This window comes from Phycobacter sedimenti, from assembly GCF_038148855.1.
Lineage (GTDB): Bacteria > Pseudomonadota > Alphaproteobacteria > Rhodobacterales > Rhodobacteraceae > Phycobacter > Phycobacter sedimenti.
This window is the reverse complement of record NZ_JBBVGR010000011.1, coordinates 118,349-161,370: the sequence shown is the minus strand read 5'-3', so window position 1 is coordinate 161,370 and position 43,022 is coordinate 118,349. Positions and strand designations below refer to the sequence as shown.

Annotated in this window: 37 protein-coding genes and 1 tRNA gene (1 of these 38 cut by a window edge); 16 read left to right on the top strand and 22 right to left on the bottom strand. The window is 61.2% G+C overall.

Annotation, left to right across the window (positions count from 1 at the left end):
* Positions 1 to 179: 179 nt before the first annotated feature.
* The 3 genes from msrQ to AADA15_RS18450 form a co-directional block, all read right to left on the bottom strand.
* The gene (gene msrQ / locus AADA15_RS18460) at positions 180 to 788 is read right to left on the bottom strand and encodes a protein-methionine-sulfoxide reductase heme-binding subunit MsrQ (RefSeq protein WP_341643030.1); all 609 of its coding nucleotides are present in this window, start codon (positions 786 to 788) and stop codon (positions 180 to 182) included.
* The gene (gene msrP, locus AADA15_RS18455; protein ID WP_341643029.1) at positions 788 to 1,699 is read right to left on the bottom strand and encodes a protein-methionine-sulfoxide reductase catalytic subunit MsrP; all 912 of its coding nucleotides are present in this window, start codon (positions 1,697 to 1,699) and stop codon (positions 788 to 790) included. Before msrP ends, msrQ begins: the two co-directional genes overlap by 1 nt.
* Positions 1,700 to 1,768: 69 nt before the next feature.
* Positions 1,769 to 3,259, bottom strand: a complete 1,491-nt coding sequence (locus tag AADA15_RS18450) for an FMN-binding glutamate synthase family protein (RefSeq protein ID WP_341643028.1) — start codon at positions 3,257 to 3,259, stop codon at positions 1,769 to 1,771.
* A 134-nt stretch (positions 3,260 to 3,393) separates the two neighbouring features.
* On the opposite strand from AADA15_RS18450, the gene AADA15_RS18445 reads away from it, so the two are divergent.
* Both AADA15_RS18445 and AADA15_RS18440 read left to right on the top strand, forming a co-directional pair.
* The gene (locus AADA15_RS18445; RefSeq protein WP_437343225.1) at positions 3,394 to 3,855 is read left to right on the top strand and encodes a DUF302 domain-containing protein; all 462 of its coding nucleotides are present in this window, start codon (positions 3,394 to 3,396) and stop codon (positions 3,853 to 3,855) included.
* A gap of 200 nt (positions 3,856 to 4,055) precedes the next feature.
* Entirely contained in the window at positions 4,056 to 5,465 is a 1,410-nt protein-coding gene (locus tag AADA15_RS18440) for a methyl-accepting chemotaxis protein (RefSeq protein WP_341643027.1), read from the top strand.
* An 89-nt stretch (positions 5,466 to 5,554) separates the two neighbouring features.
* On the opposite strand, the gene clpB is transcribed toward AADA15_RS18440, so the two are convergent.
* A complete protein-coding gene (clpB, locus tag AADA15_RS18435; RefSeq protein WP_341643026.1) occupies positions 5,555 to 8,173 on the bottom strand; it encodes an ATP-dependent chaperone ClpB in 2,619 nt (872 codons plus the stop codon).
* A gap of 273 nt (positions 8,174 to 8,446) precedes the next feature.
* Here clpB and pyrF point away from each other — a divergent pair, with 273 nt between their 5' ends.
* Complete coding sequence (gene pyrF / locus AADA15_RS18430; RefSeq protein WP_341643025.1) at positions 8,447 to 9,157, top strand: orotidine-5'-phosphate decarboxylase; 711 nt, start codon at positions 8,447 to 8,449, stop codon at positions 9,155 to 9,157.
* Between the two features lie 455 nt (positions 9,158 to 9,612).
* Here pyrF and AADA15_RS18425 read toward each other — a convergent pair whose 3' ends face one another.
* Entirely contained in the window at positions 9,613 to 10,017 is a 405-nt protein-coding gene (locus tag AADA15_RS18425) for an NUDIX hydrolase (protein WP_341643024.1), read from the bottom strand.
* 96 nt (positions 10,018 to 10,113) lie between these two features.
* Between AADA15_RS18425 and AADA15_RS18420 the strand changes: the two genes are divergently transcribed.
* Positions 10,114 to 11,391 carry a DNA polymerase IV gene (locus tag AADA15_RS18420; protein ID WP_341643023.1) on the top strand — a complete coding sequence of 426 codons (1,278 nt, stop codon included), beginning with the start codon at positions 10,114 to 10,116 and terminating at the stop codon, positions 11,389 to 11,391.
* A gap of 21 nt (positions 11,392 to 11,412) precedes the next feature.
* Here the strand turns inward: AADA15_RS18420 and AADA15_RS18415 are convergent, their stop codons facing one another.
* Positions 11,413 to 12,303 (bottom strand): N-formylglutamate amidohydrolase, encoded by an 891-nt coding sequence (locus AADA15_RS18415; RefSeq protein ID WP_341643022.1) that lies wholly within the window; start codon positions 12,301 to 12,303, stop codon positions 11,413 to 11,415.
* Positions 12,304 to 12,462: 159 nt separating this feature from the next.
* On the opposite strand from AADA15_RS18415, the gene AADA15_RS18410 reads away from it, so the two are divergent.
* The 4 genes from AADA15_RS18410 to AADA15_RS18395 all read left to right on the top strand — a co-directional run bounded on the left by AADA15_RS18410 (position 12,463) and on the right by AADA15_RS18395 (position 15,151).
* A tRNA-Val gene (locus tag AADA15_RS18410) sits at positions 12,463 to 12,537 on the top strand.
* 80 nt (positions 12,538 to 12,617) lie between these two features.
* A complete protein-coding gene (gene ykgO, locus AADA15_RS18405) occupies positions 12,618 to 12,743 on the top strand; it encodes a type B 50S ribosomal protein L36 (RefSeq protein WP_008562923.1) in 126 nt (41 codons plus the stop codon).
* 224 nt (positions 12,744 to 12,967) lie between these two features.
* Positions 12,968 to 13,984, top strand: coding sequence for a Fe(3+) ABC transporter substrate-binding protein (locus tag AADA15_RS18400; protein ID WP_341643021.1), 1,017 nt, complete (start codon positions 12,968 to 12,970; stop codon positions 13,982 to 13,984).
* A gap of 306 nt (positions 13,985 to 14,290) precedes the next feature.
* Positions 14,291 to 15,151, top strand: a complete 861-nt coding sequence (locus AADA15_RS18395) for a CobW family GTP-binding protein (protein ID WP_341643020.1) — start codon at positions 14,291 to 14,293, stop codon at positions 15,149 to 15,151.
* Positions 15,152 to 15,163: 12 nt separating this feature from the next.
* Here AADA15_RS18395 and AADA15_RS18390 read toward each other — a convergent pair whose 3' ends face one another.
* The 9 genes from AADA15_RS18390 to AADA15_RS18350 all read right to left on the bottom strand — a co-directional run bounded on the left by AADA15_RS18390 (position 15,164) and on the right by AADA15_RS18350 (position 25,903).
* Positions 15,164 to 16,843, bottom strand: coding sequence for an ABC transporter permease (locus tag AADA15_RS18390; protein ID WP_341643019.1), 1,680 nt, complete (start codon positions 16,841 to 16,843; stop codon positions 15,164 to 15,166).
* A 148-nt stretch (positions 16,844 to 16,991) separates the two neighbouring features.
* Positions 16,992 to 18,209, bottom strand: coding sequence for a phenylacetate--CoA ligase family protein (locus tag AADA15_RS18385; protein ID WP_341643018.1), 1,218 nt, complete (start codon positions 18,207 to 18,209; stop codon positions 16,992 to 16,994).
* Between the two features lie 17 nt (positions 18,210 to 18,226).
* Positions 18,227 to 19,063, bottom strand: coding sequence for an ABC transporter ATP-binding protein (locus tag AADA15_RS18380; protein ID WP_341643017.1), 837 nt, complete (start codon positions 19,061 to 19,063; stop codon positions 18,227 to 18,229).
* A gap of 171 nt (positions 19,064 to 19,234) precedes the next feature.
* The gene (locus AADA15_RS18375) at positions 19,235 to 20,518 is read right to left on the bottom strand and encodes an ABC transporter substrate-binding protein (RefSeq protein ID WP_341643016.1); all 1,284 of its coding nucleotides are present in this window, start codon (positions 20,516 to 20,518) and stop codon (positions 19,235 to 19,237) included.
* A gap of 98 nt (positions 20,519 to 20,616) precedes the next feature.
* Positions 20,617 to 21,693, bottom strand: a complete 1,077-nt coding sequence (locus tag AADA15_RS18370) for a branched-chain amino acid ABC transporter permease (protein ID WP_341643015.1) — start codon at positions 21,691 to 21,693, stop codon at positions 20,617 to 20,619.
* 3 nt (positions 21,694 to 21,696) lie between these two features.
* On the bottom strand, positions 21,697 to 21,954 hold the full coding sequence (locus AADA15_RS18365) for a hypothetical protein (protein ID WP_341643014.1): 258 nt from the start codon (positions 21,952 to 21,954) through the stop codon (positions 21,697 to 21,699).
* 94 nt (positions 21,955 to 22,048) lie between these two features.
* The gene (locus tag AADA15_RS18360) at positions 22,049 to 23,035 is read right to left on the bottom strand and encodes a branched-chain amino acid ABC transporter permease (protein WP_341643013.1); all 987 of its coding nucleotides are present in this window, start codon (positions 23,033 to 23,035) and stop codon (positions 22,049 to 22,051) included.
* Positions 23,036 to 23,064: 29 nt separating this feature from the next.
* Positions 23,065 to 23,874, bottom strand: coding sequence for an ABC transporter ATP-binding protein (locus AADA15_RS18355; protein ID WP_341643036.1), 810 nt, complete (start codon positions 23,872 to 23,874; stop codon positions 23,065 to 23,067).
* 55 nt (positions 23,875 to 23,929) lie between these two features.
* Positions 23,930 to 25,903: an AMP-binding protein gene (locus AADA15_RS18350; RefSeq protein ID WP_341643012.1), complete on the bottom strand. Its 1,974-nt coding sequence runs from the start codon at positions 25,901 to 25,903 to the stop codon at positions 23,930 to 23,932.
* Positions 25,904 to 26,348: 445 nt separating this feature from the next.
* Between AADA15_RS18350 and AADA15_RS18345 the strand changes: the two genes are divergently transcribed.
* From AADA15_RS18345 to AADA15_RS18335, 3 genes are all read left to right on the top strand, one after another.
* Positions 26,349 to 28,250: a hybrid sensor histidine kinase/response regulator gene (locus AADA15_RS18345; protein WP_341643011.1), complete on the top strand. Its 1,902-nt coding sequence runs from the start codon at positions 26,349 to 26,351 to the stop codon at positions 28,248 to 28,250.
* Positions 28,247 to 28,951 (top strand): response regulator transcription factor, encoded by a 705-nt coding sequence (locus AADA15_RS18340; protein WP_341643010.1) that lies wholly within the window; start codon positions 28,247 to 28,249, stop codon positions 28,949 to 28,951. The genes AADA15_RS18345 and AADA15_RS18340 overlap by 4 nt, the downstream gene beginning before the upstream one ends.
* A 323-nt stretch (positions 28,952 to 29,274) precedes the next feature.
* The gene (locus tag AADA15_RS18335; RefSeq protein WP_341643009.1) at positions 29,275 to 29,526 is read left to right on the top strand and encodes a WGR domain-containing protein; all 252 of its coding nucleotides are present in this window, start codon (positions 29,275 to 29,277) and stop codon (positions 29,524 to 29,526) included.
* A gap of 23 nt (positions 29,527 to 29,549) precedes the next feature.
* Here AADA15_RS18335 and AADA15_RS18330 read toward each other — a convergent pair whose 3' ends face one another.
* On the bottom strand, positions 29,550 to 30,743 hold the full coding sequence (locus AADA15_RS18330) for a hydantoinase/carbamoylase family amidase (RefSeq protein WP_341643008.1): 1,194 nt from the start codon (positions 30,741 to 30,743) through the stop codon (positions 29,550 to 29,552).
* 232 nt (positions 30,744 to 30,975) lie between these two features.
* Here AADA15_RS18330 and AADA15_RS18325 point away from each other — a divergent pair, with 232 nt between their 5' ends.
* From AADA15_RS18325 to AADA15_RS18305, 5 genes are read left to right on the top strand one after another with little or no spacing between them, the layout of a single operon-like run.
* Positions 30,976 to 31,629, top strand: a complete 654-nt coding sequence (locus tag AADA15_RS18325; RefSeq protein ID WP_341643007.1) for a histidine phosphatase family protein — start codon at positions 30,976 to 30,978, stop codon at positions 31,627 to 31,629.
* Between the two features lie 25 nt (positions 31,630 to 31,654).
* Positions 31,655 to 32,269 (top strand): glutathione S-transferase family protein, encoded by a 615-nt coding sequence (locus AADA15_RS18320; protein ID WP_341643006.1) that lies wholly within the window; start codon positions 31,655 to 31,657, stop codon positions 32,267 to 32,269.
* A gap of 26 nt (positions 32,270 to 32,295) precedes the next feature.
* Positions 32,296 to 33,348 carry a saccharopine dehydrogenase gene (locus AADA15_RS18315; RefSeq protein WP_341643005.1) on the top strand — a complete coding sequence of 351 codons (1,053 nt, stop codon included), beginning with the start codon at positions 32,296 to 32,298 and terminating at the stop codon, positions 33,346 to 33,348.
* Positions 33,348 to 33,596: a SemiSWEET family sugar transporter gene (locus tag AADA15_RS18310; protein WP_341643004.1), complete on the top strand. Its 249-nt coding sequence runs from the start codon at positions 33,348 to 33,350 to the stop codon at positions 33,594 to 33,596. The genes AADA15_RS18315 and AADA15_RS18310 overlap by 1 nt, the downstream gene beginning before the upstream one ends.
* Before the next feature lie 15 nt (positions 33,597 to 33,611).
* Positions 33,612 to 34,754, top strand: a complete 1,143-nt coding sequence (locus AADA15_RS18305) for a saccharopine dehydrogenase family protein (RefSeq protein WP_341643003.1) — start codon at positions 33,612 to 33,614, stop codon at positions 34,752 to 34,754.
* Positions 34,755 to 35,579: 825 nt separating this feature from the next.
* On the opposite strand, the gene AADA15_RS18300 is transcribed toward AADA15_RS18305, so the two are convergent.
* The 6 genes from AADA15_RS18300 to AADA15_RS18275 form a co-directional block, all read right to left on the bottom strand.
* Positions 35,580 to 37,316 carry an amidohydrolase gene (locus AADA15_RS18300; RefSeq protein WP_341643002.1) on the bottom strand — a complete coding sequence of 579 codons (1,737 nt, stop codon included), beginning with the start codon at positions 37,314 to 37,316 and terminating at the stop codon, positions 35,580 to 35,582.
* Positions 37,317 to 37,436: 120 nt separating this feature from the next.
* A complete protein-coding gene (locus AADA15_RS18295; protein ID WP_341643001.1) occupies positions 37,437 to 37,760 on the bottom strand; it encodes a DUF3775 domain-containing protein in 324 nt (107 codons plus the stop codon).
* A 37-nt stretch (positions 37,761 to 37,797) separates the two neighbouring features.
* Complete coding sequence (locus tag AADA15_RS18290; protein ID WP_341643000.1) at positions 37,798 to 39,138, bottom strand: adenylate/guanylate cyclase domain-containing protein; 1,341 nt, start codon at positions 39,136 to 39,138, stop codon at positions 37,798 to 37,800.
* Positions 39,135 to 40,361, bottom strand: coding sequence for a DNA recombination protein RmuC (locus AADA15_RS18285; protein ID WP_341642999.1), 1,227 nt, complete (start codon positions 40,359 to 40,361; stop codon positions 39,135 to 39,137). Before AADA15_RS18285 ends, AADA15_RS18290 begins: the two co-directional genes overlap by 4 nt.
* Positions 40,361 to 42,268, bottom strand: coding sequence for a DNA mismatch repair endonuclease MutL (gene mutL, locus AADA15_RS18280; protein ID WP_341642998.1), 1,908 nt, complete (start codon positions 42,266 to 42,268; stop codon positions 40,361 to 40,363). The genes AADA15_RS18285 and mutL overlap by 1 nt, the downstream gene beginning before the upstream one ends.
* Positions 42,269 to 42,322: 54 nt before the next feature.
* Positions 42,323 to 43,022: the 3' portion of a metal ABC transporter permease gene (locus tag AADA15_RS18275; RefSeq protein WP_341642997.1), read on the bottom strand. Its footprint extends 230 nt past the window's final position; 700 of the gene's 930 nt are visible here — the last part of the coding sequence; its start codon lies off the right edge, out of view — the gene reads right to left on this strand; it ends in the stop codon at positions 42,323 to 42,325.

The following is a 43,022-nucleotide window of genomic DNA, read 5'->3' as shown; positions in this document are numbered from 1 at the left end:
TGTCCAACCGTCTCTCCGATCCGTCCCGCTCCGTCTCAGAAGCGACCCACCAGCGCCTCAGCGCCGCCGGTGAAGGGCTATTTATGGCTAGTTCCCGAAAGGCGCAAGGGAAAAAATCCGATTTCTTCAAAAAACTTTCATCTGCCCAATAATTGAGCAATCAAATGCCGAAAGTGCGGCTACTCGCGCGCTCGACCCGCCGGTTGATCCTTTATGATCGGGAGGCGGAGGATGAGAAGCAGCAGGATCATGGCAAGGTAAGCTACGGGTTCGAGCTGAAATCCCTTCACCAGGAGGACGTAGTGGACGGCACCGAACACGGCGACCGGGTAGGTCAGACGGTGCAGCTTGCGCCAGCGCGAGCCGAGGCGGCGTACCGAACCATTGTTGGAGGTCACCGCCAGGGGAACCATCAGCAGGAAAGCTGCCATGCCCACCGTGATGTAGGGGCGCTTCACGATATCTGCGAGGATTTGCGAGGGGATCTGAACGTCCAGTACGAGCCAGACCAGAAAATGCGCAAGGACATAGGCAAAGCACAACACGCCCAGCGCCCTGCGGAACTTCATCAGGTTGAGGCCCGGAAACCGGCGCAGGGGCGTCACTGCAAGAACCAGCACCAGAAGCTTCAGCGCCAGCTCCCCATATTCATGCTCCAGCGCCTTCACGGGTTCCGGCCCCAAGCCGCCCGTAAGGCCGAGGTAGAAGAGCCACGGCAAAGGTAGGAGCCCAAGCAGGTATAGGCTCCAGACCGGGATCCGTCGCAGGGTTTGGTTCACGCGCTCCATCAGAACTGTTTGGTCAGATCCATACCTTCATAAAGTGAGGCGACGTCTTCTTCGTATCCGTTGAACATCAGGGTCGGCTGACGGCGGGCGAACAATCCGCCCCCGATCCGCCGTTCGGTGGCCTGGCTCCAGCGCGGGTGATCCACATTGGGATTCACATTACTATAGAAGCCGTACTCTCGCGCGTTGGCCATCTTCCAGCTGGTCGGCGGCTCTTTATCTGTGAGGGTGATGCGGACAATAGATTTGATGGACTTGAAGCCATATTTCCACGGCACCACCAGCCGCAGCGGTGCACCGTTCTGGTTGGGGAGCGGTTTGCCGAAGATGCCCGTTGCCATCAGGGTCAGGGGATGCATAGCCTCATCCAGACGCAGCCCCTCGCGGTAGGGCCAGTCAAGTACGCGGTAGGCTGTGCCCGGCATTTCCTCGGGCCGGTATAGCGTTTCGAACGCCACGTATTTCGCACCCTCCTGAACGCCCGCCATATTCAGCAGGTCTGCCAGTTCAAATCCGTTCCAGGGCACCACCATCGACCAGGCTTCGACACAGCGGAAACGGTAGATACGTTCCTCGATGGTCATCTCTCCCAGGATCTGCTGGAAATCATAGTCGCCGGGTTTATCCACCAGCCCGTCGATCTTGACGCTCCATGGAGAGGTGGTCATCCGGCCCGCATAGGCCGCCGGGTCGCCCTTGCCGGTTCCGAACTCATAGAAGTTGCAGTAGCTGGTCACGTCTTCCCAGCTGTTGGGCTCCAGATCACCTTCTGCGGCCTGTGCCTGCCCTGCCCCCGAAAGAGACGCAAGCCCCATCCCCGCAATGCCCGCGATGATTTGGCGGCGGTTCCAGAAGGCAGCCTCTGGGGTGACATCCTCAGGTGTCAGGGTGTTGGTCCAGCGACGGGCCATTTGCGCGCTCCTTTTCTGTTCTTGAACCAGAGCTAGCGCAGCAGGCCCAGCCTGCCAAAACATATCCTGTCACGAGTCCGCGATGGCACTGTAACTTGGCATGATCTCGTTCATCGGCCGCGAGGTGCCATCATCCAGAACCATCCGCACATGGCGACGGCGCAGTTTGCGCGGTTCCGTCACCCCGACAGAATGCGCAATGGTTTCAACCTCGTGGATTACCTCTCTGGCATAGCGAGCCACGCGCATGTACTTGTCCTCAACCACCAACCCTTTTTGCAGACGGGCATCATGGGTGGTTATGCCGGTGGGGCAGGTATTCTTGTTGCACTTCAGCGCCTGAATGCAGCCAAGGGAAAACATGAAACCGCGGGCCGAAGTCACGAAATCGGCCCCTGCCGCCAGCGCCCAGGCCACGTCGCCGGGGTTGACGAGCTTGCCGCTGGCAATCAGGCGGATGCGATCCTTCATTCCGTATTCGTCGCGCAGGTTGCAGACCATCGGCAACGCCTCGCGCACCGACATGCCAACCAGATCGATCAGGGGCATGGGCGCGGCGCCCGTGCCGCCCTCACCGCCATCAATGGTGATGAAATCCGGTGCATCATCCGGGCGCGTCGCGATGTTCATGAACATCTCGCGCATTGCGGCCTCCGAGCCGACAACCGTCTTAACCCCCACCGGCTTGCCTGTGATGTCACGCACGCGAGCGATCATGTCCAATAGTTCGTCATAATTCCCGATCTCGGGATGCCGATTCGGAGAGATACTGGCCTTGCCCTCGGGGATGCCGCGAATGGCGGCAATCTCGGCGTTGACCTTGGCTGCGGGCAGAATGCCACCCTTGCCCGGCTTGGCCCCTTGAGAGAGCTTGAGCTCGAACATCCGCACGCAAGGATGCTCGGACATCTTGCGCAGCTTATCGTCGCTCAGGTTGCCGTGTTCGTCGCGCACGCCGTACTTGGCGGTGCCGATCTGGAAAACGATGTCGCAGCCGCCCTCAAGGTGAAACGGGCTGAGACCACCCTCGCCGGTGTTCATCCAGACGCCGGCCTCGCGCGCACCCCGGCTCAGGGCCCGCACGGCAGGCCGCGACAGGGCGCCATAACTCATACCGGAGATATTGAAGAAGGACGGCGCGCGGTAGGGTACCCGCGCCCCTGCGCCGATCACCATGGGCTCGGATTTGGCGTATTGATCGTCCAGCGGCGGAAAGGGCGCGTTCACAAAGATTGCCGTGCCCGGCACCGATGTGTTGCGGGTCGAGCCAAAGGCCACGGTGTTGCCCTGCCCTTCGCTGGCGCGATTCACCCATTCGCGCTGCGCGCGGTTGAAGGGCAGTTCCTCGCGGTCCATGGCAAAGAAATACTGCCGGAAGAACTCGCCTAGGGTGCTGAAGATATGCCGAAAGCGCCCGATCACGGGATAGTTACGCCGGATGGCGTCCCGTGTCTGTAGCCTGTCCACCAGGAACAGGGCCAGCACCAGGAGACCAAAGGCCCCCAAGGCAAGAACGAAAGCCAGCGCCAGGAATTCCATGGCATTCGCCGCAATACCCATTCAAAAACTCCTATATGATATTATATATGCCGAATGAGGCGCGCGACCGATGACACCGCCGCCCCCGCTCTTCTAGACTGGGGAGGAATGCCGGGGCGAGCAAGCGAGCACTGCTCACAAAAGGGAGATTATCCATGAAATCCATTGTTGCCACCCTTGCGGCCACAGTCACAGCCTCGGTCACCGCCCTGTCCATGGCCACCAGCGCCTTGGCAGGGGACATGGTCAGTTATACCACGACCCTGTCCTTTGACGATGTGACCTTTGGCCTTGAAAACGCCATTACCGACCGAGGGCTTCTGGTGGATCACATCAGTCATGTGGGCGATATGCTGGAGCGTACGCGCGCTGACGTGGGTTCCGAAATCGTTCTTTTCGAAAAGGCGGACGTATATTCCTTCTGCTCGGCGCAGCTGTCGCGGCAGGTGATGGAGGCCGATCCGATGAACATCATGTTCTGCCCCTATGACATCTTCGTGGCGCAGTTTCCCGGCAAGGACGAAATCACCGTTGGTTACCGCGCATTTCCCGAAGGTGAGATGCAGGCCATCCAGGACCTGCTGGACGGCATCGTGCGCGACGCCATCGAAGAATAGCAAAGGCTGAGGATCGGACAGACAAGACCGCCAAACCATGCGTCCTCGCAACACCTGCAGGCCGACACCTTTCGGCCTGCGGTCAAAAGTTTCAGCATCTTCAAGCTGATAGCGCGTGAAAATTAGCGCAAATTTAATACCACAAAAATATCACCTCTTCCTGACGCCCATCGGGCACATACTGCGGAAGAAGAGGTCTCATGTTTTTCAAATTCAAGACTGCCGAACGCGCACAAGATCAGGAAGACCTGCTTGGCATACTGGACGTCTTAGAAAAAACGCAGGCCGTGATCGAATTCAGCCCGGATGGGACGATCCTGCGCGCCAATGAGAATTTCCTCACCTCGGTCGGCTATTCCGAGGCCGATCTGATTGGCAAGAAACACTCGATGCTGCTGGCTCCGGACTATGCGGCCAGCGCCGAATACAAGGCTTTGTGGTCCGCCCTGTGCAAGGGGGAGCATTTCACCGATCAGTACCCGATGAAGTGCAAATCCGGTTCCGAGCAGTGGATACAGGCCACCTTTGCGCCGGTGATGAGCGCCGACGGCCAGCTTCGCAAGATCGTCAAGCTCGGCACCAATGTCACCCATCGCCGCAAGGCCATTCAGGACATTTCGCGCGGGTTGGTTGCACTGCGCAACGGGGCGCTGGACCACCGCATCCCCGTGTCCGACATCGAGGATCTTGGCGCTGTTGCACGTGATTTCAACGAGGCCGTGACTCAACTCGAGACAGTGATCTCGACCGTGAAATCCGTCTCCGACACGGTTGAGCAAACGGCCCAGGAGATCAGCCATTCCTCGACCGAACTGTCCACCCGCACCGAAACCCAGGCCGCAACGCTGGAACAGACCGCCGCCGCCATCGAAGAGCTGACCTCCACCGTCAGATCCGCGGCCCAGGGCGCCCGTGACGTGGAGCAGGTCGTCACCGGCGCCAAGGCAACGGCCGAAGGCAGCAGCACGGTGGTTCAGGAGGCGATCGACGCGATGGATCAGATCAAGGCCTCTTCCGAGAAGATTTCGACCATCCTGACCGTGATCGACGATATTTCCTTCCAGACCAGCCTTCTGGCACTGAATGCCGGGGTCGAAGCGGCACGCGCGGGCGATGCGGGGCGCGGTTTTGCCGTGGTCGCATCCGAGGTGCGAGCGCTTGCGAAACGCTCGACCGAGGCGGCAAGCGAGATCAAACAGCTGATCACCGACAGTTCGACTCATGTGGTGCATGGCGTAGACCTTGTGGGTCGCGCCGGCGGGGAATTGAAAACCATTATCGAAAGCGTCAGCACAATTTCCGGCCATGTCAGCGATATCGCGCGAGGTACACAGGAACAATCGGCAACCCTATCCGAGATCAACACCGGCATGGGGCAGCTTGATGAGGTCACCCAAAGCAATGCCGCCATGGTGGAGGAAGCCACCGAGGCCAGCCAGACCATGGCCAACACCGCCAAGGAACTCTCGCAGCAGGTGGCTCAATTCCGCACCAGCGGCACGACCGGGATCCGCGCCGTTGCACCAGTCGCGCATCCCCCAGCCCCTGCAGCCCGCGCAGCAACGTCACCTGCCCGCGCAGCCGTGGTGAACGGCTGGGACGATTTCTAAGGCCACGCGCGGCGCATCTACGCTCAGATTTCATGGAAAAGGCCCGCCAAATCTGGCGGGCCTTGATCTATTTTGCGCAAGGACAGTGCTTAGTGCACGACCGCATCGTCCGGTTTGGGACGATCACTGGTGCCGATCCGGTCGCCGATGATCAACCCTTCGGCCCCAGCAGAGATCGGAACGGTGTCGCCATCACGGATATCTCCGGCCAGCAGGAGTTCAGCCAGCGGGTTCTGCAAGGCACGCTGGATCACGCGCTTCAAGGGGCGCGCACCAAAGACCGGATCATAGCCTTCATCGGCCAGCCAGGTTTTCGCGCCCTCATCCAGCTGCAGGGTGATCTTGCGATCGGCCAGACGCTTCTCAAGCCGCTTGAGCTGAATGGTGACGATCCCGTCCATATCCGCGCGGGCCAGACGGTCGAAGATGATCGTCTCGTCCAGACGGTTCAGGAACTCGGGGCGGAAATGCGCCCGCACCGCATCCATCACGTCGCGCTTGGCGTCTGCCGCATCGGCACCTTCGGGCAGTTGGCTCAACGCCTGCGCGCCCAGGTTCGAGGTCAGGATGATCAGCGTCTGCTTGAAGTCCACGGTACGCCCCTGACCATCGGTCAGCATACCGTCATCGAGCACCTGCAAGAGCACGTTGAACACATCCGGGTGCGCCTTTTCGACCTCGTCGAACAGAACCACCTGATAGGGACGCCGCCGCACGGCCTCGGTCAGAACGCCACCTTCCTCGTAGCCGACATAGCCCGGAGGGGCACCGATCAGACGCGCAACGCTGTGTTTCTCCATGAATTCGGACATGTCGATGCGCACCATCGCGTTGTCGTCATCAAACAGGAAGTTCGCCACCGCCTTGGTCAGTTCGGTCTTGCCGACGCCGGTCGGTCCAAGGAACAGAAAGCTGCCCAGCGGGCGGTTCTCGTCATTGAGTCCGGCACGCGCGCGGCGCACCGCATTTGCCACCGCTGTCACGGCCGAGTTCTGGCCGATCACGCGGGCGTGCAGGTCATCCTCCATCCGGAGCAGTTTGTCGCGCTCGCCCTCGAGCATCTTGGAGGTCGGGATCCCGGTCCAGCGCTCGACCACACCGGCGATCTGCTCGGGGCGGACGGCCTCTTCGACCATCAGACCCTGCTGTTCCTTTTCCTCGGCCTCGGCCAGCTGTTTCTCCAGCCCCGGAATGACACCGTAGGACAGCTCCCCCGCACGGGCGAGATTGCCTTCGCGTTTGGCGATGTCAAGTTCCGCGCGCGCCTTGTCGAGCTGCTCTTTCAGATCGCGGGCGCCGGCCAGCTTGTCGCGTTCAGCCTGCCACTGCGCGGTCATCTCGGCGCTCTGCTCCTGCAGGTCCGACAGCTCTTTTTGCAGCGTTTCCAGGCGATCGCGCGAAGCGGCATCGTCTTCCAGCTTCAGAGCCTCTTCCTCGATCTGCATCTGCAGGATCTGGCGGTCGAGCGCGTCCAGCTCTTCGGGCTTGCTGTCCACCTGCATGCGCAGACGGCTGGCGGCCTCATCCATAAGGTCGATGGCCTTGTCCGGCAGAAAGCGGTCGGTGATGTAGCGATTCGACAGGGTCGCCGCCGCCACCAAAGCCGCATCAGCAATGCGCACACCGTGGTGCAGCTCATACTTCTCCTTGATGCCGCGCAGGATCGAGATCGTATCCTCAACCGTCGGTTCGGTCACCATCACGGGCTGGAACCGGCGGGCCAGGGCCGCATCTTTCTCCACATACTTGCGGTATTCATCCAGCGTGGTCGCCCCGATGCAGTGCAGCTCGCCCCGGGCAAGCGCAGGCTTGATCAAGTTGGCCGCATCCATGGCACCATCGGATTTGCCCGCCCCCACAAGGGTGTGCATCTCGTCGATGAACAGGATGATCTCACCGGCGGCTTCGGTCACCTCGGTCAGGACCGCCTTCAGGCGTTCCTCGAACTCACCGCGGTATTTTGCACCGGCGATCAGCGCGCCCATGTCCAGCGCCAGCAGCTTCTTGTCACGCAGGGATTCGGGCACATCACCGTTGACGATGCGCAGCGCCATGCCTTCGGCGATGGCGGTCTTGCCGACGCCCGGCTCACCGATCAGCACCGGGTTGTTCTTGGTGCGGCGGCTCAGCACCTGCATGGCGCGGCGGATTTCCTCGTCCCGGCCGATGATCGGGTCGATCTTGCCCTCACGGGCGGCCTCGGTCAGGTCACGGGCGTATTTCTTCAGCGCATCATAGCCTTCTTCGGCGGTGGCGCTGTCGGCGGTGCGGCCCTTGCGAATGTCGTTGATCGCCTCGTTCAGCTTCTGCGCGGTGACATTGCCTGCCTCCAACGCCTCCTTGGCCTTGGATTTGACCATGCAAAGCGCCATCAGGATGCGTTCGACCGGCACGAAGCTGTCTCCAGCCTTGTCAGCAATCTTTGCCGCCTCATCCAGCACCTTGGCGGTCTGCTGGTCGAGATACATCTGGCCCGCATCGCCGCTGACCTTGGGCAGTTTGGAAACAGCGGCATCAGCCGATCCCGCAACCTGGGTGGCATCGCCGCCCGCGCGGGTGATCAGGTTGGCCGCAAGCCCCTGCTCGTCATCCATCAAAGCTTTCAAAAGGTGTTCGGGCACCATGCGCTGGTGCTCTTCGCGCAGGGCAATGGTCTGCGCCGCCTGCACGAAACCGCGTGCACGCTCGGTGAACTTGCTCAAGTCCATCTCTCTCTCCTTTTACAAGCGCCCGATCAATATGGCAGCGCCCGCTTGGCGGCACGCCCCGGTCCGGGCCTCACAGATCTACTTGGGAAGTCTTGGCCTCCCTTCAAGGGCATACTGGCCGCAAAGCGGTTCATTTTCTCTGACCTCGATCAAATCCGTTGCATGGAGCGAGACGCCAGATACCTTGCTTTTTAGGGTTTCCGAACCGCGCAGCAGGGATTAGGAAAGCGCAATTTCCTTTTCCCTGCCGCCCAAGAAAACCGGAGTTCCGCCATGTCTGCCACACCGCTCGCCGATGACCGCCTGATCGTTGCCATGGATGTTCCCAACGCCCTTGACGGGCTGAAACTGGCGGAGACCCTGGGCGATGCGGTCTCTTTCTACAAGATCGGCCTTGGCATGCTGACGGGAGGCGGGCTGGCGCTGGCGAATGAGCTGAAGCAGGAACACGGCAAGCGGATCTTCCTCGACATGAAGCTGTTCGACATCGGCGCCACGGTGGAAAACGCCGTGCGCGGGCTGGCGCAGTTCGATCTCGATTTCCTGACGGTACATGGTGACCCCTACGTGGTGCGCGCGGCCAAGGAAGGCGCAGCCGGCAAGGAGATGAAGATCCTCGCCGTGACGATCCTGACCTCGCTGGACCGCGCCGATCTGGACAGCGCGCTGATCAAACCCGGTGAGATCCGCGATCTGGTACAGGAACGTGCAGGCAATGCCTTTGCCGCCGGTGCGGACGGTGTCATCGCCAGCCCGCAGGAGGCCGCCCTCATCCGCGCCCTCCCCGAGGCAGAGGGCAAGCTGATCGTGACCCCCGGCGTGCGCCCCGCAGGTGCGGACCTCGGCGATCAGAAACGCGTCGCCACCCCAGCCAGCGCCATTGCTGACGGCGCCGATCACATCGTTGTTGGCCGCCCGATCTGGCGAGCCGCAGACCCGCTCAAAGCGGCAGAAGCGATCCTGGAAGAACTGCGCAGCCTTTAGGAAGATCAACCCCATCGCGGGTGCGCCAAGTAAAAAACCATGCAGCCACGTGCATCCGAAACGGCAATCTTGTGACGCCGTTTCGGATAACAACGGCACCGACCGACCATATTTGCACATTTTTTGTGCAAAACGAGGCGTTCGGGACGCAGGCGTGCGTATGACTCTTTTCCGCAGCCAACACCAAGTGACTGAGCGTCAACCTCATAATAATTAACAAGAATACCAAACGGATCTGTATGCAACAGTCCACAACGCTGTGTCCCGAAAGGCACAGCGCACGGTGACGCGAACAGTTTTTATGGGCGCAAAATTTGCGTCACTCGGCTGGATCGGCGAGTCTGGAGACAACACTCCCCAGACGAACTGGTCTTCCTGAGGTTCGTCACCTGCCCCCGCCATCACGTGCGGGGGATTTTCTTAGCCCCCCATCACGAAGCGCTTTCGCAGCCCCTTCAGAGCGGCTGATCGAGGTAATCTCGAAGCTGCGTGACGAAATGCGGCACCGCCAGGGCATGCGCACAGTAGTCCTGTGGTGCCATCAAACTCCACCTCTGACCTTCCGAGCCAAGCCGGATCCGCAACGCCAGCTCGGCAGGCTGGTGCGAAACGAAGAACCAGACCCGGCCGCGCGGGCGCTGATAGTGCCGCGTCCAAGAAAGGTCGGCAGGCTTCAGTCGCAGACCGATTTCCTCTTCGGTTTCGCGCAGGGCGCAAACCTCGGGTGTCTCATCGCCTTCGCGCCCACCACCAGGCAGATCCCAGTGACCGGGGTAGGGAATGTCCGGCTTGTCGTCGCGCTGAATCACAACGAGTTTAGACCCCAGAAACAAGGCAAGTTTGGCACCAGAAAACGTCATGATCTGCAGCTGCTCATACAATGGCCTAAAGACAAGGCTGTGAGCGCACAGTACACTGATCCCCTGCCACAGCAACGACCAAGCCTCGCGTTCATCATGTCTCCCTCACCCTCAGCCCTGTGCCGAGATTGCCTGCATCAGGTGATGGTGCCGCAGCGCCGCCCGCTGCGTTGTCCGATCTGTGGCAGCCCCCGCGTGAAGGTGCATGACGAGCTGTTCTCGCTCAGCATCGCCCATATGGATTGCGATGCCTTCTATGCCAGTGTTGAAAAACGCGATGACCCTGCCCTTGCCGAAAAACCCGTGATCATCGGCGGCGGTCGGCGCGGCGTGGTTTCGACCGCCTGCTATGTGGCGCGCATTCGCGGCGTGAAATCCGCGATGCCGATGTTTCAGGCGCTCAAGCTCTGCCCCGATGCGGTGGTGATCAAGCCCAGAATGCATGTCTACGCCGAGGTCAGCCGCGCGATCCGCGACATGATGTATGAGCTGACGCCGGATGTGGAGCCGCTGTCGCTGGACGAGGCCTTTTTGGATCTGTCGGGCACCGAAAAACTACATGGCGCGCCTCCTGCGGTGATGCTGGCGCGACTCGTCAAACGCATGAAAGAGGAACTTGGAATCACCGGCTCGATCGGCCTCAGCCACAACAAGTTCCTCGCCAAGGTCGCCTCGGATCTTGATAAACCGCGCGGATTCTCGGTGATCGGCAAGGCGGAAACGGCGGAGTTCCTGCACGACAAACCGGTGCGTTTGATCTGGGGCATTGGCCCTGCGGCGCAGGCCTCGCTGGAGCGGGCAGGCATTCGCAGCTTTGCTGACCTTCTGCGCTGGGAACGGCAGGATCTTCACGCCCGGTTCGGCTCGATGGGCGACCGGCTGTGGCACCTGGCGCGCGGAGAGGACCGGCGACGCGTATCCGCAAATGCCCCTGTCAAATCGATCTCGAAGGAAACGACTTTTTTTGAAGACACCGCCAGCACCGAGGTTCTGGACAGTCACCTTTGGCGTCTGGCCGAGCAGGTATCGGATCGCGCCAAGGCCAAGGATAAGGCGGGGCGCGTGGTCACGCTGAAACTGAAACGCGCCAACCACACCGCGCTGACCCGTCGCATCGCCTTGCGCAGCCCCACGCAAATGGCTGATACGATCTATCGTACCGCACGTGCACTGTTGGATCAGGTGGGCAATGAGGGCCCTTATCGTCTGCTTGGCTGCGGGATTTCCGAATTGGTCCCTGCGGATCAGGCCGATGATACCGGCGACCTGCTGGACCCGCAGGCGGGAAAAAGGGCCGAAGCCGAGCGCGCCAGCGATGCCATCCGCAAGCGATTCGGCAAAGGTGCCATTCTCAAGGGGCGCGCGTTGCGTTGAACAGGGGCAACCCTGGCCAGTTTACTCTGCCGCCATGGGGCGCGCCACGGAAGCCGTACCCCCAACACCCCGATCCACCACTTTTTCCCCGGTGATTTCGGCAATCACCTCACGCAGAACCTCTTGCAGCGCGGCAAAGTTCCTGTTCGGGCGGATAGCATCCTCGTCCATGTAGAGAGAGCGATCAATTTCCACCTGAACCGCATGCTGATTGCGCGAGGGGCGTCCGTAGGCCTGGGTAATGTAGGCGCCGGCAAAAGGCGCATTGCGGGCCACCCGCAAGCCACCGCGGACAAAGGCCGCTTCGATCCTGTCGACGATCTCACCCGAGGCGGCCGCACCGAACCGATCCCCAAGCACCACATCCGGCAGATGGCCTGCCCGCCTTGGCATGGTTTCAAGCGCCTCATGCGGCATGGAGTGGCAATCTACCAGGATCGCGTGGCCGAACTGCTCATGCGCCCGGTCCAGCAGACCCTGCAAAGCGCGATGGTACGGTTTCCAATACTCTTCTATGCGCCTGTGCGCCTCTGCGATGGGGAGTTTCCCCCGATAAATCGCGCGACCACCCGCGACCACCCGCGGGATCACCCCGAGCCCCGAGGCCACACGCGGATTCTGCCCGCGCCGCGCGACCCCCTCGAGCAGCGCCGGGTCCAGCTCTTCGGGGGAGCGGTTGAGGTCCAGATAGGCCCGCGGTTTCCTTGCAATCAGCAAGGGAGCGCCGTATTCGGGCGCCGCCGAGAACAGCTGATCCACAAAGGCGTCTTCGGAACTACGGATACGCTGTCCATCGAGAATCGATTCCCGCAAGAAATGGACCGGGTAGTCGCTGCCGCTGTGCGGAGAGGCAAAAACAGCCGCAGAGCAAAGGTTCCGCGGTGGAAATACAGAAAATGCAGCGTCTGACATCGCGGCTCCGGCCCCATGAAACTCAGAAACAGCATAGAGCGGAAATTTCTGGGGTCAAAAGCTCTTGCACCCTCTCGCGACTCTTATTATAGACCCCTTCACCGGCGCGGCACCCCGCGCCCCGTTTGTTTCTGGGGCCAGGTGCTGCAAGGGTTTCATGGGCGATTAGCTCAGCGGTAGAGCACTTCGTTGACATCGAAGGGGTCACAAGTTCGAACCTTGTATCGCCCACCATGAATTCATTGTTTTGGCCCAAGGGTCGAAACACCCGCTAACCCAGGCGCTGGTTCGCGCCGCAGAACAGGAGAAGGACCATGAAGGTCAAGAACTCGCTCCGCTCGCTCAAGAACCGGCACCGTGACTGCCGCGTTGTGCGTCGCAAGGGCCGCGTCTACGTGATCAACAAGACCCAGCGCCGCTTCAAAGCGCGCCAGGGCTAACTGATCAGGGCTGAAAACAGCCACGTTTAGTTTTCGAAAACCGCATCCTCGGATGCGGTTTTTTGTTTTCGTGGCAACGGCATCCAAAATCAGACAAAATCCCGCAGCGCAAGGCAGGAACGGTTTTCCAAGTAAAATTGTCAGTTTTTGTTTTCATTCATCTCAGAATCATTTAATTGACTAAATCAGTCAGAAACGATCAAACCTGTTTGATGGGAGAAAACATGTCCAAAGCAACCACGATCCTGGCCGGTGCCCTGGCAGCCACGATGGCGACCTCTGCTGCTGCAGAAGGCGAAGTGAACCTCTATTCTTCGCGCCACTACGACACCGACGAGCGTCTCTATTCCGATTTCGAAGAGGCCACTGGCATCCGTATCAACCGCATCGAAGGCAAGGCGGACGAGCTGATTGCCCGCATGCAGGCCGAAGGTGAAAACTCTCCGGCGGATATCCTGCTGACCGTGGACACATCGCGCCTTGCCCGTGCAAAGGATGCCGGTGTTCTGCAAGCGATCGACAGTGCAACGCTGGAAGCCCGCGTTCCGGGCTACCTGCAGGACGAAGACAACCAATGGTTCGGCTTCTCCCAGCGCGCGCGCATCATTTTCTACGATAAGGCAGACGTGGCAAACCCGCCGCAGACCTATCTGGATCTGGCCGATCCCGCCTACAAGGGCCAGGTCTGCATCCGGTCGTCCACAAACACCTATAACCAGACCCTTCTGGCCTCGATCATCACCCATCACGGCAGCGATGTGGCGAAATCCTGGGCCGAAGGCGTGGTCGCCAACATGGCGCGCGAACCGCAGGGCGGTGACACCGATCAGCTGCGCGGCATCGTGTCGGGAGAGTGCGAAATCTCTGTGGCCAACAGCTATTACTTCGCACGTTCGATCCGCAAGGACGTCAAAGGTCTCTCGGATTCCCGCGACATGATCGGCTGGGTCTTCCCGTCGCAGAATACGGAAGGCGCCCATATGAACCTTTCTGGCGGTGGTGTTGCAGCCCATGCGCCCAACCGCGAGAACGCCATCAAGTTCCTGGAATACCTGGCATCGGATCAGGCCCAACAGTATTTTTCGGCCGGCAACGATGAATTCCCTGCCGTTCCGGGTGTGGGCCTTGCCCCCAGCATCGCGGCCCTTGGTCACTTCAAACCAGACGATGTGAACCTGTCGGACGTCGCCAAGAACATCCCCGAGGCTCAGAAGATCTTCAACGCGGTCGGCTGGAAGTAATCCCCGAACACGCGAATCGTATCGAGGGAAGGCGCTGGAAACCCTGCGCCTTCTTTCAAATCTCCCCCAATACGCATTCGTAAAATGTACGCAAATGACGGCGCCGCCCGCGTCCCTGCGGAAAATGATCTGGATTTTCCAGATTCTTCCGATTTCAGTTGGTAAACAGGCTAAGTTTCCCCCCGAACTTCTGGACCTACACGCGCCCGCCCCCTATAGATCGCGAAGTTTTTTCAGAGGGGGATTGATACACATGCAGGCTTGCCCGAACACCGGATCATTGACCGGAACACATGGAGCCCTGCTGTGAGACGGCTCCCGGTTACCATCATCAGCGGATACCTTGGCGCAGGAAAGACCAGCCTTATCAACCGCCTTCTGGCCGAAGATCACGGGCTGAACCTGGCGGTCATCGTCAACGACTTTGGTACAATCAATATCGATGCAGAGCTGATCGGCGACTCCGATGCGGACACCATCGCTCTTTCCAACGGTTGCGTGTGTTGCACCATGGGTGCAGATCTTGCGATGACGCTACGCCAGATCGCCCAGCGAGAGACCCAGCCTTGCCATCTTATCATCGAGGCAAGCGGCATTTCAGATCCCGTTGCCATTACCAACACGGTCATGACTGAAAGCGGCTTCAGCTATGCTGGTATCATCACCCTTGTGGATGGTGAGAATGCCCTTACGCTTTTTGAGGATGAAGACATTGCACCGCAGTTCACTCAGCAAATTCGGGCGGCTGACCTGACCTTGATTTCGAAATGCGAAGCGCTGAGTGCCGACCTCGCAGACAAACTGACAGAGATAGGCGCCCGCACGCCCACGGTCCTGAACGGGGCGCCTGTGTCAGATCTTTTGCTGGACGTTGTCCCTCTTCCCAAGGGGCGAACCGTGACCACGCATCCCGCCTATGCGACCTGGCACTATCAAAGCAAGGATCCTCTGGACAGACGGGCATTGGGTGAAAAGCTGGCAAACAGGCCAGCGGGTCTCTATCGCATGAAAGGCTATGTGCTGACCTCCGGCGGCGCCTATCAGCTGCACATCGTGGGCCGACATGTCGAGGCCCGCCATTGTGAGGCTGACGAGACGATGCTGGTGGGACTTGGCCTTGCGGACCGGATCTCGGCTCAGCAGATCGACGCCTGGTGGCACAGTTAAGGCGGCACCCCGTTATCTGCGCCGCCCCACCTGACGGCAGATCAGAATAACCGGCAGCAGGCCAACGGCCATGATCACCAGCGACGGCACGGCCGCCCCTTCGAGCCGCTCGTCCGAGGCAAGGCGATACGCCTGCACCGCCAGTGTGTCATAGTTGAACGGGCGCATGATCAGCGTTGCGGGCAGTTCTTTCATGACATCGACAAAGACGATCAGAAGGGCCGTCAGCAGGCTTGGTGTCAGAATCGGCAAATGCACGCGGCGCAGCATCCCGAGCGGGCTTTGCCCAAGAGAGCGCGCGGCCGCGTCCATGTTGGCATGCACTGTGGCCTGCCCGCTTTCATAAGCGCCAAGAGCTGCCGCCAGGAACCGCACAATGTAGGCGGCCACCAGGAGCCAGATCGATCCGGTGATCAGAAGCCCGGTACGGATGTCAAAAGTGGCCCGCATCCAGGCATCCAGCGCATTGTCAAAGGCCGCAAAGGGTACCATCAGGCCAACCGCGATCACCCCGCCCGGCACCGCATATCCAAGCCGCGACATATAGGCCGCCGTGGAAGCCCCCCGCCCCGGACGCAATCGCTGATAAAAGCCCAGCGTCACCGCCGCCAGCACCGTGAGCATGGCCGCAACCGAGGCCAGGATCAGGGAATTCTGGATAAATCCGACATAGCGGCGGCTCAGCAGATCCTGTTCAGACTGCAGCCCCATGTTGAAGAGGATCACCACCGGCAGAACAAATCCGAGCGTCACGGGGATAGCGCACAGAACCCAGGCCGCAACGGCACGCATCCCCGCCAGATCCGCAGGCGGCATCTCGGCGTGATGTTTGCCGGCCTGATGATAGCGCGCCTTGCCGCGCGTCGAACGCTCGATCACCGCCAGCATCAGCGCGAAACTCAACAGACACAGCGCCAGCTGCGCCGCACCGGCCCGGTCCGCCAGCGAGAACCAACTGGTGTAGATGCCGGTGGCAAAGGTCTGCACCCCGAAATAGGACACCGTTCCGAAATCTGCGATCGTCTCCATTACCGCCAGCAGCACGCCCGAGGCAATTGCCGGGCGCGCCATGGGAAGGCTCACGCGCCAGAACGCCTCCCAGGCACTTTTGCCAAGAGCGCGTGCGGCCAAAAAGGCACCCGCGCTTTGCTGCAGGAAGGCCGCCCGCGCCAGAAGGTAGACATAAGGGTAAAGGACCAGGATCAGCATCACCGCCGCGCCGCCGGTCGAGCGGATCTCGGGGAACCAGTAATCCCGCGGCCCCCAGCCCGTCACGTCCCGCAACGTGGTCTGCACGATGCCGGGATGATCCAGAACGAAAGTGTAGGCATAGGCAAGCACATAGGCTGGAAAGGCCAGAGGAAGAACAAGAGCGATCTCGAACAGGCGCACGCCGGGAAAGCGTGTCATGGTCACGAGCCAGGCTGCCCCGACCCCCAGAAGCAAGGTGCCCAACGACACCAGCGTCACCAGCACCACAGTGGTGCCAAGGTAGCGCGGCAGCACGGTTTCAGCGAGGTGTGTGATCGTGTCGGTCCCGCCGATCATTGCAGCCAGCGCCACGGCCAGCATCGGCAGAACGCAGGCCAGGGCCACGGCCCAACCGAGCGCGGCAAAGACACCGCTGCCCCCCTTGCGCCCGCGTCGGGTGCCTTTGGGGGCATAGTCAGGACTGTGGCTTGCCTCGGTCATCGGTACAGGAGATTCCTTCGCGGTTTGGCACCTTTCCTATTTCGATCATTTAAGTCGGAAATTCCAGCAGGAAACGGGCAAGGCCAAAACGTAAAACAACCGGGCCTTTTTCCAGCCCGGCTGTTTGGATCAAATCAGTCAATGCCAGTCAGTCGTAGCTGCGCTGATCCTCGATCACCAGACCATCCTTGGGCAGGCTTCCGGGCGCAAAAACTTCGATCTTGCCCTTGAGTTTCAGAACTTCGATCACCGACTTGCCAAAGGTCACATCATCACCGCCATCAGCTTCGATCTGAACGGTCATCGTGTCCATCTCGCCATCGCGCGCAGCGATGACGCGGGCCTTGACGATCTCGTCATGCTTGTCGACCAGTGCGGCCACCTGCTCGGGGCGCACGAACATGCCCTTGATCTTGGTGGTCTGATCGGCGCGGCCCATCCAGCCCTTGATGCGCATATTGGTGCGGCCACAAGGCGAGACACCCGGCAGCACCGCTGACAGATCGCCGGTAGCAAATCGGATCAGCGGATAATCGGGGTTGAGCGTGGTCACGACCACCTCTCCCACCTCGCCCGGCGCCACGGGGGCACCGGTCCCGGGGGTGACGATTTCGACGATGACGTTTTCGTCGACGATCATCCCCTCCATCGCGGCGCTTTCGTAAGCAATGTTGCCCAGATCCGCCGTGGCGTAGGACTGCAGGCAGGTGATGCCGCGGTCGGCGTACTCCTGGCGCAGCGACGGGAACAGCGCGCCACCGCCCACAGCGGCCTTCTTGAACCCGAGCTGCACGCCCATGGATTCAGCCTTGTCGAGGATGACTTTCAGATAGTCAGGCGTACCGGCATAAGCGGTTGCGCCCACATCGCGGGCCGCAGTCACCTGCAGTTCCGTTTGCCCGGTTCCCGCCGGCAGAACCGCAGCGCCCACGGCACGGGCCCCGCTTTCAAAGATCATGCCCGCAGGCGTCAGGTGATAGCCAAAGCAGTTCTGCACCACATCTCCGGCGCCAATGCCGACCGCGTGCAGGAAACGCCCCATGCGCCACCAGTCGTGTTCGCTGCCGCCCGGTTCGTAAATCGGACCAGGAGACTGGAAGATATGCGCAAACCCATGGGCCGGCTTCACCGTGAACCCACCAAAGGGCGCATTCTCTGCCTGGGCGCGGCTCAGCTCGGACTTGCGCAGCACCGGCAAGGCAGCAAGATCCGCCGCGCTGGTGATCGCAGCCGGGTCCACGTCGGCCAGGGCCGAGCCATAGCCGGGAGCGGATTTTGCACGGGCGATCTGCGCAGGGAGCGCCTTGGCCAGATCGGTGGCGCGCTCATCGGCGGAACGGGTTTCGAGTGTGTCAAAGAAACTCATGTCATTTCCATCCCGCATCAGCTCAGCCACCGCTTGCGGCGGCGATAGGAGCGCACGTCGCGGAAGCTTTTGCGACCCTCATCGGACATGCCAAGGTAGAATTCCTTGACGTCAGGGTTTTCGCGCAGCTCGGCAGCCGGGCCATCCATAACCACGCGGCCCGATTCCAGAATATAGCCATAGTGGGCAAAGCGGAGAGCCACGTTGGTGTTCTGCTCGGCCAGAAGGAAGGTCACGCCTTCGTTCTCGTTGATCGATTTCACGATGCCAAAGATCTGCTCCACCAGCTGTGGCGCCAGACCCATGGAGGGTTCATCCAGAAGGATGGTTTCGGGGCGGCTCATCAGCGCGCGGCCCATGGCCACCATCTGCTGTTCGCCGCCCGAGGTATAGCCCGCTTGCGATTTGCGACGCTCTTTCAGGCGCGGGAAGTAGCTGTAGACCATCTCGAGATCGCGCTGGATGTCGGCCTTGCTGTCGCCGCGCGTATAGGCGCCGGTCAAAAGGTTCTCTTCGACGGTGAGGTGCTCGAAACAGTGACGGCCTTCCATCACCTGGATCACACCCTTGCGCACCACATCGGCGGGGTCCTGTGCGTGCATGTCCTGACCACGATACTTGATCGAGCCCTTGGTCACTTCCCCACGTTCGGAGTGCAGCAGGTTGGAAACCGCCTTGAGCGTGGTCGTCTTACCGGCTCCGTTGCCGCCCAGAAGCGCGGTGATCCCGCCTTTTGGAACCTTCAGGCTGACGCCCTTCAGCACGAGGATCACGTGGTTGTAGATCACCTCGATATTGTTGACCTCAAGCAGGGTCTCGGCCTGCACATCGGTGGTGTTTGCTGCATCGAGCATCAAAGTTTGTCCTCATGCGGTCACGGCCTGTTGCGGCCTGGTCCGGTTCGGTTTGCGACGTCTGTCAACTCGCAAACGCCCGGATCGGTGTCTCTTCGAAGGTGGTGCGGCAGCACGCCGCCGCACCGGATTTCTGATCCCGCTCCCGCCTTGGGAAGGAGCGGAAAAGGCTTACTTACAACGGCCTTCGATGTTGTTTTCCGAAGCATAGGACGCCGAGTCGGCATCGATCAGCGGCTGGATCACGGAGGTATCCGTCTTCTGGAAATCCGAGATCAGGCTCCAGGTCTTCGTGTCCGCATCCCACTGGGTCATGCCGACGAGGCCGGGGCCACCGTGGTTTTCACAGGAAACGTTGAAGGACGGGCCGAAGTAGGGCATGCCCAGCGAGGACATACGTGCCTCGGGCATTTCCAGCGCTTCCATACCGTCGCGCATCATCGCCGGGGTGATGTCCTTCACGCCGTGGATTTCCTGTGCGGTCTTGGCGGCTTCGACAGCCAGCATCGCCGCATACATGCCACGGTTGTAAAGAACGTTACCGATCTGATCGCCCGCACCTGCGGCCAGCCCCTTGTCCACGACATATTTCTGGATGTCGTCAAACACCGGGAAATCACGGCCAACGTTGTGGAAGGTCACGGCCTTGTAGCCGTCAGCCTGTGCGCCGGCAGACAGAACGTCATGCTCGGCACCGGACCACCAGACGCCAATGAAGTTTTCCATCGGGAACCGAACGTTTGCGGCTTCCTGAATGGCAACCTGGTTCATCACGCCCCAGCCCCACATCACGACATAGTCTGGACGGTCGCGGCGGATCTGCAGCCACTGGGACTTCTGCTCCTGACCGGGGTGGTCAACGGGCAGGGTCGACAGCTCGAAGCCGTGCTTCTTGGAAAGCTCTTCCAGGGTGCGGATCGGCTCTTTGCCATAGGCAGAGTTGTGATACAGCAGGGCAATCTTCTTGCCTTTGATGTCACCGCCGTTGCTGTCCAGCAGGTAGGTGATGATGCCAGAGGCGCCATCCCAGTAGTTTGCCGGGTAGTTGAAGACGTTGCCGAACACCTTGCCGTTGGCTGCCGAGGTCCGGCCATAGCCCATGGTGTGGAGCGGGATGCCGTCAGCGGCGGTTTTCGGGATCAACTGATAGGTGATACCGGTGGACAGCGGTTGATAGATCAGCGCGCCTTCACCCTTGGTGGATTCGTAGCATTCCACACCCTTTTCGGTGTTGTAGCCGGTCTCGCACTCGATCAGGCGCGCCTTGACGCCACCAATGCCGCCGTCACGCTCGTTCACCAGGGTGAAGTAGTCGGCATAGCCATCCGCGAAAGGGATGCCGCCGGCAGCATAGGGGCCGGTACGGTAGCTGAGCGACGGGAACACCAGGTCCGCCATGGCGGGGCCTGCGGCCATCAGCGCACCCAGCGCCAAGGTAGTCAGTTTCAGTTTCATCGGGTTAAATCCTCCCATTGGTCTCATCCGATTGGTTTGATGCGGGGCGTGGAACTTGGCTCTTCTTGGTGTCCCCGCGTCGATCTGCCGGTCCCGCATCAGTGCGGGAAAGGCCAGAGTCTCAGTTTTTCCTTGGCCACGCGCCACAGCTGGGCCAGCCCGTGCGGCTCCACGATCAGGAAGAAGACGATCAGCGCGCCGACGATCACCAGCTGGAAATGCGCCACGATGTCGGTGGGCCAGCCCATCATGTCCACCCCGATCACCTTGAGCACGACCGGCAGCAGAACCAGGAAGGCCGCGCCGGCGAAGGAGCCGAAGATCGAGCCCAGGCCGCCGATGATCACCATGAACAGCACCAGGAACGACTTGTTGATGCCAAAGGCCTCACCTACTTCGACGGCGCCGAGATAGACCGCAAAGAACAGCGCGCCCGAGATGCCGATGAAGAAGCCGGAGACGGCAAAGGCGGTGAGTTTCGCCTTGAGCGGGTTCACCCCGATGATCTCGGCGGCGATGTCCATGTCACGGATCGCCATCCAGGTCCGCCCGGTGGTGCCGCGAGTCAGGTTACGGGCCACGATGGCGCAGAAGGTCAGGAAGATCAGGCAGAAGAAGTAGGTTGCCCAGGACGAGGCATTCGGGCCGGTGATGATGATGCCGAAGAAGTCACGCTCAGGCGCGTTGATCTGTCCCGAGGCCGAGTAGTTGTAGAACCACGGCACACGGTTGAACAACCAGACCAAGAAGAACTGCGCCGCCAGCGTTGCCACCGCGAGGTAGAAGCCCTTGATGCGCAAGGACGGCAGGCCAAAGGCCACGCAGACCAGCGCCGTGATGCCACCCGCCAGCAGAACATGGATAAACATGCTCACCTCTGGGAAGGCCGTCATCAGCTTGTAGACGGCATAGGCCCCCACCGCCATGAAACCACCTGTACCGAGGCTCACCTGTCCGCAGTAACCGACGAGGATGTTCAGACCGATGGCCGCGATCGAGTAGATCAGGAACGGCAGCAGGATCGCATTGGCCCAATAGTCGTTGATGATAAAGGGGATGACCAGAAAGGCCACGGCCAGCACCACATAGTAACGGTAGCGATCGAACTTGATCGGAAACGTCTGGCTGTCGTCCTGATAAGAGACCTTAAAGTCCCCGGCTTCACGGTAGAACATGCTCTAGATGCTCCCTTTTTCCTGCGCGCGGTTGCGGGCCGCTGCGTCCAGTTGATTTGTCTTCTTCGCATATCCGCTGGCCTCGGCCATGCGGGCCAGTCGCAGATAGGCGAGGATCCCTGTAAAAAGACCGACGGCGGCCAGAAGGGCGGAGATCACGACCTGTGTGTCGGTGAAATCTCCGGAGGTCAGCGCCAGGTAGCCGAAGGCCCAGAATCCGGACCAGGCGATCACATTGACGATGGCAATGAGCTTCTTCATGCGTCTTTCCTCCCTTCTTAGCCTGCGTTCAGTCTCCTGCGGTGCGGCCCCATCCCTCCCCGAACGGAACCGCCCTTGATGTCAGAGGTCTGCGTCAGACCCTTTCGATGATCTTCTCCCCGAATAGGCCTTGCGGGCGGAACACCAGGAACAGAAGCGCCAGAACGTAGGCGAACCAGTTTTCGGTGGCGCCGCCGACCATCGGGCCGATGGCGAATTCAAACAGCTTCTCGCCGACACCGATGATCAGGCCGCCCACGATGGCGCCGGGGATCGAGGTAAAGCCGCCGAGCATCAGAACCGGTAGGGCCTTGAGGGCGATCAGCGACAGCGAGAACTGCACGCCCGATTTGGTGCCCCACATGATGCCCGCAACCAGAGCCACGAAACCGGCAACCGACCAGACCAGAACCCAGATGAAGTTCAGGGAGATACCGACCGACAGAGCCGCCTGGTGATCATCCGCCACGGCGCGCATAGCGCGGCCCTGCTTGGTGTACTGGGCAAAGATCACGAGGCCCGTCACCAGGAGCGCCGCCACGATGGTCGCCACGATGTCGAGGTTGTCGATGAAGAATCCGTAGCCAAAGATGTTGTAGGTCTTCTCGTCGATCCAGAGATTGATGCCTTGCGGGATGCCGACGTCCAGCGTCTTGATCTCGGAGCCCCACATTAGGTCGGCCACGCCTTCCAGGAAGTAGGCCAGACCAATGGTCGCCATGAACAGGATGATCGGCTCCTGACCCACCAGATGCTTCATCACCAGCACCTGCACCAGCCAGGCCAAAAGGACCATCACCGCCACGGTCAGAAGGATCGCGATGAAGGACGGGATCGTCCAGCCAAAGTGGGTGATGTGGCCACCGAAGATCGCGTTGATCAGATGCGCAAAGGGCACCTGACCGTTCATGATCCCCACAAGCGTCATCGCCGCGAACAGCGCCATGACGCCCTGGGCGTAGTTGAAGATGCCGGATGCCTTGTAGATCAGGACAAATCCGAGCGCGACAAGCGCATAGAGCACGCCGGCCATCAGACCGTTGAGCGTGACTTCCATCGCAAAAATCAGTTGTTCAGGCATGTTTCGCCTCCCTCAAGCCGGTCTGATGGTCAGTCATGCGCAACGCCGAGATAGGCGTCGATCACATCCTGGTTGTTGCGGACCTCGTCCGGCGTGCCATCGCCGATCTTCTTGCCGTAATCCATCACGACCACCCGGTCGGACAGATCCATCACCACGCCCATATCGTGTTCGATCAAGGCGATGGTGGTGCCGAATTCATCATTCACATCAAGGATGAAGCGGGACATGTCCTCTTTTTCCTCGACGTTCATGCCCGCCATCGGTTCATCCAGAAGGAGCAGGCTCGGCTCGGCCGCAAGGGCACGCGCCAGTTCCACCCGTTTCTTCAGACCGTAAGGCAGACGTGCCACCGGGGTTTTGCGGATGTGCTGAATCTCCAGGAAGTCGATGACCTTTTCCACCACTTCGCGGTTCTCGGTCTCTTCCTTCTCGGCCTTGCCCTTCCACAGGGCCTGGCTGAACAACCCCGTCTTCATGTAGTTGAGCCGCCCGGTCATCACGTTGTCCAGAACGCTCATCCCTTCAAACAGGGCGATGTTCTGGAAGGTGCGCGCGATGCCCTGACGCGCAACCTCGTAGGGGCGCATCTGCGGGCGCGGCTTGCCCTGATAAAGGACCTGACCTTCCTGCGGGATGTAAAAGCCCGAGATCACGTTCAGCATCGAGGACTTGCCCGCACCGTTGGGACCAATGATCGCGCGGATCTCGCCCTGGCGGATGTCGAACGAAATGTCCTTGATCGCCACCACACCGCCAAAGCGCAGAGTGATGTTCTTCATTTCCATCACCACGCCGCCAATCTTGCGGCCGTCCTCGGTGACGTATCCTTCTTGCATGTCTTTCACGTGCCCAGCCCCTTTTTCTGGCTGCCTGTCTTTGTCGCGCGGATCATCATTCGGCTGCCACCTGCTGAGGGGTTACCGGGACAACCTTGGCATCCATGATTGTCAGCGTGGCGCTGATCGCACCCTTGCGGCCGTCCTCGTAGGTCACCTCGGTGGTGGTCGAGATCTTCTCGGATCCGTCGTAAAGCGCGCTGATGATATCGGCGAACTTGTCCTCGACGATGCGGCGGCGCACCTTTCGGGTGCGGGTCATCTCACCGTCGTCCGCGTCCAGTTCCTTGTGCAGCACGACAAACCGGTGCACCTGGCAGCCCGACAGCATCTCGTCGGCGGCGACGGATTTGTTCACCTCTTCCACATGCTGGCGGATGCTTTCCAGAACCCGCGGATGGCCCGCCAGTTCCTGATAGGAGGCATAGGCGATGTTGTTGCGCTCGGCCCAGTTGCCCACCGCCGTGAGGTCGATGTTGATGAAGGCGACGCAGCGGTCCTTGCCGTTGCCAAAGAGCACAGCTTCAAGGATGTCGGGATAGAACTTCAGCTTGTTCTCGACATACTTGGGGGCGAACATCGCGCCGCTGGCCATTTTGCCAACGTCCTTGGCGCGGTCGATGATGCGCAGATGGCCGCTATCGGTCTCGATGAAGCCCGCGTCGCCTGTTGCCACCCAGCCTTCTGGATCCTTGGTCGAAGCGGTGGACTCGGCGTTCTTGTAGTATTCCACAAAGACGCCCGGCGAGCGGTAGAAGATCTCGCCACTGTCATCAATGCGGATCTCGACATCGGGTGCAGGCACGCCAACGGTATCGGCGCGCACTTCACCATCGGGCTGCACGGTGATGAAGACCGTTGCTTCGGTCTGACCGTAAAGCTGTTTGAGATTGATCCCCAGTGAGCGGTAGAAATCAAAGATCTCGGGGCCGATCGCTTCACCCGCGGTATAGCCGACCCGGATGCGACCGTAGCCAAGCGTATCTTTCAGCGGGCCATAGACCAGAATATCACCCAGCTTGTATTTCAGCCGGTCCATCAGGCCGACGGGCCTGCCGTCCAGAATGTCGCCGCCAACCTTCTTGGCGTGGGCCAGGAAGTGGTGGAACATCTTGCGCTTCAGATTGCCTGCGTCTTCCATGCGGATCATGACGCTGGTCAGCTGGCCTTCGAACACGCGCGGCGGAGCAAAGAAATAGGTCGGCCCGATCTCGCGCAGGTCGGTCATCATCGTGTCCTGGCTTTCGGGGCAGTTCACGCAGAAGCCGCACCAGTAGGCCTGGCCGATTGAGAAGATGAAATCGCCCACCCAGGCCATCGGCAGATAGGACAGGATATCCTCGTTGCGGGTGAGCCCATCGAAATCGGCCGAATTCTTGGCGCTTTCAATCACGTTGCGGTTCGAGAGAACCACGCCCTTGGGCTTACCGGTGGTGCCCGACGTATAAAGCATCACGCAGGTGCTGTCGTAGGTCAGTTTGCCCCGGCGTTCTTTCAGGTCCGTGATCCACTCGTCATAAGCCGCACGCCCCTGTTCCTGCACATGGCTGTACTGGTGCAGGGTATGGTGGTCGTATTTGCGCATGCCGCGCGGATCGAGGTAGATCACATGCTTCAATTCATGCAGCTGGTCCTGGATCTCAAGAACCTTGTCGACCTGTTCCTGATCCTCTGCGATCACATAGCGCGCACCGCAATGGTCCAGCACATAGGCCATCTCTTCGGCGGCGGAATCGTTGTAGACCGGAACCGGGACCGCACCCACTGACTGAGCGGCAACCATCGACCAATAGAGGTAAGGACGGTTGCGCCCGATGATGGCGATGAAGTCGCCTTCCTGAACACCGAGGTTGATCAGGCCAAGAGCCAGCGCCTCGATCTCCTTGGCGGCTTGCGCCCAGGTCCAGGCTTGCCAGATGCCGAATTCCTTTTCCCGATAGGCGGGCTGATCGGCAAACTCGGTGGCGTTACGTTCAAGCAGCGCCGGCAGGGACTGAAGTCCCGCGGCGCCCGACTGCGTCTGAGCCAATTTTATCTCCTCCCTTTCCGGCCTCCCCCGGCCGGACGATCGCTGTGCCGCGATTCTGGTCCCGATTAGGACCTGCCCCAAGGTAGTGCGTCAACTTTTTCCTGATGTTTTCCCAAATCTTACGAATTGTAACAGGGACAAAAGATCTTGTTTGGGCCTGTTTCATATCGATTTTTCCACGGCTTCCCTGCAAACACCGCAGCATGATGACGCAGCTCTCCCGCGCCCGCAGGTGTCTTTCGACCCCTTGGCGGCCTTGGGCCCGGCGCCGCGCGACGCGCGGCGCCGGGCCCAACTGAGGAGGTGTTTTCGCAGAAAATTCCGGATCAGGCGGGAGCGCCCCCCGTGCCTGAATGATTGACATGACCGAAAATGCGGACTTCAAAGCCCGCTGCTGCCCTTTGCCACGCTTCGGCAGAGTGCTAGCCAAGGGTCGGGAGACAAGATGAAACACTCGGACAAACAGCGCGCCGCGATGACGACAGCCGGGCTCAACCTGATCGCCCAGGCATTGTCGATCTATGACAGCGACCTGCGTCTGGCCGTATGCAACAGGCGTTTCAAAGAAATGTTCGCCCTTCCCGACAGGCTGGTCACGCCCGGCGCGCGGTTCGACGACACCATACGCCACATCGCCGAAAGCGGGGAATATGGGCCCATCGAGGATATCGACGACTTCGTTCAGGCCCGCGTCGAACAAGCACTTGCCTTTGTGCCGCACTACCTTGAGCGCACCCGCGCCAACGGACAGGTCATTTCGATCGAAGGAGCGCCCCTGCCCCGGGGTGGCTGGGTTTCGGTCTACACGGATATAACCCGCACCAAACGGGTGGAGCTTTTGCTGCGGGCCCGGTCCGAGGAAATGTCAGACCGGTTGATCACCCACACCGAAGAACTCTCGGCCGCCAACCGCAAGCTCGCCGCCACCAACAGCGCTTTGGAAGAGGCCAAGCGCCAGTTGACCGAGATCGAGGCGCGCACCCGTCTGACCACCGAAATGATGCCGGCCCATATCGCCCACGTGGACAGCGAGGGCTATTACACCTACACGAACCGACGGCTGAGTTCGGTCTTTCCCAGCCGCCCCTCGGACATCCTCGGCATGCATATCTCCGAAGCACTAGGGCCTGCCGCCTTTGCCCGGATCGAGCCACATCTGATGGCCGCCTACAAGGGCAGCAGCCCGGTCTTTGAATTCACCGAAGAACACGGCAGCCGCCGCATCCGTGTCGCCTTCACCCCGGACAACAGCGGCGGCGTCTTCATTCTGTCGATGGACGTGACCGAAGAAACCCAGGCGCGCGTCGCCCTGCAACAGGCGCGCCGACGAGAGATGGCCGCGCAGATGACCTCGGGACTGGCGCATGACTTTTCAAACCTTCTGACCATCATCCTTGGCATGCAGGGCAAGCTTGCGAAAATGGACCTGCCGCCCGAAGCGGAGGAGTTGATCCAGGGCACCCTGTCGGCAGCGCGGCGCGGCGGCCGACTGCTCAACCGGATCGGAGAGATGACCGGCCAGCGCACCCTGCGCCCGCAGGCGACCGACATGCACGTGCTGCTGAACGAGCTGAAGATCCTCGCCTCCCCCTCTTTGCCCCAAGGCATTGGCCTCAGCATTCTCGACAACATGCCAGACGTCCTGTTGCTGCTGGATGCGGGCAAGCTGCAGGATGCTCTGCTGAATCTGATCCTAAATGCCCGGGATGCCTGCGGCGCCACCGGGCAGATCACCGTCAGCGCCCATGCGGTCGGGCAGACCTGGCTTGAGATCGCCGTTACGGACACTGGCCCAGGCTTTTCGCAAGAGGCGCTGAAACAGGCGCTGAACCCCTTCTTCACCACCAAGGGCAGCGAAGGGTCGGGGCTCGGCCTGCCAACTGTCTATGACATGGCGAAATCAACCGGCGGTGACATGCGCATCGGCAATACGGTTTCGGGTGCCAGCGTCACGCTGCGCCTGCCCTACCGGCTGGCGCCCGACGCCTCGGGTGGAATTGCCCTTCTGGTCGAGGACAGCGAAAGCCTGCGTGCCACCTTCCGGGACATGCTGATCGATCTTGGCTATTCGGTGATCGAGGCGACCGGCGTGGACGAGGCCTCGGCCCTGACGGCGGATATCCCCGATATCGCCCTGGTCCTGTCGGATATCCGCCTGGAAGGAGAGGCAACAGGCATCGATCTGGCCGACCGGCTGGCAGGCTCTCGCCTGCCTTGCATCCTGATGACATCCCTGCCACCGGGCGATGCGCTGCACCGCGCCGCCCTGCAGCGTGGCCCCGTTCTGCAAAAACCCTTCACCACCCAGCAGCTTTCGGCGCTGATCAAACCGGAGACCACATCATGAGCGCGCCTTTAGTGACCATCCTGGACGATGAGCCTGAAATCCGTCGGATCCTGACCGAAACGCTGGAGGACGCAGGCTTTCGCACGCAGAGTTTCTCTCGCGCGCGGGAATTCGAGGCCTCGCTGAAACGGGTTACGCCGGATGTCTGCCTTGTTGACCTGTCGCTGCCCGACACCGACGGCTTAAGCCTGGTGCACAGGCTGGCGCTGGAACAGGGCGCGGCGGTGATCATCATCTCCGGGCGCGCACAGGTGCAGGACCGGGTCACAGGCCTGGAACTGGGTGCGGATGACTACATCACCAAGCCGTTTGACCCCACCGAAGTGGTCGCCCGCATCCGCGCACGCCTGCGCGGCGGCCCGCGCGCGCAAATCACCAGCGGCAACACGGCTTGGTTTTCCGGCTGGACCGCTCATTTTGACCGCTATGTCCTGGAAGACGAGGACGGCGCAGAGACGCCCTTTTCACATGCCGAAGGGGAAGTGCTGCGCCTGTTCCTTGAAAGCCCGAAACGGCTGATTTCACGGGCACAGATGCAAGAGGCGCTTGGCGGGGCGGCAGGGGACAGCTTTGACCGGGCCATGGATGTGCGGGTCTCACGCCTGCGCACCAAGCTGCGTGAGGATCCCAAGAACCCCCGTCTGATCAAGACCATATACGGTGCGGGCTATATCTTCCTTGGAGACGTGAACTGGACCTGAGAGCCGGGACGCATCAAGATTCTGCGGGCTTTTCCCGCCCGTCGCTTCTCCCGCCCGTCGACTGCGTCTCTGCGAGACGCGCCTCCCGTTGGGCCCGGCGCCGCTGACGCGGCGTGGAACGGTGGCAAGTAGACGACTAAATCGATACTCAGCCTGAAGTTCAATCCTCGTACCGAGGCGCACTTCTCTCCCCGAGGACCGATTCGCGTCAGCGGCGCCGGGCCCAACGGACGCCGGGCTTGTCAAAGCCTGGCAACGGGCGGGAGTAGCTCCTTGATTGATCCCCTCTTGCCGCCGCGAATCGGTCCCGGTAAATTCGTCCCATGACCACCTGTCTGCTCTATCGCCAAACCCCCAGACGCCCATCGCGGTTTTACCGGATCGAACTGGCCATGAACCTGTTTTCAGAGGTTTCCGTTGTTCGCGAGTGGGGCGTTTCAGGGCGCAATGGACAGTCCGTGATCAACATATACGGCAACCTGCGTGAGGCCTCTGTCGCTGCGGACAAACACCGAAACCGCATGCTCAAACGCGGCTACGACCGGGCGCATATGCAAGCAATGGCAGCCGAATAAACCGGGCTCCGCGCCCGCGTAGATCACAGCGCGTGGGCGGCTTTTGCAAGCACCTCAAGCCCCAGAACCAGATCCGCTTCATCTGTGTCTTCGTCAAACGCGTGGCTGATCCCCCCGATCGAAGGCACGAAGAGCATTCCGCTGGGCATGACCGTCGCCACATTGGACGCATCATGCAAAGCGCCCGAGGGCATCTTGCGCCACTGCCCGGGCGCCAGTTCCTCGGCAGCGGCGGCCAAGGCCGCTTGCAGCTGCGCGTCCATGGCCGTGGGATCGATACCCATCACGGCTTCCAGCTCCGCCACGATGCCATAATCACGGGCAATCTCGCTACAGGTGTCGCGAAGGATTTTCTCCATGACCTTCAGACGCTGCTTGTCGGCGTCCCGCCATTGGAAGGTGAAAACAACCTTGCCAGGCACGACCGATGATGCGTTGGGGTGCAGCGCCACATGGCCCAAGGTCCAGACCGTCGCGGGCGTCACAACATCCGCGAACCTTTCATTCATCCGCATGTTGAAAGCCGACAAAGCCTGGAAAGCATCCCTGCGCAGGTGCATGGGCGTTGTGCCCGCGTGGTTCTGGCGCCCGCTGAAGGTGATCTGAACATTGCGAATGCCGACGATATCTGTGACCACACCAATCCGGTCGCTGGATGCATCCAGCACTGGCCCCTGTTCGATGTGCATTTCGAGATAGCCCGTGAACTGGTCATGCGGCACGGTCCTGTCCGCCCCTGTCTTCATCCGTTGGCGCGCCGACCGCAAGGTCTGGCCACTGCTATCTGTCAATTGATCCGCTTCGGACATCGGCAAGCGACCTGTCCAGACATCAGAACCAGTAAGAACGCCAAAGCGCCCCTCTTCATCCTGAAAGCTGACAACGGAAATAGGCGGCCCGCCCGTTTCCTTGCTGGCCCGGGCGATCTCCAGCCCCGCAATGACGCCCAGCGCCCCATCAAGCCAGCCGCCTTCGGGCTGGCTGTCGCTGTGCGATCCGATCAGCAGCGACTTTTCCCCGGCCAGACCGAACAGGTTACCAAGCGCATCAAAGCGAACCTCCAGCCCAGCCTCCTGCATGCGGCTCGCAAGCCACCGGCGTGACGCAATTTCAACCGCGCTAAAGGCCGGTCGAACCACCCCTTTGCCAACGCCAGACGCCCCAAATGATCTCAAAGTATGCAGGTCGGCCAAAAAACGCTGGGGACTGATGGTCATCCCGGAGGTCTCCTTCACTTCCGGCGCACCCTTTCTGAGTGGCCGTAACGCATTTCGCGTCCTGATTTACACATCTCCACAATTCATTAACCTTTTGCAAGCTGCACCTTACGCCGATTTTTCAACCGACAGGACCGCCGCGCGCGAAAAACCGACCCGCACCTGAAACCTTTCTTCCATGTCGGGGATCCCTCGCCTAAGAGTCTCGGCAAAGACCACTGGAGCACCCGTCATGTCTCATATCACCCTGATCCGCCACGGCCAGGCCAACACCGAGGCGCGCGATGAACACAGCTACGACCGCCTCAGCGATTTGGGCCACCAGCAGGCTGCGTGGCTGGGAGAACACCTGCGCGCCAGCGGCGCCAGCCACCCGCGCATTTACTGCGGCACCCTCACCCGACATATCGAAACCGCTGCCGGTATGGGCTTCACCGCAGAGGTGGTTCAGGATCCCCGTCTCAATGAAATGGAGTACTTTACGCTGGCGCAGGCGATGGAGGCCCAATACGGACTTTCGATCCCGCAGGAGCGCGAAGGCTTCATCGCCCATTTGCCACAGGTTCTGAGCGCATGGGCCGAAAACAAGATCGACGACGCCCCCGAAAGCTGGACAGATTTCGAAACCCGGACCCAGGCGGCCCTGACCGAGATAGCGGCAGGAGATGGCCCAGCGCTCGTCGTCACCTCAGGGGGGCTGATCTCCATGGCAATGCGCCAGGCCATGGCGCTGGATATCAATGGTATGTCCCGTATGGCGCTGGCGATCATGAACACCTCCATGCACCGGCTGTTCCCGATTGGAGGCCACTGGTCGCCGGTGCTGTTCAACGCGGTGCCGCACCTTGAAACACCGGACAGACACTACGCACAGACCCATCTTTGACCCTTTCAAAACAAGAGGACGGAACATGCAGCTCTTTTACGCTCCCGGTACGATCTCCATCGCAGTCGCCATCGCCCTCGAAGAGGCGGGCCTAGCCTATGAACCGGTGAAGGTGGATTTCGCCAGCGCCGAACAGACGAAACCCGCCTACCACAAGGTCAACCCAAAGGGTCGCGTGCCCGCGCTGGTGGTCGAGGACAGCATTCTGACGGAGACCGGCGCCCTGCTGGACTATGTCGCGGATCTCGCGCCCGAGGCAGGTCTGCGCCCCGAACACCCGCTGCAACAGGCCCGCATGCGCGAGGTGATGTACTACCTTGCCTCTACCATGCATGTGAACCACGCCCACAAGATGCGCGGCAGCCGCTGGGCGACTCAGCAATCCTCGTTTGACGACATGGCAGCAAAAGTGCCGGAAACCATGGCCACCTCTGCCGCTTACATCAGCGAAAACGGGCTGCGCGGCCCCTTTGTGCTGGGGGAAAAAATCTCCCTTGCGGACTGCTATCTATTCGTGGTCTGCACCTGGCTTGAAGGAGACGGGGTATCAATTGCGGACTACCCCAGGATCCAGGAATTCATGACGGCGATGGAACAGCGCGCCTCGGTCCGGGCGGTGCGCGCCAAATCCATGCTTTGACAGACGTTTGAGGGAATGAAAGAGCAATGACTCATCTCTGGGTACGGGCCGAGCAGCGCCCGAACGAAGAACGGGTAGGGCTGACCGCCGAGGGCGCAAAGGCGCTGATCGAGGCCGGGATCAAGGTCACGGTCGAGGAAAGCTCGGTCCGCGCCCTGCCCCTGCAGGGCTATGTGGATGCAGGCTGCGAGATCGCGCCGGAAAACAGCTGGCCAGAGGCACCCAAGGACGCGATCATCTTCGGCCTGAAAGAGCTGCCCGAAGACGGCACCCCCCTGCCGCATCGCCACATCATGTTCGGCCATGCCTTCAAGGGGCAGCATTCCGGCAAGGCCCTGCTGGAGCGGTTCCGCCAGGGCGGCGGCACGCTTTACGATCTCGAATACCTGGTTGACGAAAGCGGCCGCCGGGTTGCGGCATTCGGCTATTGGGCCGGCTATGCGGGCGCGGCGGTGACCCTGAAGTGCTGGGCCGCACAGCAACGCGGCGAGACCTGCGGTCCCGTTGGCGTCTACAAAGACAAGGATTCCCTGATCGCCGATCTGGCGGCCGAACTGTACAACGTGGCAAACGCCCGGCCCAACGCCATCGTGATCGGCGCTCTGGGGCGTGTTGGCACAGGTGCTGCGGACCTTTTGGAGACCATGGGCGTCGTTGTCACCAAATGGGACATGGCAGAAACGGCCCACGGTGGCCCCTTCCCGGAAATCCTTGAGCACGATCTGTTCCTTAACTGCATCTTCGCGCGCCCTGGCACCCCGGTCTTTGTGCCTCAATCAGCGCTGAGCGCGCCGCGCAAGCTGACCGCCATCGGCGATGTCGCCTGCGACCCGGACAGCGATTACAATCCGGTGCCGGTCTACAACCGCGCCACCACCTGGGAGGCACCTGCCCTACGCGTGGCAGAAGATCCGGTGCTCGATGTGATGGCGATCGACAACCTGCCCTCGATGCTACCGGCCGAAAGCTCGGTCGACTATGCCGAGCAGCTCTTGCCGTCGCTACTGACCTTGGGCGATCTGAACGCGGGCGTCTGGGGCCGGGCCAAGACCACCTTTGACGAGCATATGACCCCCTGATGGAACTCTACATCGGATATCTGGCCGGAGCCCTCGGAACCATCTGCTGGATCCCTCAGGCCTGGCGTGCCTGGAGCACACGGGACACCTCGGGCCTGTCGCTTGCGGCCAATCTGTTGTTTCTGCTCACCGTATCGCTCTGGCTTGCCTACGGGCTTATGGTGGGCGACATGCCATTGATCCTGGCCAACTTCTGCGCCTTGCTGATTGTGCTCTGCATTGTCGCGGCCAAACTGAAATACAAATAAGAGGGAGTGACACTCATGACCATTCACTGGTGCGGAACCGGCCTGTCGGCCATCCCCGGCCTGCGCCGCCTTCTGGAGGCGGGCCATGACGTTGCGGTCTGGAACCGCACCCCGGAAAAAGCACGCGAGGCGGTGGGCGATCTGACCACCAACATTCACGCCTTCTCCATTTCGAACCTGGCCCAGATGCTGAGCGCGGCGGATGTCGTCGTCTCGATGCTGCCCGGTGACTGGCATGTGGAGCTGGCGGAGCTGGCGATCTCCAAGGGGGCGCATTTCGTCTCCTCCTCCTACATTGCACCCGAAATGCGCGCGCTGGACGACAAGGCCCGCGAAGCAGGCGTGGCGCTGGTGAACGAGGTTGGCCTTGATCCCGGCATCGATCACCTGATGGCCCATGCGCTGGTGCACGACTACAAGGCCTCCGACGCCTATGATGCAGGCAACCATATCAGCTTCATCTCCTACTGCGGCGGCATTCCCAAAACGCCGAACCCCTTCCGCTACAAGTTCAGCTGGTCGCCCCTGGGCGTTCTGAAGGCGCTGCGCTCCCCCTCGCGATCGGTGCGGGACTACTCCGAGCTGCGCGTCGACCGCCCCTGGGACGCGATCAGCAGCTATGACGCGCCGCTGCCCACGCCCGAAAGCTTTGAGGTCTACCCCAACCGCGACTCCCTGCCCTTCATGGCGCAATACGAGTTCGAAGAGGCCTGGCCGGTGAAGGAATTCGTGCGCGGCACACTGCGCCTGAATGGCTGGTCCGAGGCCTGGGCCGATGTCTTTAAAGAGGTCGAAACCCTCGAAGGTGAAGCAGGCGATGCCCGCCTCAAGGAAATGTCCGACCAGTTCTGGGACGAAAACGCCTATGACGAGGGTGAGCCGGACCGGGTTGTCCTCTGCGTCAGCCTCAAGGCGGAAAAGGACGGCGAGGTGGTCTGGCACAAGACCTATGTGATGGACGCCTGGGGCGACGCACGCGGCACCGCCATGGCCCGCCTTGTGTCCTACCCGGTCAGCTTTGCCATCGAGGCGGTGATGAACCGTCAGATCCCCGCAGGCGTTCACGCCGCCCCCAGCGATCCCAAGCTGATCGAAGATTGGATGGGCAAGATCGGCGCCCTGGCGCAGCACCTTGAGGTGATCGACCACACCGCCTGATCCGGCCTTTCAGCGACACGAAAAAACCCCGCACCAGAGCCAGCCCTTTGCAGTAGATGTTGCTGTAAAGGGCTGGGAGTCTTTCTGGGCAACATTTTACGACGGATCAGCTCTCAAAAAATTCTTCGGGAACTGACTCCGATCAATGCTTGCTGTGCGGACTAAAGTGAGCTTTCGCTGCGCTTGCTCCAACGTCGGCTTTCGAATGGGCCGCGAGATAGCTGAAAACACGCGCGCTAGTATTGTCAGGTACTCTCTGATGCTGCCTTAGTGCCTACGAGTCGTTCAAGTCGGTCCGAAACCTCATTTTCTTTAGACTGCGCCATTTTGGTCCTCCCAAGCATCAAACCTGTGCAGATGAAATACCAACGAAAGAACCACGGAGCGATAATTACCAACCCCCCAAGCCCTAGAATCATGTTGAAGACGACCCCGAAAATTCCCGTGTTCTTAAGCAGAAGGACTGACAAGACGCCAATCGGGATCATTGAGAGGAAGAACCAAAGCCATAGAGTGCCGAATGAGAATAGGGCGAAGTAAGGCACTTTTCGCGCAGCCTTGATCGCCCAAATTTCATGCCTCGCAAACTTCAGTATTATCCAATTAGAGAGTCTCTCAAAACGCGTTGCTTTGCGATTTTCGTTTGTGTTCAATGCAATAATCCAAACAGGGATTGTCTCCACAGGTTTTGAATAGCAGACATTTGTCCCAAGTACAGCATCAGTCAAAGAGGGCTCAAAGCGGTCATTGCCCTCCCAGCGCGCTCCTAATTTGCGAAGGCAACATTTACTGCAACGAGTTGGGCACCAATGGGTCCTTTGGGCTCTAGCCGCCGATATAGGCCATCAGCGTGCTGACAACCAAAGTCGGCGACAGCCAGCGGATCGCGCGGGTGTCGACGGGCTGCCCCTCCCGCCAGGTGCCCTCCACCCGGAGCCCCTCCAGATCGCCTCGGGCGGGCACCCGGTTCAGCAGCGTGAAATCGGCCCGTTTGCCCACCTCCAGGCTACCCACCTCCTCCGCAAGACCCAGCTGAGCCGCCGCATCCAGCGTCAAGGCCTGCAGCGCCCGCTCCACGCTCAGTGCCTGCTCTGCGCCCACAACGGCTCCACTGGTCGAGCGTCGCTCAACCGCCGTGCGCAGGGTGCGTAAGGGATCCACCGGAGAGGCCGGGTGATCGCCATGCACCGCCGTCACCGCGCCTGCCTCTGCCGCCCAGCGCATCGGCATATAGCGAGTGGTCCGTTCAGGGCCAAACAGTTTGGGGAGCGCATCGCCATAGAACCGCACGTGATCGACAAAGAAGCCAAGGCTCACACCTGCCGCCGTGGCGCGGGTGATCTGGTCAGGGGTGATCAGCGCATTGTGTTCCAGCCGGTGGTGCAGTTCGGGGCGCGACACCTCGCGTTGCACGACCTCGAAGGCCTGCAACGCTGCCTCAACCGCCCGCTCCCCCTGCGCATGGACAGCGATCTGATAGCCCGCGGCGTGCAGGGGGCGGATCTCATCCAGGAATCCGTCGGGCGTTATCGACAGGCCCGCCATATGGCTGTGCGGCAGGCCCAGCCTGTCATGGGTCAGATCACTGTCGGCATAGGGATCATGGGTCGCAGCACCGCCCGCAAAGGGAGAGCCATCCATCCAGAACTTCACCCCGACGATGCGCAGATCCCCTGTGGTCTCCAGCGGGTTCTTCTCCATCTGCTCCGGCAGCAGATAAAGCGTCGTGCGCAGAAAATCGGTTTCCTCCGCGACCCGTTGCAACAGGCCAACCGGATCGGGGTGGCGTCCGACAGCGCCGGTGATGCCGATCTGGGTATAGCCCGCCCTCGCATAGGTCGCGTATTGGCGCCGCACCAACAGCTCGACCGCAGCATCGGAAGGCGGTGGCAGCACCGCCATGACCGCGTTGATGGCTTCGAGTTCACGCAAAGTGCCGGTGGGCCGCCCGTCCTCGCCCCGCAATACGCCGTGGCGGCGTTCCGGCCCTCCCTCAAAAGGGATACCCGCAGCGCGCAAGGCGGCAGAGTTCGCATAGGCTTCGTGCATCATCTGGGTCAGCACGATCATCGGCTTTTCAGGTGAGATCTGGTCGAGTTCTTCCAAGGTCAGCGCGTTCAGATCCGGCAAGGCAACCGGATCCCAGCCGTAGGCCACGATCCAGGGCGTCAACCCGCCGCCCTGCGCCGCCGCCTCCAGTGTTGCAATTACCTCGGCCCGCGACAGGTGCGTGAAGGCGGACACATCCGTCACCGCCCCAAGCAGCGCCGCGGCAATGGGATGGGTATGCGGCTCGATCAGCCCGGGAAGCAGTGCTCGCCCTTCAAGATCAAAACGCGCCGCATCGGGCAACGCGCGGCGGGCTTCCTCCAGAGTTCCCACCGCAACGATACGACCACCCGAGATGGCCAGCGCCGCTGCCTCTGGTTGATCGGCATTTAGGGTCAGGATTGGACCACCAGATATGATGAGATCCGCATCAACACGGGGCGGGCGCGCCCAGAAGACATAGGCCACCGCAATACCGGCCAAGGCCAGCGCCAGAAGATGCCTTTTCTTCATAAATCCCCCTGTCACCGGCAAATGCACTGCAGGTGACAGGAGTGTGCGAGAACACCTTGATCCGATCAACACTGACCCAAGGGAAGGAAATCACCCTCGGATCACAGCCACCAAGACGTCTCAGCGCCCAATCACGTCGTCTTCGACATCGCCCACATCAATGCCCAAGGCCTCAAGGCCCGCCTCGATGTTGTCCGCAAGATGCGGCGTTCCGATCAGGTAATCTGCGGTCGGGGTGGTGGCTTCCTCTCGGGCAGTGGCGATGGCTTCGGTCAGTTCCTCGGCCTCGAAACTGCCGCGTCCGATCCACATGACCGCTGTCAACTCGGCCTGATCGTCCATGCTCATCCGCTCGATGAAGGCGCGCAACTCACCCTCGGCGCGATCCAGTTCGCGTGCCATCATTGCAACCTGGGCAACCTTTCTGGGGGAAATCTCCAACATCTGTCATCTCTCCTGCTGTTCGCGTGGATAGCCCCCATCAGACAGCAGTGGCTCCGTCCAGTCTTTGATCTGGGGCAATACCGGGCGCATCCGGGCCCAATTGCCCCCGTGCAAAGATAGCAAGCCCATTGCTGCGCCCGCGCAAATGCACCGCAGGCAGGGCAGACCAACACTCGCGCGCGGGCTCTGCTCCGGCTGCTGCAAACACCGCATCCGATGCTATGATCCGCGCATTGGCGCTGCGGGTCATCTGTTCAAGCCGTGCCGCTGTATTCACCGTATCGCCAAAGACGCTGTACTCCAGCCGCTCTGAATTGCCCACAACACCCGAGAAAACCTCGCCCCAGTGCAGCCCGATCCCGGCCAGAACGGGTGCCTCTCCGGCATTGGCGCGTTCGGTGCTCCAGTCTTCGAGTTCTGCATCAAGGGCATCGACGCAGTCCAGCGCGCGGCAGGCGCCATCCCTACCTTCGAACAGCAGCATGGCTGCATCGCCAATGTACTTGTCGATCATCCCACCGGTTTGCGCAGCCGCCCGCTGCACCCGGCGGCGGAACTCGGTGATGAGGGCGCTGACCTCCTGCGGATCGCGTGCTTCGGACCACTGCGTGAAACCGCGGATGTCGATGAACAGAACCGCCAGTTCCTGCCGCTGGCCCTGTCGCAGTTCCTCAAGGCCGCCATCCGCCAGACGCCCGGCCAGTTGCGCGGGCAGGTAGCGGGTCAGGTTGGTGCGCGCCTGCGCCTCGGTGATAGAGCGATGCAGCAGGGCGCGCATGCGGTAGGCTGCCACCACCAGCACCACCCCCGCCAGCGCGATCATCGAGATGCGGATGATGTTCGGAGGCAGAGACAACAGAAACAGCGCCCGCTCCGCAGCCTGCACGGGAACCTCTTCGGGCTGCCACAGGATCATCAAGGACAGACCCGAGACAATCAGGACCACCGTATAGGCCTGCAGATATGGATTGAACCGCAAGACCGCGAAGGCCAGCACGGTCGGTACCAGCCAGATGGGCGGCAACAGGAAGGTCACGCCACCGGGGAGGGAGGTATTCTCAAGCCCCACCCAGGCATTCACCAGCAGAAAGGCACAGTCCAGCGTTACACCAGTCCAGATCATCCAGCCCCGAAACAGGCCCCGACGCGCCCGCCACAGTGTGAACAACCCCAGCAAGAGGTAGGAAAACATGGTCGCCAGAGCGAAAAGCCATTGCCTGCGCAGATAGTCTTCGACCGTCTCCACGCTATCCCAGACGGTCAGAAAGAAGATGGCAAACAGCCCCAGAGACACCCCGATCCGCAACAGGGAAACCACCCGTTCGGCGTCGACCTCTGCCCGCCGCAACAGCTCCCGATCTGGCGACAGGCTGCTCATCGCTCCGGCTGCTCCAGCGGGACCACGGTTCCGCCTGGGGCTGGTTCGGTCGCTTTCTCGATCTCTTCAAAATCGAAATTGTCGAGCCGCCGCGCCCGTCTTCCGGCCTTGTCGGCGCTGATCTTGATCTCAGCCACATCCTTGGCGGCCTGTGCGAAATGCCGGTCCAAATTGCCTACGCGGTCGCCCAACCGCTCTACATCGCGGTGCAACAGGCCCAGCTCATTGCGGATGGCGCCCGCCTGTTCGCGCATCCGGGCATCTTTCAGGATCGCACGCATGGTGTTGAGCGTCGCCATGCAGGTGGTGGGTGAGACGATCCAGACCTTGGCCGCGAACCCTTCGCGCACAAGATCGGTGAAATTGGCGTGCAGTTCGGCATAGACCGCCTCGGACGGCAGGAACAGGATGGCGCCGTCCGCCGTTTCTCCCTCGATGATGTATTTCTGCGCAATCGCCTGGATATGGGCGCGCAGGGCGGTCTTCATCTGCCGCGCCGCATAGGCCAGTTCATCCTGAGTCTGCGCCCGGCGCAGCGCCTCATAGGGCTCCAGCGGGAACTTGCTGTCAATCACTATGGGACCGGGAGGATTGGGCAAGTCGATCAGGCAATCGGCGCGCTTGCCATTGCTGAGCGTCGCCTGAAACCGGTAGGCGTCGCTGGGCAAAGCTTTGGACACGATATCGTTGAGCTGTATTTCTCCAAATGCGCCGCGCGTCTGCTTGTTCGACAGGATATCCTGCAGCGTCAGCACATCCCCCGACAGTTTGGTGATATTGTCCTGCGCCTTGTCGATGGTGGCGAGCCGTTCCTGCAGCTGCGTCAGCGAAGTCACCGTGCGCTTGGCGCTACCATGGAGGCTCTCCTGCATCCGTTCCTGCATCTCGGCCATGGCGCGGGCCTGTCGCAGGGCATTGTCCGCCAGCCGGTCGTTCATGTGCTGCTGCACATCCGAAAGCCGCGCCTCCACCGTCTGCACCATCTGCACCTGCGCATTTGCCTGCATGTCCGACACATGCTGCAATCCGCCGCGCAGCTGCTGCACCGACTGGCCCAGATACTCCATCTGCTGCGCCAGCGGCGCCACCGCCGAGGCTGCCCGTGCCGAGGCCCGCAAAGACATCACCAGCAAGAGGATCAAAAGCGCCGCAAAGCCGCCGCCGATCAGGATCATCGTCCCGATCTGGTCCATGTTCGCGATGGCCTCTTCCATGCCTTCCATCATGTGCGCCCGAACAGCCGTTCGATGTCAGAGAGCTTCAGCTCCACATAGGTGGGACGGCCATGGTTGCACTGGCCGGAATGGGGCGTTGCCTCCATTTCCCGCAAAAGCGCGTTCATCTCTTCCCCGCGCATCCGCCGACCGGACCGGATTGAGCCGTGGCAGGCCACCCGGCTCAGAATTGCCTCAAGCCGGGCCTGCACCAGCTGGCTTTCGCCCTGATCATCGAGTTCGTCGAGGATGTCTTTGACCATGGCCTCTGCGTTGACCTCTCCCAATATTGCAGGGGTTTCACGCACGGCCACGGCAGTTCCGCCGAAAGCTTCGATCCCGAGGCCGAATTTTGCCAGTTCATCCGCCACCGCCAACAGGCGCGCGCAGTCGTTGTCAGAGAGTTCGATGATTTCGGGGATCAACAGCGCCTGCGCCGCGACACCGTTTTCACCCATCTGTTTCTTCAGCTTCTCATAAACCAGCCGTTCGTGGGCGGCATGCTGATCGACGATCACCATGCCATCGGCGGTCTGAGCGATGATGTAATTCTCATGCACCTGCCCGCGCGCAGCCCCGAGGGGGAGAGCCTCGGGTGGCTGTTCCTGCTTTGCGGGGGGCGCTGTCGGCTCTTCGATCACCTGACCGCTGAAGGCGCTGGCCATCTCGGCAAAACCGCCTGTCTGCTGCGGGGGCTGATAGGGTGGGACTGGAGTGTAATCGGGCCGCTGCGCGGAGTAGGCCGCCGTGCGCGCGCCCATCGAGGGACGGTCCATCTGGTAGACATGCGGCGGTGTCTGACCGCCCGCCTGCTCTGGCCGCATGGCGCCCAGCGTGGCCCCGGCAACGGTGGTGGAGGCGCGATGCCCCGCCTCGGCCAGCGCATGGCGCAGGGAAGAGACGATTAGCCCGCGCGCAAGACCGGGATCCCGGAAGCGGACTTCGGATTTGGCCGGGTGCACGTTCACATCCACCAAAGTCGGGTCACAGTCGATGAACAGCGCCGCCGCCGGGTGACGGTCACGGCTGAGGAAATCGAAATAAGCGGCGCGCAGGGCGCCGGTCAGCATCTTGTCCTTCACGGGCCGCGTGTTCACAAACAGGAACTGCGCCACCGCCGCGCCGCGTGAATAGGTCGGCAGCGCCGCATAGCCATAAAGCCGGAGGCCTTCCCGCGTCGCATCGATCTTCAGCGCGTTTTCGGCAAACTCCCGCCCCAATACCGAGGCCAGCCGCCCGTGCAGCGCATCGAACAGATCCCCGGTCAAAGGATCAGCGCGGAAGGTCACACGCCCTTCTCCGCCGCCCGAGACATCCCGCAGGGTGAAACCAACCGAGGGCTCCGCCATGGCAAGGCGCTTGATCACATCGCCGATGGCCTGCGCCTCGGCCCGGTCGGTGCGCATGAACTTGAGCCGCGCCGGGGTGGCGTAGAACAGATCGCGCAGCTCTACCACGGTGCCCGCGCGCAGGGCGGCGGGCTTCACGGGGACCATCTTGCCGCCCGCCACCCGGATCTGCGCCGCATCGCTGCCTGCTGCGCGGCTGGTGATCGTCAGGCGACCCACGGCGCCAAGGCTGGGCAGCGCCTCGCCGCGAAAGCCGAAGGTGTGGATGTTCAGAAGGTCTGAGCCGTCGATCTTTGACGTGGCGTGGCGCGACAGAGCGAGCGGCAGATCCTCGGCTGTCATGCCGCAGCCATCGTCGGTGACCCGGATCAGCGTCTTGCCGCCATCGGCGATGTCCACCGTGATGCGGGTAGCGCCCGCGTCGATGGCGTTTTCAACCAGTTCCTTCACCGCCGAGGCGGGGCGCTCGATCACCTCACCGGCGGCAATGCGGTTAATGGCGCTGTCGTCCAGCTGACGGATCATGGGGCGCGATTTTTCGCTGATTTGGGGGTCTGGGCTGCTCATACCGCAAAATTTAGCATGGAGCCCTTCGATTCTGCCACCCGCAAAGCGCGTGGGTCAGACCCCGGCTGGCGCTCCGGCACGGCGGCGGCAAGGGCCGAACCTCGCGGCAATGGCAAGGATCACGCCCGACACGGTGGCAATCATCCCCGCCGCGCTGACTGCATCTGCCGCCCCCAGCCAGAGGGGGCCATAGCCCGCCAGAACATACCCGAGGACCGCCGACAGGGTGGCGAAGACGACGCTCCATCCGATCTGAGCCTCCAGCCGGTTGGTCATCATCCGCGCTGCGGCGGGCGGGCAGATGAACATGGCGATGACGATGATCGATCCCACCGCGTCAAAGGCGGCCACGGCTGCGATGGCAGCCATGATCACCAGCGCCAGCCCCAGAAGATCGGTTCGGATGCCAAGCGTTCGGGCAAAGCCTTCGTCAAAGGTCGAGATTTTCAGCGCCCGCCAGAACAACGCGATGAAGGCGGCAACGCCCAGCAAGGTCAGCGCCATGCGCGGCAGCTCGGGGGGCAGATAGCGCAGCGCCTCAAGATCCCAAAGGGAGGACCAGCCGGTGGCATCGAGCCAGATCAGGCTTTCGAGATTGCCGTAAAGCGCATGCTCCACATCGAGATGCACGGTGGAGGTATCGGTCTGCTCCAAGAGCAAAACGCCGCCCGCGAACATGGTGGTGAAGATCACGCCCATTGCGGCGCCCGGCTCGATCCGGCCCAGACGGCGCACCGCCTCGATCAGGATGACG

Excerpts from the sequence above, each read along its gene's own strand:
- AADA15_RS18370 (WP_341643015.1), bottom strand. The coding sequence starts at position 21,693 with ATGTTCTACCGTGAAGCCGGGGACTTTAAGGTCTCTTATCAGGACGAC.
- msrQ (WP_341643030.1), bottom strand. The coding sequence starts at position 788 with ATGGAGCGCGTGAACCAAACCCTGCGACGGATCCCGGTCTGGAGCCTA.
- clpB (WP_341643026.1), bottom strand. The coding sequence starts at position 8,173 with ATGGACTTGAGCAAGTTCACCGAGCGTGCACGCGGTTTCGTGCAGGCG.
- msrP (WP_341643029.1), bottom strand. The coding sequence starts at position 1,699 with ATGGCCCGTCGCTGGACCAACACCCTGACACCTGAGGATGTCACCCCA.
- AADA15_RS18390 (WP_341643019.1), bottom strand. The coding sequence starts at position 16,843 with ATGACCGAGGCAAGCCACAGTCCTGACTATGCCCCCAAAGGCACCCGA.
- AADA15_RS18375 (WP_341643016.1), bottom strand. The coding sequence starts at position 20,518 with ATGAAACTGAAACTGACTACCTTGGCGCTGGGTGCGCTGATGGCCGCA.
- AADA15_RS18365 (WP_341643014.1), bottom strand. The coding sequence starts at position 21,954 with ATGAAGAAGCTCATTGCCATCGTCAATGTGATCGCCTGGTCCGGATTC.
- AADA15_RS18440 (WP_341643027.1), top strand. The coding sequence starts at position 4,056 with ATGTTTTTCAAATTCAAGACTGCCGAACGCGCACAAGATCAGGAAGAC.
- mutL (WP_341642998.1), bottom strand. The coding sequence starts at position 42,268 with ATGAGCAGCCCAGACCCCCAAATCAGCGAAAAATCGCGCCCCATGATC.
- AADA15_RS18330 (WP_341643008.1), bottom strand. The coding sequence starts at position 30,743 with ATGACCATCAGTCCCCAGCGTTTTTTGGCCGACCTGCATACTTTGAGA.
- AADA15_RS18335 (WP_341643009.1), top strand. The coding sequence starts at position 29,275 with ATGACCACCTGTCTGCTCTATCGCCAAACCCCCAGACGCCCATCGCGG.
- AADA15_RS18360 (WP_341643013.1), bottom strand. The coding sequence starts at position 23,035 with ATGCCTGAACAACTGATTTTTGCGATGGAAGTCACGCTCAACGGTCTG.
- AADA15_RS18285 (WP_341642999.1), bottom strand. The coding sequence starts at position 40,361 with ATGGAAGGCATGGAAGAGGCCATCGCGAACATGGACCAGATCGGGACG.
- AADA15_RS18445 (WP_437343225.1), top strand. The coding sequence starts at position 3,394 with ATGAAATCCATTGTTGCCACCCTTGCGGCCACAGTCACAGCCTCGGTC.
- AADA15_RS18450 (WP_341643028.1), bottom strand. The coding sequence starts at position 3,259 with ATGGGTATTGCGGCGAATGCCATGGAATTCCTGGCGCTGGCTTTCGTT.
- AADA15_RS18290 (WP_341643000.1), bottom strand. The coding sequence starts at position 39,138 with ATGAGCAGCCTGTCGCCAGATCGGGAGCTGTTGCGGCGGGCAGAGGTC.
- AADA15_RS18295 (WP_341643001.1), bottom strand. The coding sequence starts at position 37,760 with ATGTTGGAGATTTCCCCCAGAAAGGTTGCCCAGGTTGCAATGATGGCA.
- AADA15_RS18310 (WP_341643004.1), top strand. The coding sequence starts at position 33,348 with ATGGAACTCTACATCGGATATCTGGCCGGAGCCCTCGGAACCATCTGC.
- ykgO (WP_008562923.1), top strand. The coding sequence starts at position 12,618 with ATGAAGGTCAAGAACTCGCTCCGCTCGCTCAAGAACCGGCACCGTGAC.
- pyrF (WP_341643025.1), top strand. The coding sequence starts at position 8,447 with ATGTCTGCCACACCGCTCGCCGATGACCGCCTGATCGTTGCCATGGAT.
- AADA15_RS18325 (WP_341643007.1), top strand. The coding sequence starts at position 30,976 with ATGTCTCATATCACCCTGATCCGCCACGGCCAGGCCAACACCGAGGCG.
- AADA15_RS18345 (WP_341643011.1), top strand. The coding sequence starts at position 26,349 with ATGAAACACTCGGACAAACAGCGCGCCGCGATGACGACAGCCGGGCTC.
- AADA15_RS18415 (WP_341643022.1), bottom strand. The coding sequence starts at position 12,303 with ATGTCAGACGCTGCATTTTCTGTATTTCCACCGCGGAACCTTTGCTCT.
- AADA15_RS18420 (WP_341643023.1), top strand. The coding sequence starts at position 10,114 with ATGTCTCCCTCACCCTCAGCCCTGTGCCGAGATTGCCTGCATCAGGTG.
- AADA15_RS18425 (WP_341643024.1), bottom strand. The coding sequence starts at position 10,017 with ATGACGTTTTCTGGTGCCAAACTTGCCTTGTTTCTGGGGTCTAAACTC.
- AADA15_RS18355 (WP_341643036.1), bottom strand. The coding sequence starts at position 23,874 with ATGCAAGAAGGATACGTCACCGAGGACGGCCGCAAGATTGGCGGCGTG.
- AADA15_RS18385 (WP_341643018.1), bottom strand. The coding sequence starts at position 18,209 with ATGAGTTTCTTTGACACACTCGAAACCCGTTCCGCCGATGAGCGCGCC.
- AADA15_RS18300 (WP_341643002.1), bottom strand. The coding sequence starts at position 37,316 with ATGAAGAAAAGGCATCTTCTGGCGCTGGCCTTGGCCGGTATTGCGGTG.
- AADA15_RS18380 (WP_341643017.1), bottom strand. The coding sequence starts at position 19,063 with ATGCTCGATGCAGCAAACACCACCGATGTGCAGGCCGAGACCCTGCTT.
- AADA15_RS18320 (WP_341643006.1), top strand. The coding sequence starts at position 31,655 with ATGCAGCTCTTTTACGCTCCCGGTACGATCTCCATCGCAGTCGCCATC.
- AADA15_RS18315 (WP_341643005.1), top strand. The coding sequence starts at position 32,296 with ATGACTCATCTCTGGGTACGGGCCGAGCAGCGCCCGAACGAAGAACGG.
- AADA15_RS18400 (WP_341643021.1), top strand. The coding sequence starts at position 12,968 with ATGTCCAAAGCAACCACGATCCTGGCCGGTGCCCTGGCAGCCACGATG.
- AADA15_RS18340 (WP_341643010.1), top strand. The coding sequence starts at position 28,247 with ATGAGCGCGCCTTTAGTGACCATCCTGGACGATGAGCCTGAAATCCGT.
- AADA15_RS18305 (WP_341643003.1), top strand. The coding sequence starts at position 33,612 with ATGACCATTCACTGGTGCGGAACCGGCCTGTCGGCCATCCCCGGCCTG.